The organism is Burkholderia sp. Ed8, assembly GCF_040761425.1.
Taxonomy (GTDB): Bacteria; Pseudomonadota; Gammaproteobacteria; order Burkholderiales; family Burkholderiaceae; genus Burkholderia; species Burkholderia seminalis.
Map to the genome: position 1 here is coordinate 1,360,358 of NZ_CP142886.1, position 57,244 is coordinate 1,417,601.

Below are 57,244 nucleotides of genomic sequence, written 5' to 3' on the forward strand. Positions count from 1 at the left end.
GGATGTCGACGAAGACGGGCGTCGCGCCGCGCAACGCGAATGCATTGGCGGTCGACACGAACGTGTAGGACGGCATGATCACCTCGTCGCCCGGGCCGACGTCGGTGAGGATCGCGGCCATCTCCAGCGCGGCCGTGCACGAATGCGTGAGCAGCGCGCGATGACAGCCGATGCGCGCTTCGAGCCACTGGTGACACAGCTTCGTGAAGGCCTGGTCGCCGGCGAGCCCGCCCTGTTCCACCGCTTTCGCGATGTAGTAGAGCTCCTTGCCGACGATGAACGGCCGGCCGAACGGAATGCGGTCGAGATTGGGAGGAGCGAACATGACGGGACTCCGCGGGAGCATATGAGGGGCGACGGGCGGCAGCTTGCGCGGGGCGCGTTCAGCCGTCCTTCCTGACGAGCAGCGTGAATTCGTACAGCCCGTAGTCGTGCAGCAGCGCGACGTGCCGCGAGTAGCGGCGCTTGCAGCGATCGAACAGCGCGCACGGATCGGCGTAGTAGAGCCGTTCGGGGCGCATGAACGGCGGATCGGAATACGACGTCAGGCAGTTGAACGAGAAGCCGAGTCGGCTCGTCGCATGCAGCATGTCGAGCGTCGTGTGGATGTAGTCGAGCCACGTCGCGTCGTCGTGGCCGCGATGGACGTTGAAGATCCCCGACGCGATGCCGTAGTCGGCACTCGCCAGCGGCGTATCGCCGACGTGAAACGACACGTCGGCGCGGTCGCGATAACGCTGCCGTGCCGCGTCGACCATCTCGGGCGACACGTCGTTGCCCGCGTAGGCATGACGGCGTCCCGCCGCATGCTCGTCGAGGAAATCCACCAGCGCGCCATAACCGCAGCCGATGTCGTTGACCGAAAAGGCGTCGGCATCGGGCGCGACGATTTTCGTCAGCTGTGCGAAGCGCAGCCGCTGGCCGTCCTCGCCGTTCCAGTCCACGCCGCGCGCGGTCTGTCCGTGCTCGGCGAGGCGCGCGCCGTAATAGGCGGCGACGTCCGCCAGCAGGCTCGAGTGTCGGGAATCGTGCATCGCGTGGTCCTCAGGTTCGGCCGGTCACGACATGGCGGCGCGCCTCCGGGCCGCAATGAAACAGCACGTCGAGCACCGTCACGCCATGCACGAACTCGCCCCACAGCTGCGCATAGGGCGGATAGGCCGGATAGTCGAACCAGCGCACCGCGATGCCTTCGGCCGCGAACCGGCTCTCGTCGAGGTAGTCGCGTGCGGCGGGGCCCGACAGGTATTCGGTCGCGCCGGCCTGGAGGCACAGGTTCAGCAGTTTGTCGGTGCGGTCGCCTTCCAGCGTGTAGTCGGACGACGAAGAAATGCGCGTGGCGATGCCCAGCTGCCGGTTGATCCAGGCCAGCATCGCGAGGTTCAGCGTGCTCAGCGTGTCGTGCCGGCCGTTCAGGTAAAGCGCCTCGAGCTGCTCCGCGTAGCGCGCGAAATGCGGCGCACGCGCGTAGTTCTGCCGCAGCCGCGTCCAGTGCTGCTGTGCCCATTGCGTGCCGTCGATCTCGGTTTCGCGAATGCTCTGGTGATAACGGCCTTTCACCTTGACCGGCACGGTCAGCCACTGCACGCCTTGCGGCGTCTTGATCTGGTTGCGGTTGCGCCAGTCGCGCCGCGTGTACTGCGCGTCGTCGTACAGGATGAACTCATCGGTCGCGGCGATCAGGTCGAAGTACCCCTTCCACGGGATGTAGTTCGACTGGACGATCGCGATGCGCTTCGGCTGCGGATTCATGTCGATCAGGCGGGGATGTGACCGTACCGGTACATGTCGACGAGCTCGGGCGGAATGCCCCAGTCCGTCGCGCCGAGCCGGTCGTGCAGCGCCTCGAGATCCGCGCGGCTCGCGCGTTCGAGCTGTTCGACCATGCGGTTGCGCGCCGGGACGAAGTCGTGCTGGAAAGCCGCGTTGATCTGGTGGCGGACCGTCTTGGCGATCGCCGCTTCGCGCGACAGGTTGCGGATCAGCGGCCGCTCCGGCGCGAGGTCCGCATAACGCGGGTCGATCGGCTCGCCGCGCATCGCCGCGACGAGGTCGCGGCACAGCACCGGCGACAGATGAAAGCCGTCGCGCTTGGTGCCGCCGAGGATCCACAGGTCGCGCACGCTGGTCGCGCCGATCAGCGGATAGAGATCGGATGTCGTCGGGCGCCAGCCGACGTTGACGTTGACGAGATTCGCGCGCGAGAAACGCGTATTGATCTGGTCCATCGCCGATTTGAGCAGCGTGTACGCGCTGCCGGCATGCCCGTGTTCGTGCGGCACCGGGCTGATGTAGTTGCTGGCGCCGACGAGCGTGCGGTCCGGGCCGTACGGCGCCGAATAGACGCCGCACGCGAGGCCGCGGTTGGTCGTGCGCACGCAGTGCGTATGCACGTTCTCGCTGCTCTGCAGTTCGATCGACATGCCGATGCCGTAGAACAGCCGCTGCACCGGCAGCTCCGGCAGGCTCGCCTGCAGCACGCGCGTCAGGTTCGCGCCGTTGCAAAGCACGAAGCGGTCGGCCTCGACCGTCGAGCCGTCGCTCAGCCGGGCGCCGGTCACGCGCCCGCTCGCGACGTCGATGCGCTCGACTTCGGCCGAAACGAAGGTGACAGGGCCTGCCGCGGCCACGCTGGCCTGGAGCGCATCGAGAAACTGTTTCGGGTTCGTCCAGCCTTCGCGCCTCAGATACACCGCGTTCAGCGCGCGGAACTGCGGATGCGGGTGATAGTTCGGGATGCCGGCGGGATCGACGGCCTCGCACGGCTCCTCGAATTCGCGGCAGAAGCGCCGCATCGCCGCGAAGTTCTCGTCGTCGAGCGCGTCGGTGGCCGCGTTGTTGAGCACGTAGGTGCCGAAGCCGTGCGCGACCGCGTGCGCCGGTGTGCAGATCTCGGCGAACACGCCGGGCCAGGCGGAGGTCGCCGCGCGGCTCAGCTCGAACTTGAAGCGGTCGAGCGGCGTGCCGAGCGAATCGCCTTCCAGTTCGGTGAACGAGTTGAGCATCGCGGCGGCCGCGCGCGTCGCGGAACCTGGGCGCTGCGCGGGACCGACGACGACGAGCTCGATGCCCGGCTCGGCGCGCTGCCAGGCACGGGCCGTCATCAGCCCGAGGATGCCGTTGCCGAGGATCGCGATCTTCATGGGCGCACCCCGCCGCCTTCCGGGAACGTCAGATAGCACAGCGACGGATACGATTTCGCCTTGTGGATGCGGTGCGGGTGCTTGCCGAGCAGCTCGCGCACGTAGTGGATCCCTTCGGCCGGCGTCTGGCCGCCGCGCGTGAGCTGCCAGAACGCGACCACGCCGCCGGGCACGAGCCGCTTCATCACGGTCTCGAAGGCGTGGCGCGTCGGTCCCGGCACGTTCAGGTCGAACCACGCGAGCGCGACCGGTTCGCCGGGATGCGCTTCCTCGTAGGCGGCGAGCGTTTCGCGGCAGTCGCCTTCCCACACGTGGTGCTTGCCGTTCACGTGGCCCATCGCGTTGTTGCGTTCGTGCAGCGACAGCAGGTTGCGCAGCAGGTCCGCGTAGTCGCCGGCGAGCGAGTACGTGCCGTCGGAGAACAGCTTGCGATCGCGCGAATCGGTGTCGGAGAAGCCCGCGTAGCCGGTGAACGTATCGAACGCGTGAATTCGGCGCTGGAAGTTCAGCGGCTCGAGGATCGCGCGGAAGTTCTCGCACAGCACGGCGGTCTGCCCGCGCCAGGTGCCCAGATCGAGGATCGAGCCGGGCAACGGCACGATCTGCTCGTAGACCTCGAACGTCGCGAGAATCCGCGCGAGCAGCGAGCCGCGCACGAACAGGCCGAGCGAGCGTTCGAGTTCCTCCTGCGTCGCCGGATAGGTCTGCATCAGGTCGAACAGTTCGCGCCGCGCGGCGAGCTGATCGTCGTTCGAGTTGGAGATGATTGAGGACTCGTGCATACACATGGCTCCAGGCGCTGAGGGTGGATTCGAGGGCATCCCCAGCCGCGGGCCGGCAAGCGGCTTGCGCCCGGCGCGATCGTCCGCGCGGTGGACGCCTCCAAGTCTGTGCCCGAGTCTATCGATCCGCGCCCGGATCGAACGGCGGATTAGCGGGCCGTTTCACCCCGCATTTCGACGGATGCCGCCGCGACCGGCGGCCGGGCGGGCGCAGCCGCCGCATGCCGCCGCAATGCCGAAAACCGTTATCCGGCGCGGCCCGGCGCGATTCGGCACCCATGCGCGGCATGCCGTCTCGGCCGACGATCCGCGTTCCGCGCCGCTCGAGCCGCAACCTTGACCGGCGTCATGCCGGCACCCGCGCGGTCACATGAAAAGCGACCAAATCCGGCACCTGCTCCGCCGATTGGAACGACAGGCGCGCGCCGAGAATGCTGGCATGTCGAAGGCCGTCCGCCCGCATGCCGACCGGTATCCGCCCGGGCGTGCCTTCGCGATCACGTGCCGGCCCGCGCGCCGGTGCGCGCGCCCCTATCGAACCCAGGCTGGCTTACCACGATGACTGATCTCACGCTGCCCGACTCCCCCGTCGCCACGATCGAAGCGGCGCTGGCGCTGCACCAGGCCGACCGCCTCGAAGAAGCCGAGACGCTGTACCGGCAACTCCTCGACGCCGACCCCCGGCACGCGGACGCGCTGCACCTGCTCGGCCTGATCGGTCACCAGTACGGGCGCTATCAGGAGGCGTCCGAACTGATCATGGCGGCGATCGAGATCAAGCCCGACGCGATCTACTACTACAACCTCGGCAACGTGATGCAGGCGCACAATCGCCCCGCCGCGGCCGCCGAGTGTTTCCGCCTCGCGATCGAGCTGCGGCCCGACTACGTCGACGCGTACAACAACCTCGGCAACGCGCAGCGGCTGGCGGGCAACGCGCGCGCGGCCGTCGACGCGTTCTGCCAGGCGATCGCGCTGCAGCCCGACCACGGGCAGGCGTACAACAATCTCGGCAATGCGCTGCTCGACCTGAACGAGATTCCGGCCGCGCTCGAGGCGTACCAGCACGCGGTCGCGCTGCGCCCCGAGCTGCCCGAGCCGCGCAGCAACCTGCTGTTCGCGTACCACTACAGCGATGCGTTCGACCAGCAGGCGTATCTCGACGAAGCGGCCCGCTTCGACGCGCTCGTCACCGGCCGCGCGCAACCGTGGTCGACCTGGCTCGTCGACCTGACCGCGCGCATCGGCCGGCCGCTGCGCGTCGGCATCGTATCGGGCGACCTGAAGTCGCATCCGGTCGGCTATTTCATCGAAGGGATGCTCGCGCACCTGAACGGCGCGCGTGTCGAGCTGCATGCGTACCCGACGCGCGACGTCGAGGACGACGTCACCGCGCGCCTCAAGCAGCGCTTCGCGTCGTGGACCCGCCTCGCGGGCCTCGGCGACGCCGCCGCGGCCGCCCGGATCCGCGACGACCGCATCGACGTGCTGATCGATGCGTCGGGCCACACGATCCACAACCGCCTGCCGCTGTTCGCGTGGAAGCCCGCGCCGCTGCAGGTGAGCTGGCCCGGCTATTTCGCGAGCACCGGCATGCGCGCGATCGACTACGTGCTCGGCGACCGCCACGTGATGCCGGACGACGAGGCCGCGCATTTCGTCGAGCGCGCATGGCATTTGCCCGACAGCTACCTGTGCTTCACGCCGCCGGCCGTCGAGCTCGACGCCGGCCCGCTGCCGATGCTCGCGAACGGTTATCCGACCTTCGGCTATTTCGGCAAGCTCGTGAAGCTCACCGACCGCGTGATCGCGGTGTGGTCGCGCGTGCTGGCCGACGTGCCGAACGCGAAGCTGTTCGTGAAGGCGCCGCATCTGGACGACCCGCGCGAGCAGGACGCGCTGTCGGCCCGCTTCGCGGCGCACGGCATCGGCGCGGCGCGCCTGCTGTTCGAAGGCCGCTCGCCGCGCGACGAATACCTCGCCGCGTACCGGCGCGTCGACCTGATGCTGAGTCCGTTCCCGTACCCGGGCGGCACGACGACGGCCGAAGCGCTGTGGATGGGCGTGCCGGTGCTCGGCCGCCGCGGCGCGCGGTTCCTGTCGCACATCTGCGAAAGCCTGCTGCACGCGGCGCGCTTGCCGGAATGGATCGCCGACGACGATGACGATGCGTACGTCGCGAAAGCCGTCGCGTTCGCGCGCAATCCGGCCGAGCTGGCCGTGCTGCGCACGACGTTGCGCGCGCAGGTGCTCGCCGCGCCGCTGTGCGACGCGCCCCGCTTCGCGCGCCATTTCGAGGACGCGCTGCACGCGATGTGGGCGCGCCACGTCGAGGCCGCGCCGGGAGCCGCGTCGTGAACGGCCGGTCCGTGCTGGTCACCGGCGGTGCGGGTTTTCTCGGCTCGCACCTGTGCGAGCGCCTCGTCGGCGCCGGCTACGACGTGATGTGCGTCGACAACTTCTACACGGGCAGCAAGCACAACGTCGCGCACCTGATCGGGCATGTCAATTTCGAGCTGATCCGCCACGACGTGTGGCTGCCGCTGTACGTCGAAGCCGACCGCGTATTCAACATGGCGTGCCCGGCGAGTCCGGTGCACTACCAGAGCGATCCCGTGTCGACGGTGAAGACGGCCGTGCTCGGCGCGATCAACATGCTCGGCCTCGCGAAGCGCTGCGGCGCGCGCATCCTGCAGGCGTCGACGAGCGAGGTGTACGGCGACGCGCAGCAGCATCCTCAGCAGGAAAGCTACTGGGGCAACGTCAATCCGAACGGGCCGCGCGCGTGCTACGACGAAGGCAAGCGCTGCGCCGAGACGCTGTTCTTCGACTATCACCGGCAGCACGGCGTCGACATCCGCGTGGTGCGGATCTTCAACACCTACGGCCCGCGCATGCGCGCCGACGACGGGCGCGTCGTGTCGAACTTCATCATGCAGGCGCTGCGCGGCGAACCGATCACGCTGTACGGCGACGGTAGCCAGACGCGCTCGTTCTGCTACGTCGACGATCTCGTCGAAGGCCTGCTGCGCATGATGGATCAGAACGACGACACCGGCCCGATGAACCTCGGCAATCCGAGCGAGATCACGATCCGCGAGCTGGCCGAATGCGTGCTGCGGCTCACGGGTTCGAAAAGCCGCATCGAATATCGCCCGCTGCCCGCCGACGATCCGCTGCAGCGCCGCCCCGACATCGGTCGTGCGCGTCAGCGCCTCGACTGGCAGCCCGGCGTCGCGCTCGAGGACGGCCTGAAGGAAACGATCGCCTATTTCCGCAAACAGGTGAATGCATGACCCCCGAACTGATCGACGCCACCTGCCCCGTTTGCGCGCATACCGTTGCCGCGCCGTTCTTCCCGGCCGGCGAGCACACGCTCGCGACGCTTGCCTGGCCCGCGTCCGCCGAAGCGGCCCGCCGGCTGCCGCGCCATGTGCTCGACTTCGTCCAGTGCCCGCGGTGCTCGCACGTGTGGAACCACCGCTTCAGCTACGATGCGATTCCGTATCAGAGCAACCCGAACCGGATGTTCAACAGCGGCGGGATCTGGAAAGGCCATCTCGCGGCCACGCGCGACCTGCTGCTCGGCGCGCTGCCGGCCGAACCGGCCGTCGTCGAGATCGGCTGCGGCGAAGGGCATTTCGTGCGCGGGCTCGCCGAAGCGAGCCGCGGCGGCCGCTTCGCCGGCTTCGATCCGAACGCGAGCGCGGGCACCGGCCACGGCATCGAGTTCCATGCGCGGCTGTTCGAGCCGCTCGCCGACATGCCGGCCTTCCGGCCCGATGCGATCGTCATCCGCCACGTGCTCGAACACCTGACCGAACCCGCGAAGCTCGTCGAGCAGCTCGCATGGGGCGCCGCGCGCCAGCCGAACGCCTGCTGGCTGTTCGCGGAAGTGCCGTGCATCGATCGCGTGTTCGAGACCGAGCGCCTCGCCGATTTCTTCTACGAGCACGTGTCGCAGTTCACGACGGAATCGTTCCGCACGCTGATGGCGCGCGCGGGCGAGGTCGTCACGCTCGCGCACGGCTACGACGGCGAAGTCGTCTATGCGCTGGTGCGGCTCGGCGTGCCCGAGCAGGCGCGCAAACGTGCCGATGCGTCGACGCATTTCGCGGCCCGCACGGTCGAGCACCGCGCGGCGATCGCCGGGCAGCTCGCGGCGCTGGCCGAATCGGGGCGGCGTGTCGCGATCTGGGGCGGTACCGGCAAGGCCGCCGCGTTCATCCATCACTTCGATGCCGACGCCGCGCGCTTTCCGCTCGTCGTCGATTCCGATCCCGACAAGGTCGGCACCTACGTGCCGGGCACGGGCCAGAAGATCGAATACCGCGACGCGCTGAAAGCGGCGCCGGCCGACGTGATCATCATCCCGACGCAATGGCGCGCACGCGACATCGTCGCCGAGATGTCGCGCGAGGGGATCGCGGCCGCGGCCGTGATGATCGAGCACGAAGGCCGGCTGATCGACTTCGGGCGCGAACCGCATCCGTATTGAGCGGCCCACGCGATGGAGTCGATCGGACCGCAACTGCAGGCGGCACTCGCGCATCACCAGGCCGGCCGTCTCGTGGAAGCGAAGACGCTGTACGACGCGATCCTCACGGCGCAGCCGGGCCAGCCCGACGCGATGCATTTCCTCGGCCTGCTCGCCTGTCAGCTGAAGCAGTACGACGCGGGTCTCGCGCTGATGGAGCGCTCGCTCGCGGCGCGGCCGGACGCGTCGTACTTCAACAACCTCGGCAACATGCTGCGCGAATGCGGCCGGCTCGACGACGCGATCGCGCATTACCGCCGCGCGGTGGCGCTGCGCCCCGAGTTTCCGGAAGCGCACAACAACCTCGGCAACGCGCTGCGCGACGCGCGGGTCCCGGCCGAGGCGATGGCGAGCTGTTCGCGCGCGATCGAGCTGCGGCCCGGTTACGCGGAGGCGTACAACAACCTCGGCAATGTGCTGCAGGATCTCGGTGAACTCGACGCGGCGGCGGCCAGCTACGGCAAGGCGATCGCGTTCCACACCGCGTATGCGGAAGCGCACAGCAACCTCGGCAACGTGCTGCGCGCGCAGGACAAGCACACGGAAGCGATCGCGCACTACCGCCGCGCACTCGAACTGAGCCCTGCGCTGCCGGCCGCGCGTCACGGCCTCGGCCTGTCGCTGTGGGCGCTCGGCGAACTCGGCGAAGCCGCGCGGGTGCTGCGTGCCGCCGTCGCGGCCGAACCTGGCGATGCGGACCTGCACAACAACCTGGCCGGCGTGCTGCGCGATGCGGGCGACCTCGACGGCGCCGCGTCGCACTATGGGCGCGCACTGGAACACGATCCGTCGATGGCGGTCGCGCATGCGAACCTGAGCGGCGTGTTGCGCCGCCAGGCGCGTTACGCGGAGGCGTTGCGGCATGCGCGGCATGCGATCCGGCTGGCGCCCGGTCTCGCCGATGCGCACAACCATGCCGGCAATGCGTATCACGGCCTGAACGATCTCGACGCGGCGGACGCGAGCTACCGCACCGCGCTCGCGCTGAACCCGGCCGATGCCGGCGCCGCCCACAACCTGTCGGTCGTGCTGCTCAAGCGCGAGCGGCACGACGACGCGCTCGTGTATTGCCGGCAGGCGCTGTCGGCCGGCCGCCCGAGCGCGGCGATGCACGTGAATCTCGGCGACATCCTGCGCGGCCAGGGCAACGTCGACGCCGCCGTGCCCGCGTACCGGGACGCGCTGGCGCTGGTGCGCGACGATGCGGACGCTGCCGCGGCCGACGTACTGAGCCGCCTGCTGTTCGCGTCGGCCGCGTCGGCGAGCGTGCCGCCAGCCGATTACCTGAACGACGCGCGCCGCTACGGCCGGCATCTGGCGGCCCGTTCGACGCGTTATCCGCACGACGTAAGCGAACGTGCGGCGCGCGCGCGGCACCGCCCGCTGCGCGTCGGTTTCGTGTCGGGCGACCTGCGCCTGCATCCGGTCGGGATCTTTCTCGAAAGCGTGTTCGCGCATCTCGATCGCACGCGCGTCGCACCGCACGTCTATGCGACGTCGGACGAGGAAGACGCGGTCACCGCGCGGCTCAAGCCGCATGCGGCCGCCTGGCGCTCGATCGCCGCGCTCGATCCGCAGGCGGCCGCGCGCACGATTCACGACGACGGCATCGACGTGCTCGTCGACCTCGCGGGCCACACGCAGGCGAGCGGCCTGGCCGTATTCGGCTGGAAGCCCGCGCCGGTGCAGGCGAGCTGGCTCGGCTTCTTCGCGTCGACCGGGTGCGATGCGATCGACTACTTCATCGGCGACGCGTACACGTTGCCGGAAAGCGAAGCCCGTCATTTCGTCGAGGCGCCGTGGCGGCTGCCGGACAGCTACCTGTGCTTCACGCCGCCGGCCGACGACGTGCCGGTCGGCCCGCTGCCGATGGCCGCGAACGGCGGCGTGACGTTCGGCTGTTTCGGCAAGCTGGTGAAGCTCGGCGACGACGTCGTGCGCGTGTGGTCGCGCGTGCTGCACGCGCTGCCGTCGGCCCGGCTGCTGCTGAAGGCGCGCGAACTCGAGCACGCGGCCGTGCGCGACGCGACCGCCGCGCGGTTCGCGCGGCACGGGATCGACGCGAGCCGGCTCGCGTTCGAACCCGCATCGCCGCGTGCCGACTATTTCGCCGCGTACAACCGGATCGACATCGCGCTGAGCCCGTTCCCGTACCCGGGCGGCACGACGACGGCCGAGGCGCTGTGGATGGGCGTGCCGGTCCTCGGCATGCGGGGCACGCGCTTCGTCACGCACATCTGCGAGAGCCTGCTGCACGCGGCCGGCATGAACGACTGGATCGCCGGCGACGAAGACGACTATGTCGCGAAGGCGGTGGCGGCCGCCGCCGACGGGGCGCGCCTGGCGGCGCTGCGCGCGGATTTGCGCGCCACGCTGCTCGCGTCGCCGCTGTGCGACGCGGCGCGTTTCGCACATCATCTCGAAGACGCATTCCACGGCATGTGGGCACGCTATACGGAAACGGCACACGCAGCATGAACGACATCAACGACACCCTGCAACGCGCGCTGGCGCATCACCAGGCCGGCCGTCTCGCGGAAGCGAAGACGCTGTACGACGCGATCCTCACGGCGCAGCCGGGCCAGCCCGACGCGATGCATTTCCTCGGCCTGCTCGCCTGTCAGCTGAAGCAGTACGATGCGGGCCTCGCGCTGATGGAGCGCTCGCTCGCGGCGCGGCCGGACGCGTCGTACTTCAACAACCTCGGCAACATGCTGCGCGAATGCGGCCGGCTCGACGACGCGATTGCGCATTACCGCCGCGCGGTGGCGCTGCGCCCCGAGTTTCCGGAAGCGCACAACAACCTCGGCAACGCGCTGCGCGACGCGCGGGTGCCGGCCGAGGCGATGGCGAGCTGTTCGCGCGCGATCGAGCTGCGGCCCGGTTACGCGGAGGCGTACAACAACCTCGGCAACGTCTTGCAGGATCTTGGTGAACTCGACGCGGCCGCGGCCAGCTACGGCAAGGCGATCGCGTTCCACACCGCGTATGCGGAAGCGCATAGCAACCTCGGCCACGTGCTGCGTGCGCAGGAAAAACACACGGAAGCGATCGCGCACTACCGCCGCGCGCTCGAACTGAATCCCGCGCTGCGCGTCGCGCAACGCGGGTTGGGTGCCGCGCTGCGGGCGACCGGCGATTTCGACGGCGCGCTCGCGCATGCACGCGCGGGACTCGAGCCGGACGATGCCGAAGCCCATTGCGCGCTCGGCATCTCGTTGCGCAGCATCAACGATTTCGACGGCGCCGCCCAGTTGTTCGAGCGCGCGCGAGAGATCGATCCGCGCTACGCGCCGGCCTGGGCGCGGCTCGGCGAGCTGCGTTGCCAGCAGGGCGAATACGAGGCGTCCGTGCACCTGTGCCGGCGCGCGATCGAGCTCGATCCCGAGCTGGCGGACGCATACAACTTTCTCGGCCTCGCGTATCACAACCTCGACCGGATGGCGGCCGCGGAGTTGAGCCATCGCCACGCGATCGACCTGAACCCGGACGACGCCGATGCGCACCACAACCTCGCCGCCGCGCTGTTCCGCCTCGACAAGCTCGACGAGGCGATGGACGAATACCGGATCGCACAGGCGCTCGGCATCGATCCGGTGAAGATCCAGCTGACGCTCGGCGACATCCGCTGGGCGAAGCGCGACTTCGCGGGCGCCGTCGCGGCCTTTCGCGAGGCGATCGAGCACGACCCGCATCGCGCGTATGCGCGCCTGCTGTTCAACATGTCGAGCTCGGCGGCGTTCGAGCCGCGGGACTGGGTGGTCGAGGCGCACCGCTACGGCGAACGCCTGGCGCGCGACGTGCAGCCGTTCGAGCACGATCGCGCCCGGCGCGTGCGAGACGCGCGCGGCCGCCCGCTGCGCGTCGGCTTCGTGTCGGGCGACCTGCGCCAGCATCCGGTCGGCATCTTCCTCGAAAGCGTGCTCGCGCATCTCGATCGCACGCGCATCGAGCCGCATGCGTACGTGACCTTCGTGGTCGAGGACGACGTGACGGCGCGGCTGAAGTCGGGCTTCGCGAGCTGGAAGAAACTGACCTGCATGAACCGCGACCAGGCAGCGCGGATGATTCGCGACGACGGCATCGACGTGCTCGTCGACCTCGCCGGGCACACGAACTGGAGCGGGCTGCCGATCTTCGCGCACCGGCCCGCGCCGGTGCAGGCAAGCTGGCTCGGCTTCTTCGCGACGACGGGGGTGCGCGCGGTCGACTATTTCGTCGGCGATGCGTACACGCTGCCGGCCGACGAGGCCGAGCACTTCGTCGAGGCGCCGTGGCGGCTGCCGGACAGCTACCTGTGCTTCACGCCGCCGGCCTACGACGTGCCGGTCGGCCCGTTGCCGATGGCCGCGAACGGCGGCGTGACGTTCGGCTGCTTCGGCAAGCTCACCAAGATCAGCGACGACGTCGTCGCGCTGTGGTCGCGGCTGCTGCAGGCACTGCCCGATGCACGCCTGCTGCTGAAGGCGCACGAACTCGGCGCGGGCGACCTGAATGCGGCGACGCGCGCGCGCTTCGCGCGGCACGGCATCGACGCGAGCCGGCTGATCCTCGAAGGCGGGTCGCCGCGCGCGGAATACTTCGCCGCGTACAACCGGATCGACATCGCGCTGAGCCCGTTCCCGTACCCGGGCGGCACGACGACGGCCGAAGCGCTGTGGATGGGCGTGCCGGTGATCGGCATGAAGGGCGGGCGCTTCGTCACGCACATCTGCGAGAGTCTGCTGCATGCGGCCGGGATGGGCGACTGGATCGCCGACGGCGAAGCGTCGTATCTCGCCAAGGCCGTCGCGTTCGCGCAGGATCGCGACGGGCTGGCTGCGTTGCGCGCGACGTTGCGCGAACGCACGCTCGCGTCGCCGCTGTGCGATGCCGCGCGGTTCGCGCGCAATCTCGAGGACGCGTTCCACGGGATGTGGGATCGCTACGCGGCCGGCGAGACGACGGAGCCGCGCGCATGACGGGCCTCGTCGCGGAACGGCTGAACGCGGCGCTCGCGCACCATCAGGCCGGGCGTCTCGATGATGCGCGCGTGCTGTACGAGGCGATTCGCCGCGATGCGCCCGACCAGCCGGACGCGACGCATTTCCTCGGGCTCCTCGCATGCCAGCTCGGCCAGTTTCCGGCCGGCCTCGCGCTGATGGAGCGCGCGATCGCGCTGCGTGCCGATCCCGTCTACCTGAACAACCTCGGCAACATGCTGCGCGCGCACGGCCGGCTCGACGACGCGATCGGCGCCTATCGCCGCGCGATCGCGCTCGCGCCCGGTTATGCGGAAGCGCACAGCAACCTCGGCAACGCGCTGCACGAGGCGGGCGACGCCGACGCCGCGATGCTGAGCTGCGCCCAGGCGCTCGCGCTGCGGCCCGACTATGCGCCGGCCTACAACAACCTCGGCAACGCGCTGCGGGACAAGGGCGAAGCGGATGCCGCGGCGCGCGCGTACGAGAAGGCGCTCGCGCTCGATCCCGCCTATGCGGAAGCGTGTTTCAACCTGGGCAACGTGTGCGGCGCGCAGCATCGGCACGACGACGCGATCGCGCACTACCGCCGTGCGATTGCGCTGCAGCCGGGCCTGCACGCCGCGCATCACGCGCTGGGCATGCTGCTGCTGGAGCGCGGCGAACTCGACGCCGCGATCGCGAGCCTCGCGTGCGCGGCGGAGTCGGGCGACGTCGACTGGTTGTTCGGCCTCGCGGCCGCGCTCGATCACGCGGGAGATCTCGACGGTGCGGTGGCGAGCCTGCGGCGCGCGCTGGCTGTCGCGCCCGATCGCGCCGAACTGCATCACCATCTGGCACAGACGCTTGTGCGGCAGGGCAAGCGGCGCGAGGCGCTCGACAGTTGCCGCGTCGCGCTGTCGTTGCCGAACCCGACCGCGCAGATGCACGCGGTGATGGGCGACATCCTCTGTGCGCTGTGGCATATCGATGCCGGGCTCGCGAGCTACGACCGCGCGCTCGAGCTCGATCCGGCGTTTCGCAACGCGCACTCGGGCCGCATGTTCCACGGCGCCGGCACCGACCGGCTGTCGGCGGCGCAACTGCGCGAACGCGCCTGCGCGTTCGGCGCGCAGATGGCGGCGCTGGCATCGCCGCATCGTCACGCGCCGCGGCCGGCGAACGGGCGCGCGTTGCGGGTCGGCTTCGTATCCGGTGACCTGAAATCGCATCCGGTCGCGGTGTTCCTGCTGAGCGTCGTCGCGGCGCTCGATCGGTCGCGCGTCGAACTGGTGGCCTACGCGACGCAACCGGTCGAGGACGACACGACCGCGGCGCTCAAGCGCCACTTCGCGCTGTGGCGCGACCTCACGCCGCTCGACGACCGTGTGGCCGCCGACCTGATCGCGGCCGACCGCATCGACGTGCTGGTCGACCTGAGCGGTCACACGGCGTCGAACCGGCTGCCGCTGTTCGCGTGGAAGCCGGCGCCGGTTCAGGCGACCTGGCTCGGCTATTTCGCGACGACGGGCGTCGCCGCGATCGACTACGTGATCGGCGATCGCCACGTGCTTCCCCCCGACGAGGCGGCGCATTTCGTCGAACGGCCGTGGCGGCTGCCGGACAGCTATCTGTGCTTCACGCCGCCCGCGCTGCCGCTCGACGTCGGGCCGCTGCCGGCCGAGGGAAACGGGTGCGTGACGTTCGGTTGCCTGAACAACGCGAACAAGATCGGCGAGCCGGTCGTCGCGCTGTGGTCGCGCGTGCTGCATGCGGTGCCGGGCTCGCGCCTGCTGCTGAAGTCGGCGCAGCTCGACGAGGCGGCGCTGCGCACGAGTCTCGCCGCGCGCTTCGCCGCGCACGGCATTCGCGCCGAACGGCTGCTGCTGCGCGGCGGCTCGAAGCGGCTCGCGCATATCGGTACGTTCAACGACATCGACATCGTGCTCGATCCGTTCCCGTATCCGGGCGGCACGACGAGCATGGAGGGGCTGTGGATGGGCGCGCCGTTCGTCACGCGGCGCGGCGACCGTTTCCTGTCGCATATCGGCGAAAGCATCCTGCACACGCTCGGCATGCCGGAATGGATCGCGGACGGCGACGACGCTTACGTCGCGAAGGCGGCCGCGTTCGCGAACGACCTGCCGCGCCTGGCCGCCGTGCGGGCCGGGCTGCGCGAGCGGCTGCTGCGCTCGCCGCTGTGCGATGCGCCGCGCTTTGCCCGGCACCTCGAAGCGGCGTTCGCGCAGATGCATGCGGCGGCGGTCGAACAGGCGGCGCGCGCCGCGCACTAGCGCAGGCGCGATGCCCGGGGGCGCGTGAGGCGCTTCCTTTCTCCCCCTCAACCGGCGAAAAAAAAGCCGCGCGCATGCGGCTCGACGATACGACGTCGGCGCCCGCTCGATGGCGGCGCGCGTTGTTGTTCGCAGGCTTACAGCATGCCGGTCGTCTGGTAGGCGCTCGCGGCGCGGATCCGCTCGCGCGATGCGGTGAACTGCTGCGCGAGCCGGTCGCGATCGGCCTGCGCGTCCTGTGTGATCGATGCGTCGATGTCCATGATCCGGCGGATCGTGTCGAGCGCGGCCGGCGTCTGCTCCGGCGCCAGGCTCATCAGCAGCGGCGAGCGCGCGTCGGCCAGCGCGGCGACGCGCTCCCAGTCGCGCAACGCGCTCGCCGACTGCATCGCCTGGGTCAGGTGCAGCGCATGGTTCAGGGCATCGGTCGTCATGGTCATGGTCGTCGTCCGGTGTCGTGCGAAGGGCGCGTTACTTGTTGGTGGCGAGCGCACCCGCGCTGTTGGTGCCGCCGAACAGCTGGGTCAGGTACTTCGTGTTGTTCGCCATCGTCGCCATCAGGTTGTTCAGCGCGGTGAACTGCGCGTTGTACTGCGTGGTCAGCTGGGCCGAGTAGTTCTGCAGTTGCGTCGCCTGGTCCGACAGGCTCTTCAGGTCCGCGTTGATCGCGGTGGTGCGCTGGTCGATCAGGCCGTTGGTCTGCGTGTAGTTGCTGACCAGGTTGTTGAGCGTCTGGCCGACACCGTTCGTCGTGTTGAACAGTGCGCCGACCGCCGGGTTGTTCGACGTGAGCGCGGTGTTCAGCGCGCCCGAGTCCACCTGCAGCGTGCCGTCCGCCTGCAGGCTGATGCCGATGGCCGCCAGCGAATAGGTCGAGCCGCCCGTCGTGACGCCGCCGCTGATCGCGGTCGCGAGTCCGTTCGAGATCGTGTTCAGCATCGAATCGCCGAGCAGCGGGCCGGCCGTCGACGTGTTCGGATCGTACGACGACAGCGACTGCGCGGTCGTCACATAGGTGTTGTACGCGCTGACGAACGCGTTGATCGCGGTCGTCGTGGCCGTCGTGTCGGGCGACAGCGTGACCGTCTGGGTCGTGTTCAGCGCCTGCGTCGTCAGGTTCAGCGTGACGCCCGTCAGCACGCCCGACACGCTGTTGGACGCGCTCGTCACCGGCGTGCCGTCGACGGTCAGTTTCGCGTCGGCGGCCGCCGTCACGGTCGTGTAGCCCGAGGTCAGCTTCGAATTGACGCCGGTGCCGCTCACCGACACGGTGTTGGCCGCGCCGGTGTTGTTCGACTGGATCACGAGATGCTGGCCGTCCGAGCCGGTGATGACCGACGCGGTGACGCCCGGGTTGCCGGCCGTCGTGTTGATCGACTTCGCGATGTCCGACAGCGATGCACCGGCCGCGACGTTGACGTTGAAGGCCGTGCCGGTGCCGAGCGTGATGCTCAGCGAACCGGCGGAGATCGTGTCCGAGGACGTGATGCCGGCCGACGACAGCTTGTTCGCGGTGGCGAGCTGCGTGACGTTGACCGCGTACGAGCCGGCCACCGCGCCGCCGCCGCTCTTGACCGAGGCGGTGATGCCGTTGCCGCTCGCGGTTGCCGCGAGGCCGCTCAGCGTCGTGCCGTTCGACAGGCCCGTGATCGCGGTCTGCAGCGCCGACAGCGCGGATTTCAGTTTGCCGACCGCCGACAGTTCGGTGTTGTCGGCCGTCTGCTTGTTCGTGAGGGTGGTCTGCTGGCCGATGGTCTTGGCCTGCACCAGCGACGTGACGAGCGAATTGACGTCGAGCGTCGAATTGGTCGCGCCGCTGATGATCGATTGTCCGGCCTGCGCCAGGATGCTGCCGATATCCGTCGTGCTCGTCGTGGCCATGCGGGTGCTCCAGTCGTTTGCGCGATGACGCGCGTTTCGGCGGGTCGCCGTACTTCGGTTTCAATGCAAGCAGGGAGGCATGCCTCCCTGGAGTGTCGGGTCCGACGAATCGAACCGGCGCCGTCGCGCGCCGCAACGCGGACGACGCCGTGCGCGCGGGCGGATCGCCCGGCGCGGGGTGTTCCCGATTACTGCAGGAGCTTCAGGACTTGCTGCGGCAGCGAGTTCGCTTGCGCGAGCACCGAGATGCCGGCTTGCTGCAGCACTTGCGCCTTGCTCAGGTTCGCCGTTTCCGTCGCGAAGTCCGCGTCGGTGATCTGCGAACGCGCCGCGCTCATGTTCGTTGCCTGGGTTTGCGTCGTCGTGATCGCAGCCTGGAACGTGTTTTGTGCCGCACCCAGCGTTGCCTGGAACGTGTTCACGTTCTTCAGTGCCGCGTCGATCGACGTGATGGCCGACTGTGCGCTCGTCTGGTCGCTGACCGTCAGGCCGCTCAGGCTCAGGCCGCCGCCCGTGCTCGTCCACACCGTCGCGCCGAAGTTGACGGCCACGGTCTGGTTGGCTGCCGCGCCGACCTGGAACGTGACGTTGCCGGCTGCGCTCAGGATGGTCTGGCCGTTGAACGACGTTTGCGTTGCCACGCGGTCGATTTCGCCGAGACGCGTCGTGACTTCAGCCTGCAGGTTCGCACGTGCGTTCGAATCCAGCGAGCCGTCGCCTGCTTCGACTGCCAGCGTACGGATACGCTGCAGGTTGTCGACGGTCGACTGCAGCGCGCCGGCTGCCGTCTGGATCATCGAGATGCCGTTGTTCGCGTTCGACACGCCTTGGGTCAGCGCGTTGATCGCTGCCGTTTGCGACGTCGAGATCGCGAGACCTGCCGCGTCGTCGGCTGCCGTGTTGACGCGCTTGCCGGACGACAGGCGGTTGATCGCTTGCGACAGCGCGTTTTGCGAGCCCGACAGATTCGTCTGCGTCGTCAGCGAAAGGATGTTGGTGTTGATGTTCAGCATTTGCTTCCTCGTTTTGGAAAATGCCTGAGATACAGACAGGTTCTGATTTCGGCGTTGCGCTTTTTCGCGTCTGGCGCTGCCCGCCTTTCCTGGTTGACGGCGGCACCCGGCGAAAACTTTAGAGGGATGTTTGAGGAAATTCGGGACGGAAGAGGGGATTTCGCCGGGAAGGCTCGCCCGGCATGGCGGACAGCGTGGTGGCCAGGGAGGAACACCGCCCGGTTGGGTGGAACGTTTGCCCGCGATCGACAAAAGGATGGTTTTGTCTGTGATTCCCTGCTATGATGGCGGGCTGAATTGAGATTTCTGTCACGCCTCTGCCGTTTTCGGCATGTCTGCTGGCAGTCAAACGCGGCGCTGCACGCGGCTGTGAAGCGTACTCGCGGTGCTTTCCGCCTCTCTTTTCCGGCCTCCGAGGCCGTATTTCCGCTCGTTTCGCCTGTTCGTGGGGACGCTCGGATGGCCGGTGCGTGGCGCTTGGCCGCTACGTTTTTGACCGTTTAAGCAATTTAGGAACGACATGACGACGATTCTTCTGAAAGAAAACGAGCCGTTCGAAGTGGCGATTCGCCGCTTTCGTCGCGCTATCGAAAAAAATGGCCTGATCGCTGAACTGCGTGAGCGCCAGTCTTACGAAAAGCCGACCGCAGTCCGCAAGCGCAAGAAGGCAGCAGCCGTCAAGCGCCTGCACAAGCGTCTGCGCAGCCAGATGCTGCCGAAGAAGCTCCACTAAGAGCGTCTGACGGTTCGCCGCGAAACGGCGGAGTGTGCCTCGAAAGAGGCCGCTCCGCCGTTTTGCTTTTGGGGTCTGGGAAAATCCCGAGGCTCGCCGCGGGGCGGCCGTTCCGGCCGGCGGCCGCGGTTGGCGGCCGGCCGGTGCGGCGTCCGGAAGTCGATTTTTGCGGTCAGGCCAGCCGTGCGCGGGTCGCCCGGCTTCAGGTCATCCGCGTACTGATATTCCCGGTAACGGCGGTTCTGCACGCTGCCGATTGGCGCGCGCAGCGTCAAGGCGTGGCGGCCGACCTGCGTCGGGGAGTGCGCCCGCATCGATGGCGAGCCAGCCTGGCGCATCGAGGCCGCCGGTCGCGCGCAGCGGCGTCGCGCCGGCGAATCGTCGGCATGCGCGAGCGAGGCGGCGAAGCAGGCAGGGGCGGCGGCCTCGCGGCGTGGACGGACGTGCGGTCGCGCGAAGCCGACGGTCATGGCGGGTGAGCAAAAATGCGAGTAAGAATCATTCGCATCGCGCTAAAATGTCGCGCATCGTATCAAGACCCGCCGAACGCGCAATATTTCCAGGCCGCGCACAAGGGCATCCGGCCTCGCCTGGCGCGGCCGGCCGGCGCTTGCGCGGCGTTTGACATCAGATGACCTTCCTCCCGTCGACCCGGGGCCGCCGCCTGTGCCGGCCCGTTTTCCTGTCGCCGCGCACGCGATGAATGCGTTCCTGCGACCGTTTCTCGTCCGCCTGCATCGCTGGTTCGGGCTCGCCATCGCGCTGTTCCTGTTCGTCGCGGGGCTCACCGGCGCGCTGATCGCATGGGACCACGAGCTCGACGCGGCGTTGAACCCCGACTTCTACGTCGCGCGCAGCGGCGCCGCGCCGCTTGCGCCGCTCGAACTGGCGACGCGCATCGAGGCTGCCGACCCGCGCGTGCAGGTGACCTATCTGCCGCTCGCGGTCGAGCCGGGGCACACGCTGCAGGCGGGCGTGATACCGCGCACCGACCCGGCGACCGGCCGGCCGTACGCGATCGATTTCAGCCAGATCGCCGTCGATCCCGCGACCGGCGCGGTGCAGGGCCGCCGCGAATGGGGCGCGCCGTCGCTCGCGCGGCTCGACCTGATGCCGTTCATCTACCGGCTGCACTACTCGCTGTTCCTCCCCGAGTACGGCGGGATCAACTTCGGGTTCTGGGTGATGGGCGTCGTCGGTATCGTGTGGGCAATCGACAGCCTGATCGCGCTCGTGCTCGCGTTCCCGAACCTGAAGAGCTGGCGCAAGTCGTTCGCGTTCCGCGTGCGGCGCGGCGGCTATCCGCTCGTATTCGACCTCCACCGCTCCGGCGCCGTATGGGTATGGGGGCTGCTGCTGGTCGTTGCGGTCACATCGATCTCGATGAACCTCGCGGTTCCGGTCGTGCGCCCGCTGGTGTCGCGGCTGTCGCCGCTCGCGCAGACGCCATACACGAATCCCGAGCGTTTCCCGCCGGCTCCACCGGGCAGCACCGTGCTGCCGCGCGAGCGAATCGTCGAGATCGCGCGCCCGGCCGGGCGGGACGCGGGAATCACCGCGCCGCCCGGTGCGCTGCTGTTCGCGCCGGCGATGAACGTCTATGCGGTCGGGTTCTTCACGCCCGGCAACGACCACGGGGACGTCGGGCTGGGTAACGCGTGGTTGTACTGGGATGCGGTGACGGGCAAGCCGATCGCCGCCCAGGTGCCCGGCCGCGGCTCGGCCGGCGACCTGTTCATGCAGGCGCAGTTTCCGCTGCACTCGGGGCGGATCGCCGGCGTCGCGGGCCGCGTCGCGATCAGCGCGCTCGGCATCGTCATCGCGATGCTGAGCGTGACGGGCATCTGCATCTGGGTGAAGAAGCGCAGCGCACGCGTGCGGGCCGCACGAAGCGCACGGTCGGCCGTGCCGGCGTCGTCACGCGCCGCGCGGTAAGCGACGGGTGGCGCCGTGGCCACCGTCGCCGCGGGCGGCGTTGAAGGACGGGTGCCCGGCTGGCGCCGGTGCCTGCGCCTGCGTGGTCAGCCCGCCTTGCGCTTGCGTGCCGGCTGTTTCCGGCCGAGCGCCGCGCACCGCGCGTGGCACGGGCAGCCGATCTCGTGATCGTTGACCATGCCGGTTGCCTGCATCAGTGCATAGCAGATCGTCGAGCCGACGAACTTGCAGCCGTATGCCTTCAGCGCCTTGCTGAGCGCGTCGGACCGTTCGGTCGACGCGGGCGCGTCGCGGTACGACTGCCATGCATTCTGGATCGGCGTATTGCCGACGAACGACCACAGGAATGCGGCGAGCGAACCGTGTTCGTCGCGGATGCGCTGCACGGCGCGCGCATTGGTGACCGCCGATTCGACCTTCGCGCGGTTGCGCACGATGCCCGGATTCTCCAGCAGCTTGTCGATGCGCTTCGGCGTGAAGCGCGCGACGGCGTCGACGTCGAACTCGGCGAACGCGTCGCGATACCCCGCGCGCTTGTTCAGGATCGTCGACCACGACAGCCCGGCCTGCGCGCCTTCCAGGATCAGCATTTCGAACAAGTGGCGATCGTCGTGCGACGGCACGCCCCACTCGGTGTCGTGATAGTGAGCGTCCGCTTCCGTCTTCACCCAGTTGCACCGCTGCGACATCGTCTGCCTCGTTTTCAGTGTCGAATCGATCGTGCCAGCATAGCGGAAGCCCATTTTGCGGGATAGCCGGCCGAACGGCAGATGGGCGCGCGGCGCCGATCCGGTTAAGCTTGGCGCCTGTTCGAATCAGCGGGATGAAGGCATGGCGGCATTACTTTTTGCGATCGGCATCGACGGCGGCGGCACGGGCACGCGCGCGGTGCTGGCCGACCGGCACGGGCGCGAGCTCGCGCAGGGGCGCGGCGGCCCGTCGGGGCTCGGGCTTGGCATCGAGCGCGCGTGGGCGTCGATCGGCGCGGCGTGCGCGGACGCGTTCACGCAGGCCGGCCTTGCGTTCGACTGGTCGCAGTGCGCGCTCGGCTGCGGGCTCGCGGGCGTCAACAATGCGGCGTGGCTCGCGGCGTTCCGGGCGCAGGCCCCGCTCGGCGCGCTTGCGATCGAGAGCGATGCATATACGACGGTCGTCGGTGCGCACGGCGGCGCGCCGGGGCTCATCGTCGCGCTCGGCACCGGCAGCATCGCGGCGGCGCTCGATGCGGGCGGCGCGTGCCGGATCGCCGGCGGGTTCGGCTTTCCGTCCGGCGACGAGGCGAGCGGCGCGTGGCTCGGCGTGCGCGCGCTCGCGTACGCGCAACAGGCGCTCGACGGCCGCGTGCCGCGCGATGCGTTCGCCGATGGGCTGCTCGCGGAAACGGGCGCGCAGGATCGCGACGCGCTCGTCCAGTGGTCGTGCGATGCGAACCAGACGATCTACGCGCGTCTCGCGCCGGTCGTGTTCACGCACCGCACGCATCCGGTGGCGGGCGCGCTGATCGCGCAGGCCGGCGACGAAATCGGCAAGATGATCGACGCGCTCGATCCGCAGCACGCGCTGCCGGTCGCCCTGTGCGGCGGGCTGGCGGATGCACTCGCGCCGGCCGTGCCGGCGCGCCATGCCGCGCGGCTGCGCGCGCCGCTCGACGATTCCGCACATGGCGCGCTGCGGCTCGCGCTGCAGGCGCTGCGGGCGGCGGAAGGCGGCTGAAGCGAGGCAACGCGGGCCAGGGCGGGGTGGAAGGCGCGTCGGCGCAGCGCCGAAGGCGGCTTGACCGGGAACCGCCCGGCGCGCCGCCGGGCACGACGTTAAAATGGCGATTCCGCAGCGTCCTGTGCGCCATTCTCCCGTCCCATGTACAAAGTCATCGCCACCGATCTCGACGGTACCCTGCTGAACAGCGACCACCAGCTCGATCCGTACACGATCGACACCGTCCGCCGGCTCGACCGCGACGGCCTGCAGTTCGTGATCGCGACGGGGCGCCATTACGCGGACGTCGCCGGCATTCGCGACGTGCTCGGCATCCGGCCGTACCTGATCACGTCGAACGGCGCGCGCGTGCATGCGCCGGACGACACGACGATTCACGCGCAGGACATCGATCCCGCGATCGTCCGCAGCCTCGTGCAGCCGGAGGTCACCGGCGCGCATGGCCGCACGATCGTCAACCTGTTCACCAACGACGGCTGGCTGATCGACCGCGACGCGCCGCACCTGCTCGACTTCCACCAGGATTCGGGCTTCCGCTACGACGTGATCGACATGGCCGCGCACGACGGCGCCGATATCGCGAAGGTGCTGTATATCGGCGAGCCGGCCGATCTGGCGGTCGTCGCCGAGCAGATGCGCGTGCGCTTCGGCGATGCGCTGTACGTCACGTATTCGCTGCCCGACTGTCTGGAGGTGATGACCGCGAACGTATCGAAGGGCCGCGCGCTGCGCACGGTGCTCGGGCGGCTCGGCGTCGATACCGGCCACTGCATCGCGTTCGGCGACAACATGAACGACATCGACCTGCTCGAAACCGCCGGTCACGCGTTCATGATGAACAACGCGAACCCCGACCTGGTCGCGCGGCTGCCGCACATTCCGCGGATCGGCAACAACTTCGATGCGGGGGTCGCCCGGCACCTGCGCTCGCTGTTCTCGCTCGAGGACAACGTCGCCGCTTCCTGAGCGTCCGGCCCCGGGCGCGTGTCCCGTGCGGAAATGAAAAACGGGCGCCAGTGGCGCCCGTCGAAATTGCCTGCCTCGATGTTGTTGGACAGCGTGAGGCTCGCTGCTCTGCTCGCTTGACCCCGTAGTGTTTTATTCGCTTGTGCGAGCCGATGCCGGAAGCAGGTCGACGGCGTCGTCACGCCCGGCGACCAGCGGGTAGATGATCCCTGCGAGTACCGCGCCGATCATCGGCGCCACCCAGAACAGCCAGAGCTGGCCGATCGCGTCGCCGCCGACGAACAGCGCCGGGCCGGTCGAGCGCGCCGGGTTCACCGACGTGTTGGTGACCGGGATCGAGATCAGGTGAATCAGCGTCAGGCACAGGCCGATCGCGATCGGCGCGAAGCCGGCCGGCACACCGCGCTTGTCGGTCGCGCCGAGGATCACGAACAGGAAGAAGCCCGTCATCACGACTTCGCAGATGAACGATGCGCTCAGCGAGTAGTGGCCGGGCGAGCGATCGCCGAAGCCGTTCGTCGCAAAGCCGCTGCCGACGACGTCGAAGCCCGGCTTGCCGGTGGCGATCAGGTACAGCACGAACGCGCCGAGCGTGGCGCCGACGACCTGCGCGACGATGTACGGAGCGAGATCGCGTGCCGGGAAGCGGCCGGCGACCGTCAGGCCGACGCTCACCGCCGGATTCAGGTGGCAACCCGAGATGTGGCCGATTGCGAATGCCATCGTCAGCACGGTCAGGCCGAAGGCAAGTGCGACGCCGGCAAAGCCGATGCCGAGGCCCGGAAAGGCGGCGGCCAGCACGGCGCTTCCGCACCCGCCGAGCACCAGCCAGAACGTGCCGAATACCTCTGCAGCGAGACGCTGAGAAAGATTCATGTAAGGACCTCGTTCAAGTGGGTTGAAGACCACCGGACGACACTGCGGATTTAATCCCTCGCCCGGAATTGGTCTGGATTATAGGAAATGAATCGCGTCCGGGAGGGTCAACGATTGTTAAATTTGAATGGCTGACGAATGCCTTTTATTAGAATAAGTCCGCATTCTCGATAAAGCCGAATCGGTTAAAGATGACAGTATTTATTTCGAAGGGCAGGGCGGCAGTGCGGATGACGTAACGGGTGTTGGCGTCCCGGCCGGATTCGCCGGGGCCGCATCATCGAAAAGGGGAGTCGAAAAATGTCTCAATACGCGAAACTCAAGGCGCAGATCGCTGATCTGCAGGCTCAGGCGGACGACGTGCGCCGCCAGGAAGTGGCGGCGGTCATTGCCGACGTCCAGCGAATGATTGCGGAATACGGCCTGACGGCCCAGGACCTGGGCTTCGCGGAACGGGCACGGCGCGGGCGCCCGCCGAAGAAGGCGCCGCTGCCGCCGAAATACCGCGATCCGAAGTCGGGTGCAACCTGGAGCGGGCGCGGCAAGCCGCCGAATTGGATCGTCGGGAAAAACCGCGATCGTTTCCTGATCGAATGACCGGAAGCCGAAAAGAAAGAGCCGCATCGTCGATGCGGCTCTTTTGTTTTACGCGCCGATTTCGGCGCGGATTTTGCTGAATATTTCCGTGCGGATTTCCGCGTCAGGCGCTCGCGACCCGGCGCAATACCGGTTGCTTGGCCGCCGCGCAAAGCGATTCGTAAGTTTCGACATAACGCTGCGCCATTGCCTTCGAGCTGAAACGCGTGTCGAAACGCTGGCGGATCGCGGTGCGCGACAACGTGTCGATCCGGTGCAGCGCACCGACCGCGCCCTGCACGTCCTCGACGATGAAGCCGGTCACGCCGTCCTCGATCACTTCCGGCACCGAGCCGCGGTTGAACGCGACGACCGGCGTGCCGCAGGCCATCGCCTCGATCATCACCAGGCCGAACGGCTCCGGCCAGTCGATCGGGAACAGCAGCGCCTTCGCGCCGGACAGGAACGCGGGCTTCTGCGCCTCGTTGATCTCGCCGATGAATTCGACGTGCGCCTGGCCGAGCAGCGGCTCGATCACTTCCTTGAAATAGTCGGCGTCGGCCTTGTCGACCTTCGCGGCGATCTTCAGCGGCAGCCCGCTTTGCGCGGCGATCCGGATCGCGGTGTCGACGCGCTTTTCGGGACAGATCCGGCCGAGGAACGCGAGGTATTCGGGTTTCACGCCCGGCTGCGGCGTCAGCAGCGTGTCGGGCAGCCCGTGATACACGGTGCCGGCCCACGCGGCCTGCGGCAGCGGCTTGCGCTGGTTGTTCGAGATCGACACGACCGGCGCGTCCGGGAACGCGTCGAACACCGGCTGCAGCTCGGGCAGGTCGAGGCGGCCGTGCAACGTCGTCACGTACGGCGTGTCGAGGCGCGACATCAGCGGGAACGGCAGGTAGTCGAGGTGGAAATGCAGCACGTCGAATTCGTGCGCGACCCGGGCCACCTGCTCGAGGAGCCGCATGTGGGGTGCCATCGAATCGCGGATCGACGGGTCGAGCCGCAGGGCGCGCGGCCACGCCGCCTCGAGACGGGCCGACGTGACGGAGTCGCCGCTGGCGAACAGCGTCACGTCGTGGCCGAGTTCGACGAGCGCCTCGGTGAGGTAGGACACGACACGCTCGGTGCCGCCGTAGAGTTTCGGCGGAACGGCTTCGTAAAGCGGCGCGATCTGGGCAATTCGCATCGGTGTTCTCCGGTTTTCGATCCGTGGGCGCCATCGCGCCGACGCGGATCCCATACAACGTTGCGGAACTCGCCGACGCACGCGTCTGGCGTACGTGGCCGGGCCCTGGACGGGGTGCGCGGGGCGCCGGACGGCAAGCTGCGGGGCGGGCCGGCACGGCTCGCGCCGCCGCCCATTGGAGTCCATTATCGATATCGCCCTGCGGGGTTCGAGTGTTTTTTCAAACACTTAAGGCTTGTTACACGATGAAATACGCGAAAACCCCGAGAAAAAGGGCGCGGAATCATGAATCGAGATGGCCGCAACTATTGTTGCGCGATCGTGAAAAACCACTATAATTTTTACCGATCCGATTGTCGGCAGCCCTGCCGGCAAGCCTTCCGCCACCGAGCGGGCGGCCATCGGCACCCTCGCAGCCGAATGCGCGCTGTCATCCGCTTTCCCGATTGCCCCTTTCAATTCGCTTTGTCGGAAAAATTCCTACACGGTTTACAGACAAATCCTGCATGGCATACGCCACTTCGCTGATACCGACATAAATGGCGTTTGGCCAAAATTCGCCCTGTAAGACTATAAACGAGCCGACAGTGCGCCAGGAGCGCTCCGATCGAGCAAACGTTTTCATAACACGAATGGCCAAAGCAAAGCTCTTATAACGGGGGAATCATGAGCGCTACCAGCGAAATGCTCAGTGAGATCAAAGAGGTCAACCTGTCGTACCTCCTCCTCGCGCAGCGCCTGCTGCGGGAAGACAAGGCGATGGGCATGTTCCGCATGGGAATTTCCCAGGAACTCGCCGACGTGCTCGCCAACCTCACGCTCGCACAGACCGTGAAGCTTGCCGCGTCGAACCAGATGCTGTGCCGCTTCCGCTTCGACGATCACGCGCTGCTGTCGTCGCTCGCCGACAAGGGCCGTAGCGATGTCGTCGCGCACGCCCACTCGGCCATCCTGATGGCCGGGCAGCAGGTCGAAGGCGTCCGCTGATCCATCCCGCCTTGCGTTGTGTCCCGGCGTACCGCGCCGGAGGGCAGCGTATTGGCCATCCATTCGAACAACGTCAAGCGGACGGTTATCACCATGGCAAGCAAAAGCGTCGTGATCGAGGTGAAGGAAATCACCCTCGCCATCGAACTGATCGAACTGGGCGCCCGGCTGCAGCTGCTGGAGGCGGAGACGAGCCTGTCGCGGGACCGTCTGATCAAGCTGTACAAGGAACTGAAGGGCGTGTCGCCGCCGAAGGGGATGCTGCCGTTCTCGACCGACTGGTTCATGACGTGGCAGCCGAACATCCACTCGTCGCTGTTCTACAACATCTACCGGTTCATGCAGGACCACGGCCGCTGCGAGCCGATCCAGTCGATCGTGAAGGCGTACCGGCTCTATCAGGAGCACGTGAACCTGTCCGGCGACGAGGCCGCGCTGAGCCTCACGCGGGCATGGACGCTCGTGCGCTTCTTCGATTCGGGGATGCTGCAGATGACCCCGTGCACGCGCTGCGGCGGCCACTTCGTCGCGCATGCGCATGATCCGCATCAAGGTTTCGTGTGCGGCCTCTGCCAGCCGCCGTCGCGTGCCGGCAAGACCCGCAAGGCCGCCGCCGCGCGCGCCGAACTGGCTGCCACCGCGGCCTGAGCGCCGCCGGGCGGGGCGCGGGCGGTTGCCGCGGGCCGCGCGAATCGTCCGTGCCGTGCTGGTAAACACTGCCGGGCCGCCGCCGGGCGGCCGCGAAAGTTTTCCTGCCGACTGCCGTAAACCTGTTTAACGGCGGTCTTCCCGCCGGTCTTTCGTGAGGGACAGGCAGTGCTGATTATCGTGGGAACACTCGTGACGCTGTTGTCCGTCTTCGGCGGCTATGCGCTGGCAGGCGGGCATCTGGGCGCATTGATCCAGCCGGTCGAGATCCTGATGATCGTGGGCGCCGGCGTCGGCGCATTCATCCTCGGCAACGGCGGCAAGACCATCAAGGCCACGCTGCGCGTGCTGCCGACCCTCTTCAAAGGGTCGAAGTACACGAAGGACGTCTACATGGAGCTGATGGCGCTGCTCTACGTGCTGCTGGCGAAGGCGCGCAAGGAAGGCACGCTGACGCTCGAGGCCGACATCGACGATCCGGAAAAGAGCCCGATTTTCACGCAATACCCGAAGATCCTCGCCGATCATCACATCGTCGAGTTCCTGACCGACTACCTGCGCCTGATGGTGGGCGGCAACATGAACGCGTTCGAGATCGAGAGCCTGATGGACGAGGAGATCGAGACGCACCACGCGGAAGGCGAAGGCCCCGCGCACGCGCTGATGCGCGTCGGCGACGCGATGCCGGCGTTCGGCATCGTCGCGGCCGTGATGGGCGTGGTCCACACGATGGCGTCGGCCGACAAGCCGCCCGCGGTGCTCGGCGCGATGATCGCGCAGGCGCTGGTCGGCACGTTCCTCGGGATCCTGCTGTCGTACGGGCTGATCGGGCCGCTCGCGAGCCTGGCGGAGCAGCGCGTCGCCGAGTCGACGAAGATGTTCCAGTGCATCAAGGTGACGATCCTCGCGACGCTGAACGGTTATGCGCCGGCGATTGCCGTCGAGTTCGGCCGCAAGGTGCTGTTCTCGACCGAGCGCCCGTCGTTCTCGGAGCTCGAAGAGCACGTGCGCCGGGTGAAGGCGAAGTGACGCGGAGCGCACGATGAGCAAGAGCAAGGATCGCGCGATCGTCGTCAAGCGGGTGGCCCCGGCGAAGAAGGGCCACCACGGCGGCGCATGGAAGCTCGCGTACGCGGATTTCATGACCGCGATGATGGCGTTCTTCCTGTTGATGTGGCTGCTGAGCTCGGTCACGCCGGTGCAGCTGAAGGGCATCGCCGAATACTTCAACACGCCGCTGAAGGCCGCGCTGTTCGGCAGCGGCGACCGCAATTCGCAGGACTCCAGCATCCTCAACGCCGGCGGCCGCGACCTGTCGAGCGTCGACGCCGGCACGCTGCGCCGCACCGACGGCTCGACGCAGCTCGCCGATCGCGTCGCGAAGGCCGGCGACGACAACACGCGCTCGCAGGCGCAGGGCGCGCAGGACCGGCTCGAGCAGGCGCGCCTGCACGACCTGCAGATCAAGCTGATGGCCGCGATCGAGGCGAATCCGACGTTGCGCCAGTTCAAGCAGCAGATCCGCATCGATTCGACGCTGATGGGGCTGCGCATCGAGATCGTCGATTCGCAGAAGCGGCCGATGTTCGCGATGTCGAGCGACCGCGTCGAGCCGTACATGCGCGACATCCTGCGCGAGATCGGCAAGACGCTGAACGACGTGCCGAACCGGATCATCGTCCAGGGCCACACCGACGCCGTGCCGTACGCGGGCGGCGAGGGCGGCTACAGCAACTGGGAGCTGTCGGCCGATCGCGCGAACGCGTCGCGCCGCGAGCTGATCTCCGGCGGCATGGACGAGGCGAAAGTGCTGCGCGTGCTCGGCCTCGCGTCGACGCAGAACCTGAACAAGGCCGACCCGCTCGATCCGGAAAACCGCCGGATCAGCGTGATCGTGCTGAACCGCAAATCCGAAGAGGCGCTGATGCGCGATGACGCGACGACCACGACGCTGTCGGCCGATGCGGCCGGCTCGAAGCAGCTCGCGCAGCAGCTCGGCGCGGCGCCGGCCGTGCGCCCCGCGCTCGCGGCGTCCGCCGTCGCGGTGCCGAAACCCTGATATCGACAAGACCCGCTCCGAGACAGACATGATCCGAACCATTCTCGCCATCGACGACTCCGCGACCATGCGCGCCCTGCTGCAGGCGACGCTTGCACAGGCCGGCTATGACGTGACGGTGGCGCCGGACGGCGAAGCCGGCTTCGACATGGCCGCGACCGCGCCGTACGACCTGGTGCTGACCGACCAGAACATGCCGCGCAAGAACGGGCTCGAGGTGATCGCCGCGCTGCGCAAGCTGACCGCGTATGCGGACACGCCGATCCTCGTGCTGACGACCGAGGGCAGCGATGCCTTCAAGGATGCCGCGCGCGACGCGGGCGCGACGGGCTGGATCGAGAAGCCGATCGACCCGGCCGTGCTGGTCGACCTGGTCGCGACGCTCTCCGAGCCGGCCGCATCCTGACATGAACGCGACGAATTCAACCGGTGACCGGGCATGACTCTCGACATCACTCAGTTCTACCAGACCTTTTTCGACGAAGCGGACGAGCTGCTCGCGCAGATGGAGCAGCTGCTGCTGAACCTCGACGTCGACTCGCCCGACCCCGAAGACCTGGCCGCGATCTTCCGCGCCGCGCATTCGATCAAGGGCGGCGCGGCGACGTTCGGCTTTTCCGCGCTGACCGATACGACGCACATCCTCGAATCGCTGCTCGACCGCGCGCGCAACCACGAGTTGACGCTGACCAAGGAGATGGTCGACGCGTTCCTCGAGACCAAGGACGTGCTGTCCGACCAGCTCGCGGACTACCGCGCGAGCGCCGAACCGGACGCGGCGGCTGCCGCGACGATCTGCGCGAAGCTCGAACGGCTGAAGGCCGCGAGCGGCGCGGGTGAACCGGCGGCGGCCGCCGCGCCGGCACCTGCGCCCGCGGCCGCACCCGCTGCCGCCGCTCCGGCCGCGGAACCCGCCGCCGGTGGCGAGCGCGCGCCCGATCACGTGGTCGAGCAGGCCGTCGCGGCCGCGCATCCGGCGGGTGACGCGGACGCGGGCGCGGGCGGCCCGCACCTGAAGATCACGCTGGTGGGCGTCGACGCGAAGGACCAGGCGCTGCTCACCGAGGAACTCGGCAACCTCGGCCGGATCGTCGGCCGCGAGGCAGCGGGCGCCGACCTGTCGCTGTGGCTCGAATCCGATGTGCCGTCCGACGACATCGTCGCCGTGTGCTGCTTCGTGATCGACGAAAGCCAGATCCGCGTCGCGCACGGCACGGCGCCGGCCGCACCGGCCGCGCCGGCTGCCGCGCAGGACACGGCGGCGCCGGTTGCCGAACCGGCCGCCGCCGCGCAACCGGCGCGCGTCGAGGTGTTCGCGCCGCCGGCCGCCGCGCCGCAACCGGCCGCGCCGGCGCCCGCCGAGCCGGCCGCCGCGGCCGCACCGGCCCAGCCGCCGCAACCCGCGCCGCAACCGCCGGCCGAACACGCGGCGCCGGCCGCCGCGCACCACGACGACAAGCGTGCGCGCCCGGCCGCGGCCGCCGCCGCGGGCGCCGAAGGCAGCTCGATTCGCGTCGGCGTGGAGAAGGTCGACCAGCTGATCAACCTCGTCGGCGAGCTCGTGATCACGCAGGCGATGCTCGCGGAAACCGCGAGCGCATTCGATCCGGCGCTGCACGACCGCCTGTTCAACGGGATGGCGCAGCTCGAGCGCAACGCGCGCGACCTGCAGGAAGCGGTGATGTCGATCCGCATGATGCCGATGGACTACGTGTTCAGCCGCTTCCCGCGCCTCGTGCGCGACCTCGCCGGCAAGCTCGGCAAGCAGGTCGAGCTCGTCACGTTCGGGCAGGCGACCGAGCTCGACAAGAGCCTGATCGAGCGGATCATCGATCCGCTCACCCACCTCGTGCGCAACAGCCTCGACCACGGGATCGAAACCGTCGACAAGCGCGTCGCCGCCGGCAAGGATGCGGTCGGCCAGCTCGTGCTGTCGGCCGCGCATCACGGCGGCAACATCGTGATCGAGGTGAGCGACGACGGCGCGGGCCTGAACCGCGAGCGGATCCTCGCGAAGGCCGCGAAGCAGGGCATGCAGGTGTCCGACAACATCAGCGACGACGAAGTCTGGCAGCTGATCTTCGCGCCGGGCTTCTCGACGGCCGAGACGGTGACCGACGTGTCGGGCCGCGGCGTCGGGATGGACGTCGTGAAGCGCAACATCCAGTCGATGGGCGGCCACGTCGAGATCACGTCGCAGGCCGGCCGCGGCACGACCACGCGGATCGTGCTGCCGCTCACGCTCGCGATCCTCGACGGGATGTCGGTGAAGGTCGGCAGCGAGATCTTCATCCTGCCGCTGAACTTCGTGATGGAGTCGCTGCAGCCGTCGACCGACGACATCTACACGGTCGGCAACGGCGAGCGCGTGGTGCGCGTGCGCGGCGAATACCTGCCGCTGGTCGCGCTGCACGAGGTGTTCTCGGTCGAGGACGCGCGCACCGACCCGACGCAGGGGATCGTCACGATCATGGAAACCGAGGGCCGCCGCTTCGCGATGCTGATCGACGAGCTGGTCGGCCAGCAGCAGGTGGTCGTGAAGAACCTCGAAACCAACTACCGCAAGGTCCACGGCATCTCGGCGGCGACCATCCTCGGCGACGGCAGCGTCGCCCTGATCGTCGACGTCGCGGCGCTCAACCGTGAAACCCGTGCGACGCACGGCGCCCGTGCCGGCGCCGAGCTCGCGATGTTCTGACTCTCGCCATCAACCGATTGGGGGCAAACGTGTCTGCTGAAGTCCAAATGATCAATCCGGCCGCGGCGAACGCGGCAACGAGCCGCCGCGACGCGGAGCAGGGCGACGCGACGGGCCAGGAATTCCTCGTGTTCACGCTCGGCGACGAGGAATACGGGATCGACATCCTGAAAGTGCAGGAAATCCGCGGCTACGACAGCGTCACGCGCATCGCGAACGCGCCGGAGTTCATCAAGGGCGTGATCAACCTGCGCGGGATCATCGTGCCGATCGTCGACATGCGGATCAAGTTCCATCTCGGCCGCGTCGAGTACGACCACCAGACCGTCGTGATCATCCTGAACGTGTCGAACCGCGTGGTCGGGATGGTGGTCGACGGCGTGTCGGACGTGCTGACGCTGCAGACCGACCAGATCATGCCGGCGCCGGAATTCGGCGCGACGCTGACGACCGAGTACCTGACCGGCCTCGGCACGGTCGACGGCCGGATGCTGATCCTGATGGACATCGAGAAGCTGATGTCGAGCCGTGAAATGGCGCTGATCGAGACACTCGGCGGGTAAGCGCGCCGCGCGCGCAGCAATTTCGGGAGAATCTGCAATGTTGCACAACTGGTCGATCCGTACGACGCTCACCGCGGTCGGACTCATTCTCGTGTGCCTGGCCGCCGCGGTCGGCGGGCTCGGCCTCTACGCGCTCAATCACGCGAGCCGTTCGCTCGACGAGATCGCGCACGTCGACCTGCCGGCGATTCACACGCTGGACGACACGGCCGCGCACCTGCTGCGCTCGCGCGTCGCGCTCGACCGCTTCCGTACGCTGACCGAAGGCGGCAATGCGGCCGACGCGGCGAAGGTGCTCGACCGCGCGCAGGAGCTGTTCGCGAAGTCGAACCAGAACTGGCAGGCGTTCCAGTCGTTGCCGAAGCTCGGCGTCGAGCAGGCGCTCCTCGACGAGCTCACCGCCCGCTACACGACGATCGTGAAGGAAGGCGTCGAGCCCGAATTCGCGGCGGCGCGCGCGGGCGACATGGCGGCGTACCACGCGATTGCCGACGCGAAGATCAGCCCGATGTTCGTCGCGTTCGACCAGACGGCGGCGGCCGTGATCGCATCGCTGCAGAAGCGCGCGGAAGAGCGTCAGGCCGCGACGCAGTCGCAGATCTCGCTGATGGTCGCGCTGATCGCCGCCGGCATCGCGATCGCGTTCGTCGTCGTGATCGCGATCCGCTTCGTCCTGCGCGGCCTGATCGTGAAGCCGATCGAGGACGCGATCGCGCACTTCGAGCGCATCGCCGGCGGCGACCTCACGCAGCCGGTGAGCGTGTTCAGCACGAACGAGATCGGCCGCCTGTTCGGCGGCATCAAGCGGATGCAGGACGCGGTGACGACGATGGTGCAGGCCGTGCATCGCGGCACCGAGTCGATCGACGTCGGCGCGCGCGAGATCGCGACCGGCAACATCGACCTGTCGCAGCGCACCGAGGAGCAGGCCGCGTCGCTGCAGGAAACCGCGTCGAGCATGGAGCAGCTGACGGGCACCGTGCGGCAGAACGCGGAGAACGCGCGGCAGGCGAGCCAGCTCGCGGTGAACGCGTCGGACATCGCGACGCAGGGCGGCGACGTGGTCGGCCAGGTCGTGTCGACGATGCAGGACATCGCGGCCAGCTCGGGCAAGGTCGTCGACATCATCGGCACGATCGAGGGCATCGCGTTCCAGACCAACATCCTCGCGCTGAACGCGGCGGTCGAAGCCGCGCGCGCGGGCGAACAGGGCCGCGGCTTCGCGGTGGTCGCGGGCGAGGTGCGCTCGCTCGCGCAGCGCAGCGCGAGCGCCGCGAAGGAAATCAAGCAGCTGATCGGCGATTCGACCGAGAAGGTCGACAGCGGGTCGGCGCTCGTGGCGCGTGCCGGCGCGACGATGGAAGAGATCGTGCAGGCCGTGCGCCGCGTGACCGACATCATGGGCGAGATCAGCGCGGCGTCCGACGAGCAGTCGACCGGCATCGAGCAGGTCAACCGCGCGGTCGGACAGATGGATTCGGTCACGCAGCAGAACGCGGCGCTCGTCGAGCAGGCGGCGGCGGCCGCCGCGTCGCTCGAGGAGCAGACGCGCCAGATGAAGGCGATCGTGTCGGGCTGGCGCGTCGCGGGCGGCATCGCGCTCGCGCCGGCGCGCAGCGTCGCGCGGCCGGTCGCGCACGAACCGGCGGCCGTGCCTGCGTTGCCGTCGGAGCCGCGTCACGACGCGGCGCCGGTCGCCGCGCTGCCGGCGCCTCAGGCGGCGGCACAACCGGCACGGCGCGCCGCGCCGGCCGCCCGTGCGGCCGCGTCGGGCGCCGGCGCCGAACCGAAGCGCACGGCCGACACCGCGCGCACGCAGAAGGATGCAACGGCTTCCCGCGGCACCGCCGCGGGCGGCTATGGCCCGCGCCTCGCGAAGTCGGCCGCACCGGCGGACAAGCCGGCCGCGAAGCCCGCGCTCGTGCGCCCGGCGCTGAACGGCGAGAAGCCGGCGCTGGCGGTGGCCGGCGCGTCCGACGACGACTGGGAGACCTTCTAAGCCATGTCGCACGCGCGCGCGCCGTTTCGACCCGATGCACCGGATGCCTCGCCTCGCGCAGGGGATCCGGGGCGCGACTTCGCGTTCACGGGCGCGGATTTCGCACGCATTCGCGCGCTGATCCATCAACGCGCGGGGATCTCGCTGTCCGAGCACAAGCGCGACATGGCGTACAGCCGTCTCGCCCGGCGGCTGCGTGCGCGCGGCCTCGACACGTTCCGCGACTACCTCGACCTGCTCGAGCAGGAGGACGATCCGCTCGAGTGGGAAGCGTTCACCAACGCGCTGACGACCAACCTGACCGCGTTCTTCCGCGAGTCGCACCATTTCCCGATCCTGTCGGATTTCGTGAAAGGGCGCCCGGCGCCGGTGTCGGTCTGGTGCTCGGCGGCGTCGACCGGCGAGGAACCGTATTCGATCGCGATCACGCTGATCGAGGCACTCGGCGAATCGGCGGCGCGCGGCGCGTCGATCCTCGCGACCGATCTCGACACGCAGGTGCTCGCGAAGGCGGAGGCCGGCATCTACACGTACGACCAGGTCAAGCACCTGTCGCCGGAGCGGCTCAAGCGCTTCTTCCTGAAAGGCACGGGTCCGCAGTCAGGCCGCGTGAAGGTGCGCCCCGAGCTGCGCGCGATGATCCGTTTCGAGCAACTGAACCTGACCGATGCGGACTACGGGATCGCGAAGCCGTTCGACGCGATCTTCTGCCGCAACGTGATGATCTATTTCGACAAGCCGACGCAGGGGCAGGTGCTGTCGCGCTTCGAGCCGCTCGTGAAGCCGGGCGGGCTGCTGTTCGCCGGCCATTCGGAAAACTTCACGTACGTGACGCAGGCGTTCCGGCTGCGCGGGCAGACGGTGTACGAACTGACACGCGACGCCGCGCAGGGTGCGCGGCCGCGCGGCGCGCAGGCGCCCGCGGCGGCCGCGATGCCGTCGCCCGTGCGCGCGCGGGCCGCGGGCGCCGTGCCTGCCTATGGAGAGCGCGGATGAGCGCACTGCCGATCGCGACCAATCGCTACTTCGACAGCCACTTCGGCCTTCCCGGCGTGAAGCTGTTGCCGAACGAGTTCTACACGACCGCCGAGGACATGGTGCTGATGACCGTGCTCGGCTCGTGCGTCGCCGCGTGCATTCACGATCCGTACGCGGGCATCGGCGGGATGAACCACTTCATGCTGCCCGACGACGGCGCCGATGCGGGCGCGGCCGCGTCCGAATCGATGCGCTATGGCGCGTACGCGATGGAAGTGCTGATCAACGAACTGATCAAGGCCGGCGGGCGCCGCGAACGCCTCGAGGCGAAGGTGTTCGGCGGCGCGGCCGTGCTGGCCGGGATGACGACGATCAACATCGGCGATCGCAACGCGGATTTCGTGCGCCGCTACCTCGCGCTCGAACGCATCCGCATCACCGCGGAGGACTTGCAGGACGTCCATCCGCGCAAGGTCGCGTTCATGCCGCGCACGGGGCGCGCGATGGTGAAGAAGTTGCGGCTGCAGGTGCCGGGCGTGACCGAGCGCGAAGCCGCGCTGGCGCGCGAGGCCGACCGCTTGCGCGCGGCGCGCCCGCGCGCGCACGTCGAGCTGTTCCAGGCGAAACGGCCGGCCGCGCCGCAACCGGCGCGCCCGCGCATCGAGCTGTTCGGCGCGCGCGGCGCCGCGCCGGCCGGCAGCGGCAGCGCGGGCGGTGCCGGCGGCGTGCGGGCGGCGAACCCGTATGCGGCGAACCTATCAAGAAAGCAGGAGGCATGACCGCAGTGCAGAAGATCAAAGTATTGTGCGTCGACGATTCGGCGCTGATCCGCAGCCTGATGACCGAGATCATCAACAGCCAGCCCGACATGACGGTGTGCGCGACCGCGCCCGATCCGCTCGTCGCGCGCGAGCTCATCAAGCAGCACAACCCCGACGTGCTCACGCTCGACGTCGAAATGCCGCGCATGGACGGGCTCGACTTCCTCGAGAAGCTGATGCGCCTGCGGCCGATGCCGGTCGTGATGGTGTCGTCGCTGACCGAGCGCGGCTCCGAAATCACGCTGCGCGCGCTCGAACTCGGCGCGGTGGATTTCGTCACGAAGCCGCGCGTCGGGATTCGCGACGGGATGCTCGACTACGCGGAAAAGCTCGCCGACAAGATCCGCGCGGCGTCGCGCGCGCGCGTGCGCCAGGCGCCGCAGCCGCAAGCCGCCGCGCGCTCGGCCGACAGCCCGGCGGCCGCGCCGATGATCAACAACCCGCTCGTCAGTACCGAGAAGCTGCTCATCATCGGCGCGTCGACGGGCGGCACCGAGGCGATTCGCGAAGTGCTGACGCCGCTGCCGCCGGATGCGCCGGCCGTGCTGATCGCGCAGCACATGCCGCCGGGCTTCACGAAGTCGTTCGCGCAGCGGCTGAACGGCCTGTGCCGGATCGCGGTGAAGGAAGCCGAGCACGGCGAGCGCGTGCTGCCGGGCCACGCGTATATCGCGCCGGGCCACGCGCACCTGTTGCTTGCGAGAAGCGGGGCGAACTATATTGCGCAACTGTCGGACGAGCCGCCGGTGAACCGGCACCGCCCGTCGGTCGACGTGCTGTTCCGTTCGGCGGCGACGCACGCGGGCAAGAACGCGATCGGCGTGATCCTCACCGGGATGGGCCGTGACGGCGCGGCCGGCCTGCTGGAAATGAAGCGCGCGGGCGCCTACACGTTCGCGCAGGACGAAGCGAGCTGCATCGTGTTCGGGATGCCGCGCGAGGCGATCGCGCTCGGCGGCGCGGACGAGGTCGCGCCGCTCGCCGACATGAGCCGCCGCGTGATGGCGCGCCTGGCGACGATGGGCGACCGCGTGCAGCGCGTTTGAATGGAATGTCACGGGGCGCGTGCCACGATACGCGTCCCGACGGAAACGAATCTGGAAAGGAACGACGATGGACAAGAGCATGAAAATCCTGGTGGTGGACGATTTCCCGACGATGCGCCGGATCGTCCGCAACCTGCTGAAGGAACTGGGCTATTCGAACGTCGACGAGGCCGAGGACGGCTTGGCCGGCCTCGCGCGGCTGCGCGGCGGCGGCTACGACTTCGTGATCTCGGACTGGAACATGCCGAACCTCGACGGCCTCGCGATGCTGAAGGAAATCCGCGCGGACGCGACGCTCACGCACCTGCCGGTGCTGATGGTCACGGCCGAGTCGAAGAAGGAGAACATCATCGCGGCCGCGCAGGCCGGTGCGAGCGGCTACGTCGTGAAACCGTTCACGGCCGCGACGCTCGACGAGAAGCTGAACAAGATCATCGACAAGATGGCGAAGGCCGGGAGCTGACGTGAACGAGCCGATCCATGCGGCGCTCGCCGGCGCGGGATTCAGCGCCGACAGCCAGCCAGAAGGCGCCGATTTCGCGAGCGACCGCATCCTCGCGCGCATCGGCCACGTCACGCGCACGCTGCGCGACTCGATGCGCGAGCTCGGGCTCGACAAGCACGTCGAGCGCGCGGCGGAGGCCGTGCCCGATGCGCGCGACCGGCTGCGCTACGTCGCGACGATGACCGAGCAGGCCGCCGTGCGCGTGCTGAATGCGATCGAGGTCGCGAAGCCGATGCAGGCGCGCATCCAGAACGAGGCCGAGGCGCTCGACGCGCGCTGGACGCAGTGGTATGCGGCGCCGATCGAGCACGCGGAAGTGCGCGAGCTGATGGACGATACGCGCGCGTTCCTGCGCACGTTGCCCGAGGCGACGTCGGCCACCAGCGCGCAGCTGCTCGAGATCATGCTCGCGCAGGATTTCCAGGATCTCACCGGGCAGGTGATCAAGAAGATCATGGACATGGTCTACCTGATCGAGCAGCAGCTCCTCACCGTGCTCGTCGAGAACATCGCGCCCGAGCGGCGCGAACAGTTCGCGGCCACCGCGGCCGCGCTCGCGGCCGAGCAGATGAGTGCGACCGGCAGCCCCGAGTCGCTGCTCAACGGCCCGCAGATCGCGCCGGAAGGCAAATCCGACGTGGTCCAGGACCAGGGGCAGGTCGACGACCTGCTCGCGAGCCTCGGCTTCTGACCTTGCCGCCACGCGTCGGCGCGCCCCGTTCCGCGGGGCGCCCGCCGCGCGTCTTTCCCGTTCCCGCCTCGTTTCCCCGTGCGCGCCGCGTCCCTGCGGCGCGGCGTGATCCTGCGTCGAATTGACACTTGGTCACACTCAGCAGGCATACTACGCGTCAGCAGCAACGTAGCGTCATTCGTACGAATCATCGGTTGGCAGGCGGCGCAGGCCCGATGGCGGCGCCGCCGCAACGAAGCCAATCCCTTGGGGGGGAACGTGAAGCTGAAACGCTTGGGCTGGACCGTCGCGCAGGCGGCGGCCGCAATGGGTGTGCTGTGGGCCGTCCACGCACATGCTGAACTGGGCGGCGCGCCGATGTCGCCGCCCGCGGACGATCAGGCCGCCACCGTGCGCGCGCTGCAGCGCGCGATGCGTTCGGCGGACGGCGTGCAGACGAGCACGGCCGGCTATACCGTCCGCGAGATCACGCTCGGGTCGGGCACCGTCATCCACGAATACACGTCGGCCGCCGGCAGCGTGTTCGGCCTCGCGTGGAGCGGGCCGACGATGCCGGATCTCGCGTCGCTGCTCGGCAGCTATTTCCCGCAGTACACCGCAGGCGTCCAGGCGGCGCACAAGGCGCGCGGCTGGCGTGCGCCCGTGGCCGTCGACACGAGCGGCCTCGTGATCCGGACGGGCGGCCACATGGGCGCGTTCTCGGGTCAGGCGTGGCTGCCGGCGGCGCTGCCGGCCGGCCTGGCCGGCACCGACATCCAGTGACAGCGGGAGAGCGATCTTGAGCATTCATCGTACATTCAAGCGCTGGCTCGGCGTGCTGGGCCTCGCGGCCGCGACGGCCGTGCTCGTCACCGCATGCGGCGGCGGCGACGGCGGCGGCGGCAGCAACACGGGCAACAACGGCAACAACGGATCCGGCGGATCGGACGGCAATTCCGGAAATACCGCCGTCATCACGGTCGCCACGGGCGTCGCGAACGTGATCAACATCCCGACCATCAGCGTGAAGGTCTGCGCGCCGGGCACGTCGAACTGCCAGGTGGTCAACAACGTGCTGGTCGATACCGCGTCCTACGGGCTGCGGCTCGTCGGCAGCGCGGTGTCGGGCGTGCTGGGCAGCCTGCCGCAGGTGACGAGCGGCGGCGCGCCGGTGGCCGAGTGCGGCAAGTTCGTGTCGAGCTACACGTGGGGATCGGTACGCACGGTCGACCTGTCGATCGGCACCGAGCAGGCGAGCGCGCTGCCCGTACAGATCATCGGCGACCTCGGCACGACCAACGTGCCGAGCTCGTGCACGAACGGCGGCGCGTCGGCCAACTCGGCGGGTGCGCTGGGCGCGAACGGGATCCTCGGCATCGGGCCCGCGCCGTACGACTGCGGCACGACCTGCGCGACGTCGACGTCGTCGAGCAACAACTACTACGCGTGCCCGAACGGCGACAACGCGAGCTGCACGGTGGCGCTCGTGCCGCTGTCGCAGCAGGTGGCCAACCCGGTCCATCGTTTCGCGAACAGCGACGGCGTGAGCGTGCAGATGCCGGCCATCTCGAGCAACGGGCAGGCGAGCGCGACCGGGACGCTGACGTTCGGCCTGCCGAGCCTGAGCGGCAAGACGGTCCTGACGTCGACCACGACGGGCGACGTCAGCGCGACGTTCCTCGGGCGCAACGTGACCGCGTTCTTCGATACGGGCTCGAACGCGTATTTCTTCAACGATTCGGCGCAGACGGTCTGTTCGCGGAACACGGAGTTCTACTGCCCGTCGTCCGCGACGACCTACTCGGCGACGCTGAGCGGCCAGAACGGCGCGTCGGGTGTCGTGTCGATGCCCGTCTCGAACGCCGATTCGCTGTTCTCGAACCCGTCGACGTTCGCGTTCAACGACATCGCGGGCCCGTTCGGCTCGACCAGCTGGCTGGACATCGGCATGCCGCACTTCTACGGCAAGACGATCTACTTCGGGATGGACAAGACCGCGAGCGGCGGCGCGCAGCCGTTCGTCGCGTTCTGACAGGGCGCGGCGGCACGCGGGAACAAAGGGGGGCGAGCGATCGCCCCCTTTTTTTATCGCGCCGCCGTGCGTGTCCGATGGACCGGATTTCCGCCGCGCGCGGGCGCAGCGCCTACGATGTAAGACCGGCACCGGTGCCGGCACGACATCGAGGAGACAACGTCATGAACCCGCGTATCCAGCGCATCACGCCGTTCCTGTGGTTCGACCGCGACGCCGAGGCGGCGGCCGGCTTCTACGTGTCGGTGTTCGACAACGCGCGCATCGTGCACGTCGCGCGCTACGGCAAGGCCGGCGCGCACGCGTCCGGCAGCGCGGAGGGCGCGGTGATGACCGTCGCGTTCGAGCTCGACGGGCAGGCGTTCGTCGCGCTGAACGGCGGCCCCGTGTTCCAGATCACGCCGGCCGTGTCGTTCGTCGTCAACTGCCGCGACCAGGACGAGATCGATCATTACTGGGCACGCCTGTCCGAAGGCGGCGACGAGCGCGCGCAGCAGTGCGGCTGGTTGCGCGACCGCTTCGGCGTGTCGTGGCAGGTCGTGCCGGTGCAGATGGCCGAACTGATGACGGGCGACCCGGCGCGCGCCGAGCGCGTGATGGCGCAGGTGATGACGATGAAGAAGCTCGACCTCGCCGCGCTGCAGCAGGCGGCGGATCAGGCCGGATAATCGAATGCCGCGCACGTCACGCGATTATCGTTGGTGCGCGGTTTCATTCGAATGTAATCAAATGCCGGATTATCGGGGGCTGTCGTTTCTGTCAGGTCTTCAAGATTATTAAAATGACGCGGCATGCAAGGCCGCGGTACCGCATTATGCTTAAGCGGCCTTTCCCACGCGGCATCGGCGTCCATGCGAACGGGCGAGCGCCGGCCGGCAGGCGAAACAGATGGAGTCCGGTGAAAATCAAACATATAATGCCGGCGTTGTTTCCGGGGTGCCAATATAAAACAGGAGGGTAATAAGATGGGTTTTTCCGAAGCCGTTCGTACCGCACTCAATAAATACGCGACATTCGAAGGCCGTGCGCGTCGTGCCGAATACTGGTATTTCACGCTGCTGAGCGTCATTCTTTCGATCGCGGCCCAGGTCATCGGCGCGGCCGGCCGCGATGGCGGCCTGATCACGCTGCTGCTGCTCGGCGTCATCTGCCTGGTCTCGCTGGCGCTGCTCGTTCCGGGCATCGCGGTCAGCGTGCGCCGCCTGCACGATACGGGCCGCTCGGGCTGGTTCCTGCTGATCGCGCTGATTCCGGTGGTCGGCGGCATCCTGCTGCTCGTGTGGATGTGCTCGCGCGGCACCGACGGCCCGAACCGCTTCGGCGCCGATCCGATTCCGGCCGTCTGACCGGTCCCGCCCCGGCGCGCGAGCGTCGCGCCGGGGCCTGAATGTCCCGCCTTTCCCGCCCGTCGGTTCACCGCAGTCGTTTCACCCTTTTCCCCGCTTCCCGCCGTCGGCGTCCTGCCCGCGGCCGACCCCTCGCCATCGCGCCGATCGGCACGTTTTTCCGCGTTGCCGCGCGTCGCTGCGCCCCCGCGCCAGCCGCGTTCGCACCGGCTCGCCCGATTCTCCGAAATACCCCCCTTTCCCGGCTTTGCTCGACCGATCGGCGTTTGACGCCTGCATGAATAATCGGTGTCACTGGAAAGCGGCATTCCGCCGTACCCGACTGGAGGCCCCGTGGCAGACGAGAGCGATCTCGACAAGACCGAAGCCGCCACTCCCAGGCGCCGCGAGAAGGCGCGCGAGGAGGGGCAGGTCGCGCGTTCGCGCGAGCTGGCTTCGTTCGCGCTGCTCGCGGCCGGGTTCTACGGCGCATGGCTGCTCGCGGGCCCGTCGGGCGCGCATCTGCAGACGATGCTGCGCGGCGCGTTCACGTTCGATCGCGCGACCGCATTCGACACGAACCGGATGCTGTCGGCGGCCGGCAGCGCGAGCCTCGAGGGCCTCACCGCGCTGCTGCCGATCCTCGCGCTCACCGGTCTCGCCGCGCTGCTCGCGCCGATGGCGCTCGGCGGCTGGCTGATCTCGCAGAAGACGTTCGAGCTGAAGTTCGACCGCCTGAACCCGATCTCGGGCCTCGGCCGGATCTTCTCGATCCAGGGGCCGATCCAGCTCGGGATGTCGGTCGCGAAGACTATCGTCGTCGGCGGGATCGGCGGCGTCGCGATCTGGCGCAGCAAGGACGAACTGCTCGGCCTCGCGACGCAGCCGCTCGGCGTCGCGCTCCCCGACGCGCTGCACCTGGTCGCCGTGTGCTGCGGCACGACGGTCGCCGGGATGCTGGTGGTCGCCGCGCTCGATGTGCCTTACCAAATCTGGCAGTACAACAAGAAGTTGCGCATGACGAAGGAAGAAGTGAAGCGCGAGCATCGCGAGAACGAAGGCGATCCGCACGTGAAGGGGCGGATCCGCCAGCAGCAGCGCGCGATCGCGCGCCGCCGGATGATGGCGGCCGTGCCGAAGGCCGACGTGGTCGTCACGAACCCGACGCACTTCGCCGTCGCGCTGCAATACACGGACGGCGAGATGCGCGCGCCGAAGGTCGTCGCGAAGGGCGTGAACCTCGTCGCGGCGCGCATCCGCGAACTCGCGGCCGAACACAACGTGCCGCTGCTCGAGGCGCCGCCGCTCGCGCGTGCGCTGTATCACAACGTCGAACTCGAGCGCGAGATCCCCGGCTCGCTGTACTCGGCCGTCGCCGAGGTGCTCGCGTGGGTCTACCAGCTCAAGCGCTTCCGCTCGGAAGGCGGCGCGTTTCCGGCGGTGCCGGTCGATCTCGACGTGCCGGCCGAACTCGACAAGGGCACGTCGGTCGCCGCCGGCGACGAACGCGAGGAAGCCGAGGACACGCTCGGCCAGCAAGGAGCGTCGCAATGATCCGCCCCCACGCTCACCCGCGCGCGCCGTTCCCCGTAGCGGCTACCGCCCCTGACGCGGCCCGGCCGGAGGCAGCATGAGCACCCCGACCACCGGCCTGTTCGCCAAGCGCCAGAACCCGTTCGCCGGCACGAACCTGCGCGCGCTCGCGGGCCCGATCCTCATCTGCATGATCCTGGGGATGATGATCCTGCCGCTGCCGCCGATGCTGCTGGATCTGCTGTTCACGTTCAACATCGCGCTGTCGGTGATGGTGCTGCTCGTCAGCATGTACACGATGAAGCCACTCGACTTCGCGGCGTTCCCGAGCGTGCTGCTGTTCTCGACGCTGCTGCGCCTGTCGCTGAACGTCGCGTCGACGCGCGTCGTGCTGCTCGAGGGCCACACCGGGCCGGACGCCGCCGGCCAGGTGATCGAGGCGTTCGGTCACTTCCTCGTCGGCGGCAATTTCGCGGTCGGCATCGTCGTGTTCGTGATCCTGATGATCATCAACTTCATGGTGATCACGAAGGGCGCGGGGCGGATCGCCGAAGTGTCCGCGCGCTTCACGCTCGACGCGATGCCCGGCAAGCAGATGGCGATCGACGCCGATCTGAACGCGGGCCTCATCAACGAGGAACAGGCGCGCAAGCGGCGTCTCGCCGTGTCGCAGGAAGCCGAGTTCTACGGGTCGATGGACGGCGCGTCGAAGTTCGTGCGCGGCGATGCGATCGCCGGCCTGATCATCATGGCGATCAACGTGATCGGCGGGCTGATCGTCGGGATGGTCCAGCACGACATGTCGTTCGCCGCGGCCGGCACGAACTACACGCTGCTGACGATCGGCGACGGCCTCGTCGCGCAGATCCCGTCGCTCGTGATCTCGACTGCAGCCGGCGTGATCGTGTCGCGCGTCGCGACCGACGAGGACATCGGCACGCAGATCACCGGCCAGCTGTTCACGAACCCGCGCGTGCTGACGATCACCGGCGTGATCATCGTGGTCATGGGGCTGATCCCCGGGATGCCGCACTTCGCGTTTCTCGCGCTCGGCGGCGGCGCGATCTGGCTGGCCCGCACGCTGACCCGGCGCGCGGCGGCCCGCAAGGCGGCCGGCGACGTGACCGACATCGCGCCGCCCGCGGTGCTGCCGTCCGACAGCCACGAGGCAACCTGGGACGACGTGCAGCTGATCGATCCGCTCGGCCTCGAAGTCGGCTACCGGCTGATCCCGCTTGTCGACAAGGGCAGCGACGGCGAGCTGCTCAAGCGCATCAAGAGCATCCGCAAGAAATTCGCGCAGGAGATCGGCTTCCTGCCGCCGGTGATCCATATCCGCGACAACCTCGAGCTGCGGCCGAACGCGTACCGGATCGCGCTGAAGGGCGTCGAGATCGGCGTCGGCGAAGTGTTCCCGGGCCAGTGGCTGGCGATCAACCCGGGCCAGGTGACGGCCGCGCTGCCGGGCGCGGTCACGCAGGATCCCGCGTTCGGGCTGCCGGCCGTGTGGATCGACGTCGCGCTGCGCGAGCAGGCGCAGGTGTACGGCTACACGGTGGTCGACGCGAGCACGGTCGTCGCGACGCACCTGAACCATCTCGTCGTCCAGCATGCGGCCGAACTGCTCGGCCGCCAGGAAGTGCAGGCGCTCATCGAGCGCACCGGCAAGGACGCGCCGTCGCTCGTCGAGGACCTCGTGCCGAAGACGATCTCGCTGACGACGCTGCAGAAGGTGCTGCAGAACCTGCTCGAGGAAGGCGTGCCGATCCGCGACATGCGCACGATCCTCGAGGCCGTGTCCGAACATGCGGGCCGCGGCGACGCGTACGAGATCACGGCCGCGGTGCGGCTCTCGCTCGGCCGCGCGATCACGCAGCAGTGGTATCCGGGCGCCGGCGAAATGCAGGTGATGGGCCTCGATGCGAATCTCGAGCGCGTGCTGTCGCAGGCGCTCGCCACCGGCGCGAACCCGGGCCTCGAACCCGGCCTCGCGCACAACCTTCTGACCGGCACGCAGCAAGCGATGCTGCGTCAACAGAATCTCGGGCTGCCGCCCGTGCTGCTCGTGCAGCACGCGCTGCGCGCGATGCTCGCGCGTTTCCTGCGCCGCAGCCTGCCGCAATTGAAAGTGCTGTCGTATGCCGAAGTGCCGGACACACGCACGATCAAGGTCGTTAACGTCATCGGGGGTTCCGCTTGAACATTCGCAAATTCACCGGCGCAACGAGCCGCGACGCACTTCGTCTCGTGCGCGAGGCGCTCGGCGCCGACGCGGTCGTGCTGTCGAACCGCACGCTCGATGACGGCAGCGTCGAAATCGTTGCACTCGCCGATTCGGACCTGGCCGCGGTGACGCCGCCGGCCGCCCGCTCGCGCCTCGCCACGCCGCGCCTGCCGGAATCCGTGCCGGCCGCCGCCGTGCCGGGCATCGTGTCGCGCCCGGGCGCGGTACCGGCGCGCCCGGTCATGAATCCTTATGCCGCCGGCGAAGGCGGGCTGCCGGACGTGTTCTCGTCCGTGTTCGGCGCGAGCGCCGACGCGGAGGAGCCGGACGCGCACGCGTCGGCGCTCGATGCGGATGCGCCGGCCGGCATGCCGCCGGCTGCGGCCTCGCCGCCGATCGCCACGTCCGCTGCCGGCATCGCCGCCGACACCCCGGCCGCCGGCGCGGCCGAACCCGCCCCCTGGCTGGTCGAGCACGCGAAGCGCCTGACGCAGCAGCGCGACGCGCTGATCGCACGCGCGCAGGCGCCGGCCACGCCGCCCGCGAGCGCACCCGCGCCGCAGGCCGCCGCGCGCGCGACGCCGCCCGACTGGGCGCGCGACATCGTGCGCGACGCCGAGCGCCGGATGCCGGCCGCCCCCCGCGCGCCCGAAACGGGCACCGCGCACGCGGCAAAGACGGCCGAGCGCACGCGCCTGTCCGCCGACACGGCCGCCGCGGTGGCCGACGCGGTGAAGTCGCGCATCGAGCGGATCGTCAACGACACGGTGATGCAGGAACTCGGCGAACTGCGCGGGATGATGGAAGAGCAGTTCGACAGCCTGAAGTGGCACGACCGCCAGCGTCGCAGCGCCGTGCACGGCGCGCTGACGAAGCACCTGTTCGCGGCCGGTTTCTCCGCGCAGCTCGTGCGGATGCTGGTCGACAACCTGCCGTCCGGCGACGGCACGCAGACCTTCGAACAGGCCGCCGAATGGGCGCAGTCGGTGCTCGCGTCGAACCTGCCGGTGCTCGACAGCGAGGACGCGCTGATGGAGCGCGGCGGCGTGTTCGCGCTGATGGGGCCGACGGGCGTCGGCAAGACGACCACCACCGCGAAGCTGGCCGCGCGCTGCGTGATGCGCTTCGGCGCGAGCAAGGTCGCGCTGCTGACCACCGACAGCTACCGGATCGGCGGCCACGAGCAGTTGCGCATCTTCGGCAAGATCCTCGGCGTGCCGGTGCACGCGGTGAAGGATGCGGGCGATCTCGCGCTCGCGCTGTCCGAGCTGCGCAACAAGCACATCGTGCTGATCGACACGATCGGCATGAGCCAGCGCGACCGCGCGGTGTCCGACCAGATCGCGATGCTGCACGGCGCGAACGCGCCGGTGCAGCGCCTGCTGCTGCTCAACGCGACGAGCCACGGCGACACGCTCAACGAAGTCGTGCAGGCATACCGCAGCGCGGGCGAGCATCCGCACGCGGCATCCTCCGATCTCGCCGGCTGCATCCTCACAAAGCTCGACGAGGCGACCCACCTCGGCGGCGTGCTCGACACGGTGATCCGCTACAAGCTGCCGGTCCACTACGTGTCGACCGGCCAGAAGGTGCCGGAGAACCTGTACGTCGCCTCGACCAAATTCCTGCTGAAGAGCGCGTTCTGTGTGCCGCGCGACGGCTCCCCCTTCGTGCCGCAAGACGAGGACATGCCGACGCTGCTTTCCGCACTGACCGCACGTTCCACCGCCGAGCTGCACGAGGTGCGATTTGGATAAACGGATCATCGACCAGGCCGAAGGGCTGCGGCGCCTGCTGGCCGGGCGCGCGTCGCGCATCGTCGCGGTGACGGGCGGGCCGACGGGGGTGGGCTGCACGTCCGCCATCGTGAATCTGGCGACGGCGCTCGCGTCGCTCGGCAAGGACGTGCTCGTCGTCGACGAACGCGCCGACGTGCATTCGGCCAGCGCGACCCTGGCGGGCGCGTGGCTGCGCGACGGCGAACGCACGCGGGTGGCTGCCGGCTTCGGCCTGTGCGCGGCCGCGCGGCTCGCGCGTGCCGGTTACAGCGACGCGCAGTTGAGCGATTTCATCGACGGCCCGGCCGACATCGTGCTGGTCGACGCGCAGCTCGGCGCCGACGGTTCGTTCTCGGCGCTCGCCCGCGAGGCCCACGACGTGCTGGTCGTCACGCGGGTCGCCGCGCAGGCGATCACCGAGGCGTACGCATGCATGAAGCGGCTGCATTTCGCGCACGCGTTCGCGCAGTTCCGCGTGCTGACCAATCACGTCGGCAGCCACGCGGACGCGAAGACGGCCTTCGACAACCTCGCGGGCGTCGCGAGCCGCTACCTGACTGTGTCGATCGCCGACGCGGGCTGCGTGAGCGCCGATCCGCTCGTCGAGCATGCGCGCGAACTGATGCACGCGGTGGTCGATGCGTTCCCGTCGTCGCCGGCTGCGCGCGACTACCGGCAGATTGCCGCCGACCTGCTGTACTGGCCGATGCGCCCGCGGCCGGGCACGGGGCGCGCGGTCCACGCGGGCGGCAAGCCGTCGTATGAGGCCGGCGCGGCACACGCCGCGTGAGCGCCACCGGAAGGAGAGAGCCATGATGTACAACGCTCAAGGAAAGATGTCCCAGGCCGACGTGCTCGCGCAATATGCGCCGCTCGTGCGTCGCCTCGGGCTGCAGCTCGTCGCGAAGATGCCGGCGAGCGTCGATCTCGACGATCTGATTCAGGCCGGCATGATCGGCCTGATGGACGCGGCCGGCCGCTACAAGGAAGACCAGGGCGCGCAGTTCGAGACCTACGCGACGCAACGCATCCGCGGCGCGATGCTCGACGAGCTGCGCAGCAACGACTGGCTGCCGCGCAGCCTGCGCAAGACGTCGCGCGAGGTCGAGCACGCGGTGCACCAGGTCGAGCAGCATCTCGGCCGCTCGGCGAGCGAGACCGAGATCGCCGAGCACCTGAAGATGCCGCTCGACGAATACCAGGGGATGCTGCAGGACCTGCACGGCAGCCAGCTCATCTACTACGAGGATTTCGACCGCGCGGCCGACGACGAGCCGTTTCTCGACCGCTATCGCGTCGATCACGCCGATCCGCTGTCGGCGCTGCTCGACGAGCACCTGCGCGAGGCGCTCGTCGAGGCGATCGAGCGGCTGCCGGAGCGCGAGAAGCTGCTGATGTCGCTGTACTACGAACGGGGTCTGAATCTGCGCGAGATCGGCGCGGTGCTCGAAGTGAGCGAGTCGCGCGTGTGCCAGCTGCACAGCCAGGCCGTCGCGCGTCTGCGCGCGCGGCTGCGCGAACAGGCCTGGGTCGGCGCGGAGTCCTGACCCTGTCAGGGCGGCCACGCGCGCCGACGCCGCGCGCTTGCGCCGTGCTTGCGTCGCGGTGCTCGCGCATTTTGCGCGCCGATTTGCTACAATCCCCTCCGTTTTCCGAGGAGCGTTGCGACGGACCGTCCGTGTCCGCCAGGCTCGGAAGGCTTCACCAAGCAGCCGTGCGGCGCGTTCAGCGATCGTCGCGCCGGCCCCGCTTCCTGAACGGCGCTCACGTCACCAATCTAGAACTTTTTTAGAAAGGAGGGCGTGATGAACGCCATTATCGATTCCAAGGCTTCCCACGATTACGTCGTCGCCGACATGGCACTGGCCGGCTGGGGCCGCAAGGAACTCAACATCGCCGAGACCGAAATGCCGGGCCTCGTGCAGATCCGCGACGAATACAAGGCGCAGCAGCCGCTGAAGGGCGCGCGCATCGCCGGTTCGCTGCACATGACGATCCAGACGGGCGTGCTGATCGAGACGCTGAAGGCGCTCGGCGCGGACGTCCGCTGGGCCTCGTGCAACATCTTCTCGACGCAGGATCACGCCGCGGCCGCGATCGTCGAAGCCGGCACGCCGGTGTTCGCGTTCAAGGGCGAGTCGCTCGACGAATACTGGGAGTTCTCGCACCGCATCTTCGAATGGCCGAACGGCGAATTCGCGAACATGATCCTGGACGACGGCGGCGACGCAACGCTGCTGCTGATCCTCGGCGCGAAGGCCGAGAAGGACCGTTCGGTGATCGCGAAGCCGACCAACGAGGAAGAAGTCGCGCTGTACAAGTCGATCGCGAAGCACCTCGACATCGATGCGACCTGGTACTCGAAGCGCCTCGCGCACATCAAGGGCGTGACCGAGGAAACCACGACCGGCGTGCACCGCCTGTACCAGATGGAAAAGGACGGCCGCCTGCCGTTCCCGGCGTTCAACGTGAACGATTCGGTCACGAAGTCGAAGTTCGACAACCTGTACGGCTGCCGCGAATCGCTGGTCGACGGCATCAAGCGCGCGACCGACGTGATGATCGCGGGCAAGGTCGCGGTCGTCGCGGGCTACGGCGACGTGGGCAAGGGCTGCGCGCAGTCGCTGCGCGGCCTGGGCGCGACCGTGTGGGTCACCGAAATCGATCCGATCTGCGCGCTGCAGGCGGCGATGGAAGGCTACCGCGTCGTGACGATGGAATACGCGGCCGACAAGGCCGACATCTTCGTGACGGCGACCGGCAACTACCACGTGATCAACCACGATCACATGAAGGCGATGCGCCACAACGCGATCGTCTGCAACATCGGCCACTTCGACTCGGAAATCGACGTCGCGTCGACGCGCCAGTACCAGTGGGAAAACATCAAGCCGCAGGTCGACCACATCATCTTCCCGGACGGCAAGCGCGTGATCCTGCTGGCGGAAGGCCGCCTCGTGAACCTCGGCTGCGCGACCGGCCACCCGTCGTTCGTGATGTCGAACTCGTTCGCGAACCAGACGCTCGCGCAGATCGAGCTGTTCGTGCGCGGCAACGAGTACGAGAACAAGGTGTACGTGCTGCCGAAGCATCTCGATGAAAAGGTCGCGCGCCTGCACCTCGCGCGCATCGGCGCGAACCTGTCCGTGCTGTCGGACGAGCAGGCTTCGTACATCGGCGTGCAGAAGGACGGCCCGTTCAAGCCGAACCACTACCGCTACTGATGCGTCGCGGCCGCCGCCGTGCCGTGCGCGCCCCGCTGCGGGACGCACGGTGCGGCAGCGGCCCGGCGCCGGATCGCCGGCTTGCCGCGCGGCGCCTTCGGGCCCGCGCGGCGGCCGGCGGCGGCCACTGATCGTACAGATCGACAACCGAACCGGAGCACTCCATGAGCGTCATTCTCACCTGGGTCATCAACGCGCTCGCGCTGCTGATCATCACGTATCTCGTGCCGTCGATCCACATCAAGAGCTTCGGCACCGCGCTGATCATCGCGGTCGTGCTCGGCCTGATCAACACGGTGATCCGTCCGGTGCTGATCCTGCTGACGCTGCCCGTGACGATCGTCACGCTGGGGGTGTTCATCCTCGTCGTGAACGCGCTGTGCTTCTGGTTCGCGTCGTCGCTGCTGAAGGGCTTCGAGGTGTCGGGATTCTGGTCCGCGTTCTTCGGGTCGATCCTGTACAGCATCGTGTCGTGGCTGCTGTCCGCCCTGATCTTCGGCCAGCGCGACATCGGCTGAGGGCTGAACCCACCGAATCATGAAACCGATCGAACTCTCGTTTGAATTCTTCCCGCCGAAGACGGCGGACGGCGTCGAAAAGCTGCGCGCGACGCGTGCGCAACTGCTGCCGCTGAAGCCGAAATTCGTCTCCGTGACGTTCGGCGCCGGCGGCTCGACGCAGCAGGGCACGCTCGATACCGTGCTCGACATGCAGAAGGACGGCCTCGAGGCCGCGCCGCACCTGTCGTGCATCGGCTCGTCGCGCGACAGCCTGCGCGCGATCCTCGACCAGTACCGCTCGCACGGCATCCGGCACATCGTCGCGCTGCGCGGCGACCTGCCGTCGGGGATGGGCGAGGTCGGCGAGCTGCGTTATGCGTCCGAGCTCGTCAGCTTCATCCGCGCCGAGCATGGCGACTGGTTCCACATCGAAGTCGCCGGCTACCCGGAGTACCACCCGCAGTCGCGTTCGCCGAAGGCCGATCTCGAGAATTTCGCGCGCAAGGTGAAAGCCGGCGCGAATTCCGCGATCACGCAGTACTTCTTCAACGCCGACGCGTATTTCCGCTTCGTCGACGATACGCGCAAGCTGGGCGTGGACGTGCCGATCGTGCCGGGCATCATGCCGATCACGAACTTCTCGCAGCTGATGCGCTTCTCCGAGATGTGCGGCGCCGAAGTGCCGCGCTGGGTCGCGCGCCGGCTCGAAAGCTTCGGCGACGATCGCGAGTCGATCCGCGCGTTCGGCGCGGACGTCGTCACGGGCCTGTGCCAGCGCCTGATCGACGCGGGCGTGCCGGGGCTGCATTTCTATACGCTGAACGCAGCGACCGCCACGCGGACGATCTGCGAACGGCTCGCCGTGTAAGCGCGGTCGCGCGGTTGCATGCGCCAAAACCCCGCCGGGTTCCCGGCGGGGTTTTTTTCGTGACGCGTGGCGCAAGCGCCGGCGCGTCAGCGCTGCGCCTGCATCAGCGGCGGGCGGCGATCGAACCACGGCCGCGCCTGCTCGAGCTGCCGCGCGAGCCTGAGCAGCAGCGCGTCGTCGGCGTGGCGCGCGGCGAACTGCACGCCGATCGGCAGCCCGCGCGCATTCCAGTAGAGCGGCACCGACATCGCCGGCTGGCCGGTCAGGTTGAACAGCTCGGTACAGCCGGCCCACGCGAACGCCTTTTCCGACGACTTCGCGAGCATTTCCTTCAGCAGCGGCTTGACGGGCAGCGCGGCGACCAGCTTCATCTGCGCGGATTCGAACGGCGTCGGCTGCAGCTCGCCGATCTTCACCGGCGGCGCCGCGAGCGACGCGCACAGGATCGCGTCGTAGCGCGAGACGAGACCGGAAACCTGCACGGTCAGCTGGCGCTGCCATTCGAGCACGTCCGGCAGGCGCGTGCGGGCGAGGCGCCGGCCGACCACGGCCATCGCCCACGTCGCGGCCTCGAATTCGCCGCGCCGCGGCGTGCGGCCGGTCAACGCGCGCGCGCCGAGCACCATCTCCTCGGCGATCGTCGCCCACAGCGTGAGGAAGGTTTCGGCCGCGCGGGCGTAGTCGACGTTCAGCGTCGCCGGTTCGACATGGTGACCGAGCGATTCGAGCAGCGCGGCCGCATCGTCGAGCGCCGCCCGCGTGTCGTCGGCGAGTGCCGGCGCGAGCATCGGATCGACGACGAAGCCGATCCGCAGCGGGCCGGGCGGCGTGTCGATCGCGCCGAGGAAGGTGCCCGGTGCGCCGGCCGGCAGCGTCTGGCCCGTCGTCACGTCGAGCAGCAGCGCGCTGTCGCGCACGCTGCGCGACACCGCATGCTGGACGACGAGTTCGCCGTTCGACGGCTGTTCGACGAGCATCGGGTTGCGGCTCGGCTTCAGGCCGAACAGCCCGCAGCACGACGCGGGAATCCGGATCGAGCCGCCGCCGTCGGACGCATGCGCGAGCGGCACGATGCCGGCCGCGACCGCCGCCGCGGCGCCGCCGCTCGAGCCGCCGGGCGTGTGGTCGAGATTCCACGGGTTGCGGCACGCGCCGAACAGCTCGGGTTCGGTGTACGGCATCTGGCCGATTTCCGACGTGTTGGTCTTGCCGAACACGTTCAGGCCCGCCGCGCGGCTGCGCGCGATCACCGGGGAATCGTCGGCCGGCACGAAATAGCGGTAGTGCCGGCTGCCCATCGACAGCGGCAGCCCGGCGACCGCCGCGCCGAGATCCTTGACGAGATACGGCACGCCCGCGAACGGCGCATCGGCGCCGGGTTCGGGTGCGGCGCCCGCGCGCTGGCGCGCGGCTTCGTAGTCCTGCAGCACGATCGCGTTGATCGCGCCGTTGACCGCTTCGGCCTGCCCGATCGCGGCGTCGAGCAGTTCGCGCGGGCTGGCCTTGCGGTCGCGCACGAGCGCCGCGAGGCCGATCGCGTCATGCGCGAGATAGTCCGAGTGCATCGCTGTCACCCCCGTTGTGACTCGTGGCGATGAGGGGAGCATAACGCGGGCCCGGTGCGCCGGGCCCGCGGCCGGGCTTGTTTACAGGTGCTCGGCGAGGAACGTCAGCGTGCGGCCGTGCGCGAGCGCCGCCGCGCGCTGGTTGTACGACGCGCGGTCCGTGCAGTTGAAGCCGTGCTCGGCGCCCGCGTACACGTGGAAGGACGCGTGGCCATGGCCGGCGAACGCGGCCTTCACCGCATCGACGGCCGTGAGCGGAATCCCGTGATCGTTTTCCGCGTAGTGGAACAGGATCGGCTGCGTGACCTTGCCGGCCAGGTCGAGCGCATTCTGGATGCCGCCGCCGTAATAGGACACGGCCGCGTCGAGCTTGCCGGTCGCGGCCGCGCGGTATGCGAGCTGGCCGCCGAAGCAGTAGCCGATCGCGGCGACCTTGCCGGCTACTTCGGGGCGGGCGCGCAACGCGTCGGCCGCCGCGCCGATGTCGGCAACCGCGAGACCCACGTCGGTCTTCTTCATCAGCTCGATACCCTTGTCGCGATCCGCGCCTTCGTAGGTCAGCTCGACGCGCGGCTGCGTGCGCCAGAACACGTCCGGCGCGAGCGCGACGAAGCCGTCGGACGCGTACTGGTCGGCGACCGCGCGGATGTGCGCGTTCACGCCGAAGATCTCCTGGATGATGATGACGGCAGGGCCCTTGCCGCGCTTGGGCAGCGCGAGATAGCCGCCGAAGCTGTCGTTACCGGTCGGGATGTCGATCCATTGGGCAGTCACGTTCTGAACTCCTGGCGAACGGGATGCGCGATGCGCACCCCGGGGTGAAAGAGGGCGGCCTAGTGTGCCACCAATCGACGGGTGCTGCAGCGCACGCGCCGGCTTCTCGCGCAGCGATCGTTTCGATCTCGATTATTCATTTTTCGGCGCCGCGCGGCTTCGATAGAGTCGATGTACCGGCATTTACAAAGCGCTTTCGCGCATCGTTCATCGAAGGATTCGCCATGTCTGCCCGTCTGTTTGCCACGCCCTTTTCCGAACGCTTCGGCCTGCGCCTGCCGCTCGTGCAGGCGCCGATGGTCGGCGCGACCACGACCGCGATGGTCGCCGCCGCATCGAACGCGGGCGCGCTCGGCAGCCTCGGCGCCGCCGCGTTCGCGCCCGAGCGCCTCGCCACCGAAGTCGACGCCATTCGCGCGGCGACCGATCGCCCGTTCGCGGTCAACCTGTTCGTGCTGCCGGACGCCACGCCCGACGCGGCGACCGTCGCGCGCGCACTGGCCGCGATCGACCCGCTGAACGCGGCGCTCGGCTTGCCGCCGGGCACCGCGCCGGTCCGCTACGCGCCCGACTTCCGCGCGCAGCTCGACGCGCTCGTCGCGCTGCGCGTGCCGGTCGCGAGCTTCACGTTCGGCGTGCTCGACGCGGCCGACGTCGCGCGGCTGAAGGCGGCCGGCACCTATGTGATCGGCACCGCGACGCACGTGGCCGAAGGGCTCGCGTGGCAGGCGGCCGGCGCCGACGCGCTGTCCGCGCAGGGCGCCGAGGCGGGCGGCCATCGCGGCACGTTCATCGGTTCCGTCGACGATGCGCTGATCGGCACGCTCGCGCTCGTGCCGCAGCTCGTCGACGCGACCGGCCTGCCCGTGCTCGCCGCGGGCGGCATCATGGACGGCCGCGGGATCGCGGCCGCGCTCGCGCTCGGCGCGCAGGGCGCCCAGCTCGGCACCGCGTTCCTCACCTGCATGGAAAGCGCGATCGCGGCGGACTGGAAGGCGCGCCTGCTCGCGAGCACCGATACGTCGACGCAGGTCACCCGTGCGATCACCGGCCGCCACGCGCGCGGGTTGCGCAACACGCTGATGGCGCGGCTCGGCGCACACGTGGCCGACGTCGCGCCGTACCCGGTGCAGAACGCGCTGACGCAGCCGCTGCGTCAGGCCGCCGCGCGCGCGAACGACGGCGACTACCTGTCGCTGTGGGCCGGACAGGGCGCGCCGCTCGCGCGGCGCCGCGGCGATGCGCTGACGACGTCGCAGCTCGTCGCGGCGCTCGATGCCGAATGGCGCGCATCGGCCGCCTGAATGGTTGATGCCGGACGACGAAGCGCGCGTGTTGTCACGCGCGTTTCATTCAATGATCCCGGGCACAAAATACCGAATCGAAATGACCCGGGAATCTTTTGAATCGATCTGTCGGGAAGCTGCCGGAAATTAGCGGAAACCCTTATCCGGCGGGGCTTGCGGCGATATTCGAGTCACCCTTCCAAAGTGCGCATATCGGTAGTGTTACCACTACCCCAAAAAAGTCCCACAAATTAATTTGATCGCCTACACTTGCGCGCAAGTACGGACGGGGGCGGCTGCTAAAAGCGGCTGTTTTCACGTGCTTGAGGCCAAGTGCATGAACGATGCATCCGGCGAATCGTCCAGTGATTGCAAACACAGGGATGGCAGCGGGGCACCGGGCGATGGCGTTTATTGGGACCGAACTGGAGACTTACATGAATATCAAGATGCAAAAGCTGTTGCCGATCACCGCCGCAGCAATGCTGTGCGCTGCAGCTGCAAGCAACGCGTCCGCCGATCAAGTCGTCAAGATCGGCCACGTCGCGCCGTTGACGGGCGGCATTGCACACCTGGGCAA

General features: G+C 68.6%; 51 protein-coding genes and 1 riboswitch (2 of these 52 cut by a window edge). Of the genes, 38 read left to right on the plus strand and 13 right to left on the minus strand.

The genetic code is table 11. From position 1 onward, the window contains the following. The 5 genes in view from rffA to VXM69_RS20210 are tightly spaced (at most 58 nt apart) and all read right to left on the minus strand, a layout consistent with a single transcriptional unit that may run on beyond the window. Positions 1 to 325, minus strand: partial view of a dTDP-4-amino-4,6-dideoxygalactose transaminase gene (gene rffA / locus VXM69_RS20190; protein WP_034188106.1) — the 5' end (the start) only. Its footprint begins 836 nt before the window's first position; 325 of the gene's 1,161 nt are visible here — the first part of the coding sequence; its start codon is at positions 323 to 325; the stop codon falls past the left edge of the window. A 58-nt stretch (positions 326 to 383) separates the two neighbouring features. Further along, complete coding sequence (locus tag VXM69_RS20195) at positions 384 to 1,034, minus strand: trans-aconitate 2-methyltransferase (protein WP_049032513.1); 651 nt, start codon at positions 1,032 to 1,034, stop codon at positions 384 to 386. A gap of 10 nt (positions 1,035 to 1,044) precedes the next feature. Continuing rightward, the gene (locus tag VXM69_RS20200) at positions 1,045 to 1,752 is read right to left on the minus strand and encodes a WbqC family protein (RefSeq protein WP_034188104.1); all 708 of its coding nucleotides are present in this window, start codon (positions 1,750 to 1,752) and stop codon (positions 1,045 to 1,047) included. A gap of 5 nt (positions 1,753 to 1,757) precedes the next feature. After that, complete coding sequence (locus VXM69_RS20205) at positions 1,758 to 3,143, minus strand: NAD(P)/FAD-dependent oxidoreductase (protein WP_367190108.1); 1,386 nt, start codon at positions 3,141 to 3,143, stop codon at positions 1,758 to 1,760. Next, positions 3,140 to 3,925, minus strand: a complete 786-nt coding sequence (locus VXM69_RS20210; protein WP_034188102.1) for a class I SAM-dependent methyltransferase — start codon at positions 3,923 to 3,925, stop codon at positions 3,140 to 3,142. Before VXM69_RS20210 ends, VXM69_RS20205 begins: the two co-directional genes overlap by 4 nt. Positions 3,926 to 4,483: 558 nt before the next feature. Between VXM69_RS20210 and VXM69_RS20215 the strand changes: the two genes are divergently transcribed. The 6 genes from VXM69_RS20215 to VXM69_RS20240 are packed head-to-tail and all read left to right on the plus strand — an operon-like array spanning position 4,484 to position 15,696. Further along, positions 4,484 to 6,283: a tetratricopeptide repeat protein gene (locus VXM69_RS20215; protein ID WP_367190109.1), complete on the plus strand. Its 1,800-nt coding sequence runs from the start codon at positions 4,484 to 4,486 to the stop codon at positions 6,281 to 6,283. Further along, positions 6,280 to 7,221 carry a UDP-glucuronic acid decarboxylase family protein gene (locus VXM69_RS20220; protein ID WP_175028446.1) on the plus strand — a complete coding sequence of 314 codons (942 nt, stop codon included), beginning with the start codon at positions 6,280 to 6,282 and terminating at the stop codon, positions 7,219 to 7,221. The genes VXM69_RS20215 and VXM69_RS20220 overlap by 4 nt, the downstream gene beginning before the upstream one ends. Continuing rightward, positions 7,218 to 8,423 (plus strand): class I SAM-dependent methyltransferase, encoded by a 1,206-nt coding sequence (locus VXM69_RS20225; protein ID WP_034188099.1) that lies wholly within the window; start codon positions 7,218 to 7,220, stop codon positions 8,421 to 8,423. Before VXM69_RS20220 ends, VXM69_RS20225 begins: the two co-directional genes overlap by 4 nt. A gap of 12 nt (positions 8,424 to 8,435) precedes the next feature. Further along, positions 8,436 to 10,940 (plus strand): tetratricopeptide repeat protein, encoded by a 2,505-nt coding sequence (locus VXM69_RS20230; protein ID WP_367190110.1) that lies wholly within the window; start codon positions 8,436 to 8,438, stop codon positions 10,938 to 10,940. Further along, a complete protein-coding gene (locus tag VXM69_RS20235; protein ID WP_367190111.1) occupies positions 10,937 to 13,423 on the plus strand; it encodes a tetratricopeptide repeat protein in 2,487 nt (828 codons plus the stop codon). Before VXM69_RS20230 ends, VXM69_RS20235 begins: the two co-directional genes overlap by 4 nt. Further along, positions 13,420 to 15,696: a tetratricopeptide repeat protein gene (locus VXM69_RS20240; RefSeq protein WP_367190112.1), complete on the plus strand. Its 2,277-nt coding sequence runs from the start codon at positions 13,420 to 13,422 to the stop codon at positions 15,694 to 15,696. Before VXM69_RS20235 ends, VXM69_RS20240 begins: the two co-directional genes overlap by 4 nt. A gap of 137 nt (positions 15,697 to 15,833) precedes the next feature. On the opposite strand, the gene VXM69_RS20245 is transcribed toward VXM69_RS20240, so the two are convergent. From VXM69_RS20245 to VXM69_RS20255, 3 genes are all read right to left on the minus strand, one after another. After that, entirely contained in the window at positions 15,834 to 16,130 is a 297-nt protein-coding gene (locus tag VXM69_RS20245; protein WP_059559395.1) for a flagellar protein FliT, read from the minus strand. A 37-nt stretch (positions 16,131 to 16,167) separates the two neighbouring features. Beyond that, positions 16,168 to 17,577 (minus strand): flagellar filament capping protein FliD, encoded by a 1,410-nt coding sequence (gene fliD, locus VXM69_RS20250; RefSeq protein ID WP_367190113.1) that lies wholly within the window; start codon positions 17,575 to 17,577, stop codon positions 16,168 to 16,170. Between the two features lie 188 nt (positions 17,578 to 17,765). Next, complete coding sequence (locus tag VXM69_RS20255) at positions 17,766 to 18,590, minus strand: flagellin domain-containing protein (RefSeq protein ID WP_034188094.1); 825 nt, start codon at positions 18,588 to 18,590, stop codon at positions 17,766 to 17,768. Positions 18,591 to 19,110: 520 nt separating this feature from the next. Between VXM69_RS20255 and rpsU the strand changes: the two genes are divergently transcribed. Continuing rightward, positions 19,111 to 19,323 (plus strand): 30S ribosomal protein S21, encoded by a 213-nt coding sequence (gene rpsU, locus VXM69_RS20260; RefSeq protein WP_006401410.1) that lies wholly within the window; start codon positions 19,111 to 19,113, stop codon positions 19,321 to 19,323. A gap of 699 nt (positions 19,324 to 20,022) precedes the next feature. Next, positions 20,023 to 21,258: a PepSY-associated TM helix domain-containing protein gene (locus VXM69_RS20265; RefSeq protein WP_367190114.1), complete on the plus strand. Its 1,236-nt coding sequence runs from the start codon at positions 20,023 to 20,025 to the stop codon at positions 21,256 to 21,258. A gap of 86 nt (positions 21,259 to 21,344) precedes the next feature. Here the strand turns inward: VXM69_RS20265 and VXM69_RS20270 are convergent, their stop codons facing one another. Then, entirely contained in the window at positions 21,345 to 21,947 is a 603-nt protein-coding gene (locus VXM69_RS20270) for a DNA-3-methyladenine glycosylase I (RefSeq protein ID WP_367190115.1), read from the minus strand. A 142-nt stretch (positions 21,948 to 22,089) separates the two neighbouring features. On the opposite strand from VXM69_RS20270, the gene VXM69_RS20275 reads away from it, so the two are divergent. Both VXM69_RS20275 and VXM69_RS20280 read left to right on the plus strand, forming a co-directional pair. Further along, positions 22,090 to 22,971 (plus strand): BadF/BadG/BcrA/BcrD ATPase family protein, encoded by an 882-nt coding sequence (locus VXM69_RS20275; RefSeq protein WP_367190116.1) that lies wholly within the window; start codon positions 22,090 to 22,092, stop codon positions 22,969 to 22,971. Positions 22,972 to 23,115: 144 nt separating this feature from the next. After that, positions 23,116 to 23,940: a Cof-type HAD-IIB family hydrolase gene (locus VXM69_RS20280; RefSeq protein ID WP_059559383.1), complete on the plus strand. Its 825-nt coding sequence runs from the start codon at positions 23,116 to 23,118 to the stop codon at positions 23,938 to 23,940. A gap of 132 nt (positions 23,941 to 24,072) precedes the next feature. On the opposite strand, the gene aqpZ is transcribed toward VXM69_RS20280, so the two are convergent. Beyond that, positions 24,073 to 24,816 carry an aquaporin Z gene (aqpZ, locus tag VXM69_RS20285; RefSeq protein WP_034188089.1) on the minus strand — a complete coding sequence of 248 codons (744 nt, stop codon included), beginning with the start codon at positions 24,814 to 24,816 and terminating at the stop codon, positions 24,073 to 24,075. Positions 24,817 to 25,116: 300 nt separating this feature from the next. Between aqpZ and VXM69_RS20290 the strand changes: the two genes are divergently transcribed. Further along, positions 25,117 to 25,413 (plus strand): H-NS histone family protein, encoded by a 297-nt coding sequence (locus tag VXM69_RS20290; RefSeq protein WP_006489320.1) that lies wholly within the window; start codon positions 25,117 to 25,119, stop codon positions 25,411 to 25,413. Between the two features lie 103 nt (positions 25,414 to 25,516). On the opposite strand, the gene VXM69_RS20295 is transcribed toward VXM69_RS20290, so the two are convergent. Beyond that, positions 25,517 to 26,581 carry a glycosyltransferase family 4 protein gene (locus tag VXM69_RS20295; protein ID WP_034188088.1) on the minus strand — a complete coding sequence of 355 codons (1,065 nt, stop codon included), beginning with the start codon at positions 26,579 to 26,581 and terminating at the stop codon, positions 25,517 to 25,519. 666 nt (positions 26,582 to 27,247) lie between these two features. On the opposite strand from VXM69_RS20295, the gene flhD reads away from it, so the two are divergent. From flhD to metF, 25 genes are all read left to right on the plus strand, one after another. Then, the gene (flhD, locus tag VXM69_RS20300) at positions 27,248 to 27,568 is read left to right on the plus strand and encodes a flagellar transcriptional regulator FlhD (protein WP_011350590.1); all 321 of its coding nucleotides are present in this window, start codon (positions 27,248 to 27,250) and stop codon (positions 27,566 to 27,568) included. Between the two features lie 93 nt (positions 27,569 to 27,661). Then, on the plus strand, positions 27,662 to 28,216 hold the full coding sequence (flhC, locus tag VXM69_RS20305; RefSeq protein WP_034188087.1) for a flagellar transcriptional regulator FlhC: 555 nt from the start codon (positions 27,662 to 27,664) through the stop codon (positions 28,214 to 28,216). Positions 28,217 to 28,384: 168 nt separating this feature from the next. After that, entirely contained in the window at positions 28,385 to 29,245 is an 861-nt protein-coding gene (gene motA, locus VXM69_RS20310) for a flagellar motor stator protein MotA (RefSeq protein ID WP_011350592.1), read from the plus strand. 13 nt (positions 29,246 to 29,258) lie between these two features. Then, entirely contained in the window at positions 29,259 to 30,275 is a 1,017-nt protein-coding gene (gene motB, locus VXM69_RS20315) for a flagellar motor protein MotB (RefSeq protein ID WP_034188086.1), read from the plus strand. 28 nt (positions 30,276 to 30,303) lie between these two features. Further along, positions 30,304 to 30,681, plus strand: coding sequence for a response regulator (locus VXM69_RS20320; protein ID WP_034188085.1), 378 nt, complete (start codon positions 30,304 to 30,306; stop codon positions 30,679 to 30,681). A gap of 33 nt (positions 30,682 to 30,714) precedes the next feature. Beyond that, a complete protein-coding gene (cheA, locus tag VXM69_RS20325; protein WP_367190117.1) occupies positions 30,715 to 32,973 on the plus strand; it encodes a chemotaxis protein CheA in 2,259 nt (752 codons plus the stop codon). 47 nt (positions 32,974 to 33,020) lie between these two features. Then, the gene (gene cheW, locus VXM69_RS20330; protein ID WP_006486165.1) at positions 33,021 to 33,536 is read left to right on the plus strand and encodes a chemotaxis protein CheW; all 516 of its coding nucleotides are present in this window, start codon (positions 33,021 to 33,023) and stop codon (positions 33,534 to 33,536) included. A gap of 37 nt (positions 33,537 to 33,573) precedes the next feature. Further along, positions 33,574 to 35,535, plus strand: coding sequence for a methyl-accepting chemotaxis protein (locus VXM69_RS20335; protein ID WP_367190118.1), 1,962 nt, complete (start codon positions 33,574 to 33,576; stop codon positions 35,533 to 35,535). A gap of 3 nt (positions 35,536 to 35,538) precedes the next feature. Then, positions 35,539 to 36,531 (plus strand): CheR family methyltransferase, encoded by a 993-nt coding sequence (locus tag VXM69_RS20340; RefSeq protein WP_034188082.1) that lies wholly within the window; start codon positions 35,539 to 35,541, stop codon positions 36,529 to 36,531. Further along, positions 36,528 to 37,292, plus strand: a complete 765-nt coding sequence (cheD, locus tag VXM69_RS20345; RefSeq protein WP_034188081.1) for a chemoreceptor glutamine deamidase CheD — start codon at positions 36,528 to 36,530, stop codon at positions 37,290 to 37,292. The genes VXM69_RS20340 and cheD overlap by 4 nt, the downstream gene beginning before the upstream one ends. Further along, positions 37,289 to 38,380: a chemotaxis response regulator protein-glutamate methylesterase gene (locus tag VXM69_RS20350; RefSeq protein ID WP_034188080.1), complete on the plus strand. Its 1,092-nt coding sequence runs from the start codon at positions 37,289 to 37,291 to the stop codon at positions 38,378 to 38,380. Before cheD ends, VXM69_RS20350 begins: the two co-directional genes overlap by 4 nt. 67 nt (positions 38,381 to 38,447) lie before the next feature. After that, on the plus strand, positions 38,448 to 38,843 hold the full coding sequence (gene cheY / locus VXM69_RS20355; RefSeq protein WP_006485893.1) for a chemotaxis response regulator CheY: 396 nt from the start codon (positions 38,448 to 38,450) through the stop codon (positions 38,841 to 38,843). Between the two features lies 1 nt (position 38,844). Next, positions 38,845 to 39,576, plus strand: a complete 732-nt coding sequence (cheZ, locus tag VXM69_RS20360) for a protein phosphatase CheZ (protein WP_069707187.1) — start codon at positions 38,845 to 38,847, stop codon at positions 39,574 to 39,576. Between the two features lie 258 nt (positions 39,577 to 39,834). Next, entirely contained in the window at positions 39,835 to 40,338 is a 504-nt protein-coding gene (locus VXM69_RS20365; protein ID WP_034188078.1) for a DUF2844 domain-containing protein, read from the plus strand. Between the two features lie 16 nt (positions 40,339 to 40,354). Then, on the plus strand, positions 40,355 to 41,587 hold the full coding sequence (locus VXM69_RS20370) for a DUF3443 family protein (protein WP_069707188.1): 1,233 nt from the start codon (positions 40,355 to 40,357) through the stop codon (positions 41,585 to 41,587). Between the two features lie 164 nt (positions 41,588 to 41,751). Next, positions 41,752 to 42,255 carry a VOC family protein gene (locus tag VXM69_RS20375; protein WP_034188076.1) on the plus strand — a complete coding sequence of 168 codons (504 nt, stop codon included), beginning with the start codon at positions 41,752 to 41,754 and terminating at the stop codon, positions 42,253 to 42,255. Positions 42,256 to 42,552: 297 nt separating this feature from the next. Next, positions 42,553 to 42,933, plus strand: a complete 381-nt coding sequence (locus tag VXM69_RS20380) for a DUF805 domain-containing protein (protein ID WP_034188075.1) — start codon at positions 42,553 to 42,555, stop codon at positions 42,931 to 42,933. 333 nt (positions 42,934 to 43,266) lie between these two features. Next, the gene (flhB, locus tag VXM69_RS20385) at positions 43,267 to 44,466 is read left to right on the plus strand and encodes a flagellar biosynthesis protein FlhB (RefSeq protein WP_034188074.1); all 1,200 of its coding nucleotides are present in this window, start codon (positions 43,267 to 43,269) and stop codon (positions 44,464 to 44,466) included. 76 nt (positions 44,467 to 44,542) lie between these two features. Next, a complete protein-coding gene (gene flhA / locus VXM69_RS20390) occupies positions 44,543 to 46,645 on the plus strand; it encodes a flagellar biosynthesis protein FlhA (RefSeq protein ID WP_059559372.1) in 2,103 nt (700 codons plus the stop codon). Continuing rightward, positions 46,642 to 48,426 (plus strand): flagellar biosynthesis protein FlhF, encoded by a 1,785-nt coding sequence (gene flhF / locus VXM69_RS20395; protein WP_367190119.1) that lies wholly within the window; start codon positions 46,642 to 46,644, stop codon positions 48,424 to 48,426. The genes flhA and flhF overlap by 4 nt, the downstream gene beginning before the upstream one ends. After that, positions 48,419 to 49,237, plus strand: a complete 819-nt coding sequence (locus tag VXM69_RS20400) for a flagellar biosynthesis protein FlhG (RefSeq protein WP_034188071.1) — start codon at positions 48,419 to 48,421, stop codon at positions 49,235 to 49,237. The genes flhF and VXM69_RS20400 overlap by 8 nt, the downstream gene beginning before the upstream one ends. Before the next feature lie 22 nt (positions 49,238 to 49,259). Next, positions 49,260 to 49,994 carry an RNA polymerase sigma factor FliA gene (locus VXM69_RS20405; RefSeq protein ID WP_034188070.1) on the plus strand — a complete coding sequence of 245 codons (735 nt, stop codon included), beginning with the start codon at positions 49,260 to 49,262 and terminating at the stop codon, positions 49,992 to 49,994. Between the two features lie 101 nt (positions 49,995 to 50,095). Further along, a riboswitch (S-adenosyl-L-homocysteine riboswitch) is annotated at positions 50,096 to 50,220 on the plus strand. Positions 50,221 to 50,252: 32 nt separating this feature from the next. Then, on the plus strand, positions 50,253 to 51,671 hold the full coding sequence (ahcY, locus tag VXM69_RS20410) for an adenosylhomocysteinase (protein ID WP_034188069.1): 1,419 nt from the start codon (positions 50,253 to 50,255) through the stop codon (positions 51,669 to 51,671). 164 nt (positions 51,672 to 51,835) lie between these two features. Continuing rightward, complete coding sequence (locus tag VXM69_RS20415; RefSeq protein WP_006477367.1) at positions 51,836 to 52,189, plus strand: phage holin family protein; 354 nt, start codon at positions 51,836 to 51,838, stop codon at positions 52,187 to 52,189. 19 nt (positions 52,190 to 52,208) lie between these two features. Beyond that, positions 52,209 to 53,039: a methylenetetrahydrofolate reductase [NAD(P)H] gene (gene metF / locus VXM69_RS20420; RefSeq protein WP_034188068.1), complete on the plus strand. Its 831-nt coding sequence runs from the start codon at positions 52,209 to 52,211 to the stop codon at positions 53,037 to 53,039. 86 nt (positions 53,040 to 53,125) lie between these two features. Here metF and VXM69_RS20425 read toward each other — a convergent pair whose 3' ends face one another. Both VXM69_RS20425 and VXM69_RS20430 read right to left on the minus strand, forming a co-directional pair. Beyond that, the gene (locus VXM69_RS20425; RefSeq protein WP_367190198.1) at positions 53,126 to 54,604 is read right to left on the minus strand and encodes an amidase; all 1,479 of its coding nucleotides are present in this window, start codon (positions 54,602 to 54,604) and stop codon (positions 53,126 to 53,128) included. Between the two features lie 81 nt (positions 54,605 to 54,685). Beyond that, on the minus strand, positions 54,686 to 55,378 hold the full coding sequence (locus VXM69_RS20430) for a dienelactone hydrolase family protein (protein WP_049033307.1): 693 nt from the start codon (positions 55,376 to 55,378) through the stop codon (positions 54,686 to 54,688). A gap of 224 nt (positions 55,379 to 55,602) precedes the next feature. Between VXM69_RS20430 and VXM69_RS20435 the strand changes: the two genes are divergently transcribed. Both VXM69_RS20435 and VXM69_RS20440 read left to right on the plus strand, forming a co-directional pair. Continuing rightward, complete coding sequence (locus tag VXM69_RS20435) at positions 55,603 to 56,682, plus strand: NAD(P)H-dependent flavin oxidoreductase (protein ID WP_367190120.1); 1,080 nt, start codon at positions 55,603 to 55,605, stop codon at positions 56,680 to 56,682. A gap of 419 nt (positions 56,683 to 57,101) precedes the next feature. After that, positions 57,102 to 57,244, plus strand: partial view of a branched-chain amino acid ABC transporter substrate-binding protein gene (locus VXM69_RS20440; RefSeq protein WP_034188065.1) — the start only. It continues 1,000 nt past the right edge of the window; 143 of the gene's 1,143 nt are visible here — the first part of the coding sequence; the start codon lies at positions 57,102 to 57,104; the stop codon falls past the right edge of the window.

Bases quoted from the DNA above. Each gene is read 5' to 3' on its own strand.
- VXM69_RS20380 (WP_034188075.1), top strand. From the start codon at position 42,553: ATGGGTTTTTCCGAAGCCGTTCGTACCGCACTCAATAAATACGCGACA.
- VXM69_RS20435 (WP_367190120.1), top strand. From the start codon at position 55,603: ATGTCTGCCCGTCTGTTTGCCACGCCCTTTTCCGAACGCTTCGGCCTG.
- flhC (WP_034188087.1), top strand. From the start codon at position 27,662: ATGGCAAGCAAAAGCGTCGTGATCGAGGTGAAGGAAATCACCCTCGCC.
- VXM69_RS20265 (WP_367190114.1), top strand. From the start codon at position 20,023: ATGAATGCGTTCCTGCGACCGTTTCTCGTCCGCCTGCATCGCTGGTTC.
- VXM69_RS20205 (WP_367190108.1), bottom strand. From the start codon at position 3,143: ATGAAGATCGCGATCCTCGGCAACGGCATCCTCGGGCTGATGACGGCC.
- flhD (WP_011350590.1), top strand. From the start codon at position 27,248: ATGAGCGCTACCAGCGAAATGCTCAGTGAGATCAAAGAGGTCAACCTG.
- VXM69_RS20335 (WP_367190118.1), top strand. From the start codon at position 33,574: ATGTTGCACAACTGGTCGATCCGTACGACGCTCACCGCGGTCGGACTC.
- cheD (WP_034188081.1), top strand. From the start codon at position 36,528: ATGAGCGCACTGCCGATCGCGACCAATCGCTACTTCGACAGCCACTTC.
- aqpZ (WP_034188089.1), bottom strand. From the start codon at position 24,816: ATGAATCTTTCTCAGCGTCTCGCTGCAGAGGTATTCGGCACGTTCTGG.
- ahcY (WP_034188069.1), top strand. From the start codon at position 50,253: ATGAACGCCATTATCGATTCCAAGGCTTCCCACGATTACGTCGTCGCC.
- motB (WP_034188086.1), top strand. From the start codon at position 29,259: ATGAGCAAGAGCAAGGATCGCGCGATCGTCGTCAAGCGGGTGGCCCCG.
- VXM69_RS20195 (WP_049032513.1), bottom strand. From the start codon at position 1,034: ATGCACGATTCCCGACACTCGAGCCTGCTGGCGGACGTCGCCGCCTAT.
- flhA (WP_059559372.1), top strand. From the start codon at position 44,543: ATGAGCACCCCGACCACCGGCCTGTTCGCCAAGCGCCAGAACCCGTTC.
- VXM69_RS20270 (WP_367190115.1), bottom strand. From the start codon at position 21,947: ATGTCGCAGCGGTGCAACTGGGTGAAGACGGAAGCGGACGCTCACTAT.
- VXM69_RS20230 (WP_367190110.1), top strand. From the start codon at position 8,436: ATGGAGTCGATCGGACCGCAACTGCAGGCGGCACTCGCGCATCACCAG.
- VXM69_RS20235 (WP_367190111.1), top strand. From the start codon at position 10,937: ATGAACGACATCAACGACACCCTGCAACGCGCGCTGGCGCATCACCAG.
- VXM69_RS20375 (WP_034188076.1), top strand. From the start codon at position 41,752: ATGAACCCGCGTATCCAGCGCATCACGCCGTTCCTGTGGTTCGACCGC.
- VXM69_RS20245 (WP_059559395.1), bottom strand. From the start codon at position 16,130: ATGACGACCGATGCCCTGAACCATGCGCTGCACCTGACCCAGGCGATG.
- VXM69_RS20275 (WP_367190116.1), top strand. From the start codon at position 22,090: ATGGCGGCATTACTTTTTGCGATCGGCATCGACGGCGGCGGCACGGGC.
- VXM69_RS20210 (WP_034188102.1), bottom strand. From the start codon at position 3,925: ATGCACGAGTCCTCAATCATCTCCAACTCGAACGACGATCAGCTCGCC.
- VXM69_RS20280 (WP_059559383.1), top strand. From the start codon at position 23,116: ATGTACAAAGTCATCGCCACCGATCTCGACGGTACCCTGCTGAACAGC.
- VXM69_RS20340 (WP_034188082.1), top strand. From the start codon at position 35,539: ATGTCGCACGCGCGCGCGCCGTTTCGACCCGATGCACCGGATGCCTCG.
- VXM69_RS20200 (WP_034188104.1), bottom strand. From the start codon at position 1,752: ATGAATCCGCAGCCGAAGCGCATCGCGATCGTCCAGTCGAACTACATC.
- cheY (WP_006485893.1), top strand. From the start codon at position 38,448: ATGGACAAGAGCATGAAAATCCTGGTGGTGGACGATTTCCCGACGATG.
- metF (WP_034188068.1), top strand. From the start codon at position 52,209: ATGAAACCGATCGAACTCTCGTTTGAATTCTTCCCGCCGAAGACGGCG.
- rpsU (WP_006401410.1), top strand. From the start codon at position 19,111: ATGACGACGATTCTTCTGAAAGAAAACGAGCCGTTCGAAGTGGCGATT.
- VXM69_RS20415 (WP_006477367.1), top strand. From the start codon at position 51,836: ATGAGCGTCATTCTCACCTGGGTCATCAACGCGCTCGCGCTGCTGATC.
- VXM69_RS20215 (WP_367190109.1), top strand. From the start codon at position 4,484: ATGACTGATCTCACGCTGCCCGACTCCCCCGTCGCCACGATCGAAGCG.
- VXM69_RS20320 (WP_034188085.1), top strand. From the start codon at position 30,304: ATGATCCGAACCATTCTCGCCATCGACGACTCCGCGACCATGCGCGCC.
- cheW (WP_006486165.1), top strand. From the start codon at position 33,021: ATGATCAATCCGGCCGCGGCGAACGCGGCAACGAGCCGCCGCGACGCG.
- fliD (WP_367190113.1), bottom strand. From the start codon at position 17,577: ATGGCCACGACGAGCACGACGGATATCGGCAGCATCCTGGCGCAGGCC.
- VXM69_RS20240 (WP_367190112.1), top strand. From the start codon at position 13,420: ATGACGGGCCTCGTCGCGGAACGGCTGAACGCGGCGCTCGCGCACCAT.
- cheA (WP_367190117.1), top strand. From the start codon at position 30,715: ATGACTCTCGACATCACTCAGTTCTACCAGACCTTTTTCGACGAAGCG.
- VXM69_RS20350 (WP_034188080.1), top strand. From the start codon at position 37,289: ATGACCGCAGTGCAGAAGATCAAAGTATTGTGCGTCGACGATTCGGCG.
- VXM69_RS20225 (WP_034188099.1), top strand. From the start codon at position 7,218: ATGACCCCCGAACTGATCGACGCCACCTGCCCCGTTTGCGCGCATACC.
- VXM69_RS20405 (WP_034188070.1), top strand. From the start codon at position 49,260: ATGATGTACAACGCTCAAGGAAAGATGTCCCAGGCCGACGTGCTCGCG.
- VXM69_RS20255 (WP_034188094.1), bottom strand. From the start codon at position 18,590: ATGCTGAACATCAACACCAACATCCTTTCGCTGACGACGCAGACGAAT.
- VXM69_RS20290 (WP_006489320.1), top strand. From the start codon at position 25,117: ATGTCTCAATACGCGAAACTCAAGGCGCAGATCGCTGATCTGCAGGCT.
- VXM69_RS20425 (WP_367190198.1), bottom strand. From the start codon at position 54,604: ATGCACTCGGACTATCTCGCGCATGACGCGATCGGCCTCGCGGCGCTC.
- VXM69_RS20295 (WP_034188088.1), bottom strand. From the start codon at position 26,581: ATGCGAATTGCCCAGATCGCGCCGCTTTACGAAGCCGTTCCGCCGAAA.